Source organism: Methylobacterium sp. GXS13 (assembly GCF_001455965.1).
Lineage (GTDB): Bacteria > Pseudomonadota > Alphaproteobacteria > Rhizobiales > Beijerinckiaceae > Methylobacterium.
Window position 1 is genome coordinate 1 of the sequence record NZ_LKKO01000039.1, and the last position, 55,650, is coordinate 55,650.

General features: G+C 68.9%; 54 protein-coding genes and 1 tRNA gene (1 of these 55 only partly in view). 28 read left to right on the forward strand and 27 right to left on the reverse strand.

Annotation, left to right across the window (positions count from 1 at the left end; translation table 11 throughout):
* On the reverse strand, positions 1-1,750 hold a 1,750-nt coding region (locus AO398_RS14845), incomplete at its 3' end, for an AAA family ATPase (protein WP_244498782.1).
* Positions 1,751-1,760: 10 nt separating this feature from the next.
* Positions 1,761-2,999: a DNA repair exonuclease gene (locus tag AO398_RS14850; RefSeq protein WP_058192901.1), complete on the reverse strand. Its 1,239-nt coding sequence runs from the start codon at positions 2,997-2,999 to the stop codon at positions 1,761-1,763.
* A 164-nt stretch (positions 3,000-3,163) separates the two neighbouring features.
* Here AO398_RS14850 and AO398_RS14855 point away from each other — a divergent pair, with 164 nt between their 5' ends.
* A complete protein-coding gene (locus tag AO398_RS14855) occupies positions 3,164-3,943 on the forward strand; it encodes an endonuclease/exonuclease/phosphatase family protein (protein ID WP_201025771.1) in 780 nt (259 codons plus the stop codon).
* Here the strand turns inward: AO398_RS14855 and AO398_RS14860 are convergent.
* The 4 genes from AO398_RS14860 to AO398_RS14875 form a co-directional block, all read right to left on the reverse strand.
* Positions 3,861-5,297: a phospholipase D-like domain-containing protein gene (locus AO398_RS14860; RefSeq protein WP_058192902.1), complete on the reverse strand. Its 1,437-nt coding sequence runs from the start codon at positions 5,295-5,297 to the stop codon at positions 3,861-3,863. The genes AO398_RS14855 and AO398_RS14860 overlap by 83 nt on opposite strands.
* 66 nt (positions 5,298-5,363) lie before the next feature.
* A complete protein-coding gene (locus AO398_RS14865; RefSeq protein ID WP_058192903.1) occupies positions 5,364-5,678 on the reverse strand; it encodes a hypothetical protein in 315 nt (104 codons plus the stop codon).
* A gap of 120 nt (positions 5,679-5,798) precedes the next feature.
* Positions 5,799-6,605, reverse strand: coding sequence for an enoyl-CoA hydratase (locus AO398_RS14870; protein ID WP_058192904.1), 807 nt, complete (start codon positions 6,603-6,605; stop codon positions 5,799-5,801).
* Positions 6,606-6,698: 93 nt separating this feature from the next.
* A complete protein-coding gene (locus AO398_RS14875) occupies positions 6,699-7,160 on the reverse strand; it encodes an AMP-binding protein (protein WP_058192905.1) in 462 nt (153 codons plus the stop codon).
* 274 nt (positions 7,161-7,434) lie between these two features.
* Here AO398_RS14875 and AO398_RS14880 point away from each other — a divergent pair, with 274 nt between their 5' ends.
* Entirely contained in the window at positions 7,435-7,857 is a 423-nt protein-coding gene (locus AO398_RS14880) for a hypothetical protein (protein WP_058192906.1), read from the forward strand.
* Positions 7,858-7,861: 4 nt separating this feature from the next.
* Here the strand turns inward: AO398_RS14880 and AO398_RS14885 are convergent, their stop codons facing one another.
* Complete coding sequence (locus AO398_RS14885) at positions 7,862-8,551, reverse strand: uracil-DNA glycosylase (protein WP_058192907.1); 690 nt, start codon at positions 8,549-8,551, stop codon at positions 7,862-7,864.
* Positions 8,552-8,796: 245 nt separating this feature from the next.
* On the opposite strand from AO398_RS14885, the gene hemH reads away from it, so the two are divergent.
* Together hemH and AO398_RS29065 are read left to right on the forward strand one after the other, a co-directional pair.
* Complete coding sequence (gene hemH / locus AO398_RS14890) at positions 8,797-9,879, forward strand: ferrochelatase (RefSeq protein ID WP_058192908.1); 1,083 nt, start codon at positions 8,797-8,799, stop codon at positions 9,877-9,879.
* Positions 9,880-9,973: 94 nt separating this feature from the next.
* Positions 9,974-10,132 carry a hypothetical protein gene (locus tag AO398_RS29065; protein ID WP_201025772.1) on the forward strand — a complete coding sequence of 53 codons (159 nt, stop codon included), beginning with the start codon at positions 9,974-9,976 and terminating at the stop codon, positions 10,130-10,132.
* Between the two features lie 223 nt (positions 10,133-10,355).
* Here AO398_RS29065 and AO398_RS14895 read toward each other — a convergent pair whose 3' ends face one another.
* Positions 10,356-11,264 (reverse strand): peptidylprolyl isomerase, encoded by a 909-nt coding sequence (locus tag AO398_RS14895; protein WP_058192909.1) that lies wholly within the window; start codon positions 11,262-11,264, stop codon positions 10,356-10,358.
* Positions 11,265-11,513: 249 nt separating this feature from the next.
* Here AO398_RS14895 and secA point away from each other — a divergent pair, with 249 nt between their 5' ends.
* The 7 genes from secA to AO398_RS14930 all read left to right on the forward strand — a co-directional run bounded on the left by secA (position 11,514) and on the right by AO398_RS14930 (position 24,278).
* Complete coding sequence (gene secA / locus AO398_RS14900) at positions 11,514-14,408, forward strand: preprotein translocase subunit SecA (protein WP_058192910.1); 2,895 nt, start codon at positions 11,514-11,516, stop codon at positions 14,406-14,408.
* A gap of 13 nt (positions 14,409-14,421) precedes the next feature.
* Positions 14,422-15,093 (forward strand): dethiobiotin synthase, encoded by a 672-nt coding sequence (gene bioD, locus AO398_RS14905; RefSeq protein WP_058192911.1) that lies wholly within the window; start codon positions 14,422-14,424, stop codon positions 15,091-15,093.
* A 267-nt stretch (positions 15,094-15,360) separates the two neighbouring features.
* On the forward strand, positions 15,361-17,307 hold the full coding sequence (locus tag AO398_RS14910; RefSeq protein ID WP_058192912.1) for a KUP/HAK/KT family potassium transporter: 1,947 nt from the start codon (positions 15,361-15,363) through the stop codon (positions 17,305-17,307).
* 137 nt (positions 17,308-17,444) lie between these two features.
* Complete coding sequence (ahcY, locus tag AO398_RS14915) at positions 17,445-18,845, forward strand: adenosylhomocysteinase (RefSeq protein ID WP_058192913.1); 1,401 nt, start codon at positions 17,445-17,447, stop codon at positions 18,843-18,845.
* 392 nt (positions 18,846-19,237) lie between these two features.
* Positions 19,238-21,790 (forward strand): PAS domain-containing sensor histidine kinase, encoded by a 2,553-nt coding sequence (locus AO398_RS14920; protein WP_058192914.1) that lies wholly within the window; start codon positions 19,238-19,240, stop codon positions 21,788-21,790.
* A gap of 67 nt (positions 21,791-21,857) precedes the next feature.
* Entirely contained in the window at positions 21,858-23,090 is a 1,233-nt protein-coding gene (locus tag AO398_RS14925) for an MFS transporter (protein WP_058192915.1), read from the forward strand.
* A gap of 129 nt (positions 23,091-23,219) precedes the next feature.
* Positions 23,220-24,278, forward strand: coding sequence for a nucleotidyltransferase domain-containing protein (locus tag AO398_RS14930; RefSeq protein ID WP_058192916.1), 1,059 nt, complete (start codon positions 23,220-23,222; stop codon positions 24,276-24,278).
* Positions 24,279-24,302: 24 nt separating this feature from the next.
* Here the strand turns inward: AO398_RS14930 and tolB are convergent, their stop codons facing one another.
* From tolB to tolQ, 4 genes are all read right to left on the reverse strand, one after another.
* Positions 24,303-25,649, reverse strand: coding sequence for a Tol-Pal system beta propeller repeat protein TolB (gene tolB / locus AO398_RS14935; RefSeq protein ID WP_058192917.1), 1,347 nt, complete (start codon positions 25,647-25,649; stop codon positions 24,303-24,305).
* A 65-nt stretch (positions 25,650-25,714) separates the two neighbouring features.
* Positions 25,715-27,016, reverse strand: a complete 1,302-nt coding sequence (gene tolA, locus AO398_RS14940) for a cell envelope integrity protein TolA (RefSeq protein ID WP_058192918.1) — start codon at positions 27,014-27,016, stop codon at positions 25,715-25,717.
* A gap of 10 nt (positions 27,017-27,026) precedes the next feature.
* Positions 27,027-27,473, reverse strand: coding sequence for a biopolymer transporter ExbD (locus AO398_RS14945; RefSeq protein WP_058192919.1), 447 nt, complete (start codon positions 27,471-27,473; stop codon positions 27,027-27,029).
* Positions 27,474-27,498: 25 nt separating this feature from the next.
* The gene (gene tolQ / locus AO398_RS14950; protein WP_007566854.1) at positions 27,499-28,215 is read right to left on the reverse strand and encodes a protein TolQ; all 717 of its coding nucleotides are present in this window, start codon (positions 28,213-28,215) and stop codon (positions 27,499-27,501) included.
* Between the two features lie 318 nt (positions 28,216-28,533).
* On the opposite strand from tolQ, the gene AO398_RS14955 reads away from it, so the two are divergent.
* Entirely contained in the window at positions 28,534-29,322 is a 789-nt protein-coding gene (locus tag AO398_RS14955; RefSeq protein WP_058192920.1) for an aldolase/citrate lyase family protein, read from the forward strand.
* A gap of 10 nt (positions 29,323-29,332) precedes the next feature.
* Here AO398_RS14955 and ybgC read toward each other — a convergent pair whose 3' ends face one another.
* From ybgC to ruvB, 3 genes are all read right to left on the reverse strand, one after another.
* Positions 29,333-29,785, reverse strand: a complete 453-nt coding sequence (gene ybgC / locus AO398_RS14960) for a tol-pal system-associated acyl-CoA thioesterase (RefSeq protein ID WP_058192921.1) — start codon at positions 29,783-29,785, stop codon at positions 29,333-29,335.
* Positions 29,786-29,925: 140 nt separating this feature from the next.
* Positions 29,926-30,654 (reverse strand): DUF4142 domain-containing protein, encoded by a 729-nt coding sequence (locus AO398_RS14965; protein WP_058192922.1) that lies wholly within the window; start codon positions 30,652-30,654, stop codon positions 29,926-29,928.
* A 367-nt stretch (positions 30,655-31,021) separates the two neighbouring features.
* Positions 31,022-32,071 (reverse strand): Holliday junction branch migration DNA helicase RuvB, encoded by a 1,050-nt coding sequence (gene ruvB, locus AO398_RS14970; protein ID WP_058192923.1) that lies wholly within the window; start codon positions 32,069-32,071, stop codon positions 31,022-31,024.
* A gap of 254 nt (positions 32,072-32,325) precedes the next feature.
* On the opposite strand from ruvB, the gene AO398_RS14975 reads away from it, so the two are divergent.
* Together AO398_RS14975 and AO398_RS14980 are read left to right on the forward strand one after the other, a co-directional pair.
* Complete coding sequence (locus AO398_RS14975) at positions 32,326-32,565, forward strand: hypothetical protein (protein WP_058192924.1); 240 nt, start codon at positions 32,326-32,328, stop codon at positions 32,563-32,565.
* Between the two features lie 124 nt (positions 32,566-32,689).
* Positions 32,690-33,031, forward strand: coding sequence for a hypothetical protein (locus tag AO398_RS14980; protein WP_082643287.1), 342 nt, complete (start codon positions 32,690-32,692; stop codon positions 33,029-33,031).
* Here the strand turns inward: AO398_RS14980 and AO398_RS14985 are convergent.
* The gene (locus AO398_RS14985; RefSeq protein WP_058192926.1) at positions 33,003-33,359 is read right to left on the reverse strand and encodes a hypothetical protein; all 357 of its coding nucleotides are present in this window, start codon (positions 33,357-33,359) and stop codon (positions 33,003-33,005) included. The two genes, AO398_RS14980 and AO398_RS14985, sit on opposite strands and share 29 nt — an antisense overlap.
* A 77-nt stretch (positions 33,360-33,436) precedes the next feature.
* On the opposite strand from AO398_RS14985, the gene AO398_RS14990 reads away from it, so the two are divergent.
* Together AO398_RS14990 and AO398_RS14995 are read left to right on the forward strand one after the other, a co-directional pair.
* Positions 33,437-34,333 (forward strand): diguanylate cyclase, encoded by an 897-nt coding sequence (locus AO398_RS14990; protein WP_058192927.1) that lies wholly within the window; start codon positions 33,437-33,439, stop codon positions 34,331-34,333.
* Between the two features lie 214 nt (positions 34,334-34,547).
* The gene (locus AO398_RS14995) at positions 34,548-35,216 is read left to right on the forward strand and encodes a response regulator transcription factor (RefSeq protein WP_058192928.1); all 669 of its coding nucleotides are present in this window, start codon (positions 34,548-34,550) and stop codon (positions 35,214-35,216) included.
* Between the two features lie 35 nt (positions 35,217-35,251).
* Here the strand turns inward: AO398_RS14995 and AO398_RS15000 are convergent, their stop codons facing one another.
* Positions 35,252-36,490 (reverse strand): DNA topoisomerase IB, encoded by a 1,239-nt coding sequence (locus AO398_RS15000; protein ID WP_058192929.1) that lies wholly within the window; start codon positions 36,488-36,490, stop codon positions 35,252-35,254.
* 134 nt (positions 36,491-36,624) lie between these two features.
* Here AO398_RS15000 and AO398_RS15005 point away from each other — a divergent pair, with 134 nt between their 5' ends.
* The 4 genes from AO398_RS15005 (at position 36,625) to AO398_RS15020 (ending at position 39,998) form a co-directional block, all read left to right on the forward strand.
* Positions 36,625-37,788, forward strand: a complete 1,164-nt coding sequence (locus AO398_RS15005) for a glycosyltransferase family 4 protein (protein ID WP_058192930.1) — start codon at positions 36,625-36,627, stop codon at positions 37,786-37,788.
* Positions 37,789-37,790: 2 nt separating this feature from the next.
* On the forward strand, positions 37,791-38,450 hold the full coding sequence (locus AO398_RS15010; RefSeq protein ID WP_058192931.1) for a 50S ribosomal protein L11 methyltransferase: 660 nt from the start codon (positions 37,791-37,793) through the stop codon (positions 38,448-38,450).
* A 213-nt stretch (positions 38,451-38,663) separates the two neighbouring features.
* Positions 38,664-39,236, forward strand: coding sequence for an NAD(P)H-dependent oxidoreductase (locus tag AO398_RS15015; protein WP_058192932.1), 573 nt, complete (start codon positions 38,664-38,666; stop codon positions 39,234-39,236).
* Positions 39,237-39,383: 147 nt separating this feature from the next.
* Positions 39,384-39,998 carry a cytochrome b gene (locus tag AO398_RS15020; RefSeq protein WP_058192933.1) on the forward strand — a complete coding sequence of 205 codons (615 nt, stop codon included), beginning with the start codon at positions 39,384-39,386 and terminating at the stop codon, positions 39,996-39,998.
* Positions 39,999-40,000: 2 nt separating this feature from the next.
* Here AO398_RS15020 and AO398_RS15025 read toward each other — a convergent pair whose 3' ends face one another.
* Complete coding sequence (locus AO398_RS15025) at positions 40,001-40,900, reverse strand: AprI/Inh family metalloprotease inhibitor (protein WP_058192934.1); 900 nt, start codon at positions 40,898-40,900, stop codon at positions 40,001-40,003.
* Positions 40,897-41,862 carry a 2-hydroxyacid dehydrogenase gene (locus AO398_RS15030; protein WP_058192935.1) on the reverse strand — a complete coding sequence of 322 codons (966 nt, stop codon included), beginning with the start codon at positions 41,860-41,862 and terminating at the stop codon, positions 40,897-40,899. Before AO398_RS15030 ends, AO398_RS15025 begins: the two co-directional genes overlap by 4 nt.
* A gap of 243 nt (positions 41,863-42,105) precedes the next feature.
* On the opposite strand from AO398_RS15030, the gene leuC reads away from it, so the two are divergent.
* The 4 genes from leuC (at position 42,106) to mqo (ending at position 46,698) form a co-directional block, all read left to right on the forward strand.
* Positions 42,106-43,518 (forward strand): 3-isopropylmalate dehydratase large subunit, encoded by a 1,413-nt coding sequence (gene leuC / locus AO398_RS15035; protein WP_058192936.1) that lies wholly within the window; start codon positions 42,106-42,108, stop codon positions 43,516-43,518.
* Positions 43,519-43,601: 83 nt separating this feature from the next.
* Positions 43,602-43,686: transfer RNA gene (locus AO398_RS15040), tRNA-Leu, on the forward strand.
* Positions 43,687-43,957: 271 nt separating this feature from the next.
* Positions 43,958-44,479, forward strand: a complete 522-nt coding sequence (locus tag AO398_RS15045; protein WP_058192937.1) for a lipocalin-like domain-containing protein — start codon at positions 43,958-43,960, stop codon at positions 44,477-44,479.
* A 488-nt stretch (positions 44,480-44,967) separates the two neighbouring features.
* Positions 44,968-46,698: a malate dehydrogenase (quinone) gene (gene mqo, locus AO398_RS15050; RefSeq protein WP_058192938.1), complete on the forward strand. Its 1,731-nt coding sequence runs from the start codon at positions 44,968-44,970 to the stop codon at positions 46,696-46,698.
* Between the two features lie 63 nt (positions 46,699-46,761).
* On the opposite strand, the gene AO398_RS15055 is transcribed toward mqo, so the two are convergent.
* Both AO398_RS15055 and AO398_RS15060 read right to left on the reverse strand, forming a co-directional pair.
* On the reverse strand, positions 46,762-47,031 hold the full coding sequence (locus tag AO398_RS15055; RefSeq protein WP_058192939.1) for a hypothetical protein: 270 nt from the start codon (positions 47,029-47,031) through the stop codon (positions 46,762-46,764).
* Between the two features lie 134 nt (positions 47,032-47,165).
* Positions 47,166-47,378 carry a hypothetical protein gene (locus AO398_RS15060; RefSeq protein WP_058192940.1) on the reverse strand — a complete coding sequence of 71 codons (213 nt, stop codon included), beginning with the start codon at positions 47,376-47,378 and terminating at the stop codon, positions 47,166-47,168.
* A gap of 535 nt (positions 47,379-47,913) precedes the next feature.
* On the opposite strand from AO398_RS15060, the gene AO398_RS15065 reads away from it, so the two are divergent.
* Positions 47,914-48,105: a hypothetical protein gene (locus tag AO398_RS15065; protein ID WP_058192941.1), complete on the forward strand. Its 192-nt coding sequence runs from the start codon at positions 47,914-47,916 to the stop codon at positions 48,103-48,105.
* A gap of 16 nt (positions 48,106-48,121) precedes the next feature.
* Here AO398_RS15065 and AO398_RS15070 read toward each other — a convergent pair whose 3' ends face one another.
* The 3 genes from AO398_RS15070 to murI all read right to left on the reverse strand — a co-directional run bounded on the left by AO398_RS15070 (position 48,122) and on the right by murI (position 50,129).
* A complete protein-coding gene (locus tag AO398_RS15070) occupies positions 48,122-48,343 on the reverse strand; it encodes a hypothetical protein (protein WP_058192942.1) in 222 nt (73 codons plus the stop codon).
* 24 nt (positions 48,344-48,367) lie between these two features.
* Complete coding sequence (locus AO398_RS15075) at positions 48,368-49,048, reverse strand: cache domain-containing protein (protein WP_244498783.1); 681 nt, start codon at positions 49,046-49,048, stop codon at positions 48,368-48,370.
* Positions 49,049-49,253: 205 nt separating this feature from the next.
* Entirely contained in the window at positions 49,254-50,129 is an 876-nt protein-coding gene (gene murI, locus AO398_RS15080) for a glutamate racemase (protein ID WP_058192944.1), read from the reverse strand.
* 261 nt (positions 50,130-50,390) lie between these two features.
* Between murI and egtB the strand changes: the two genes are divergently transcribed.
* Genes egtB through AO398_RS15095 form a run of 3 tightly spaced genes read left to right on the forward strand, consistent with a single transcriptional unit; the run spans position 50,391 to position 53,740 of the window.
* Positions 50,391-51,659 carry an ergothioneine biosynthesis protein EgtB gene (egtB, locus tag AO398_RS15085; protein ID WP_058192945.1) on the forward strand — a complete coding sequence of 423 codons (1,269 nt, stop codon included), beginning with the start codon at positions 50,391-50,393 and terminating at the stop codon, positions 51,657-51,659.
* Positions 51,660-51,677: 18 nt separating this feature from the next.
* On the forward strand, positions 51,678-52,652 hold the full coding sequence (gene egtD, locus AO398_RS15090; protein WP_058192946.1) for an L-histidine N(alpha)-methyltransferase: 975 nt from the start codon (positions 51,678-51,680) through the stop codon (positions 52,650-52,652).
* Between the two features lie 41 nt (positions 52,653-52,693).
* Positions 52,694-53,740 (forward strand): adenylate/guanylate cyclase domain-containing protein, encoded by a 1,047-nt coding sequence (locus AO398_RS15095; protein WP_058192947.1) that lies wholly within the window; start codon positions 52,694-52,696, stop codon positions 53,738-53,740.
* A gap of 21 nt (positions 53,741-53,761) precedes the next feature.
* Here the strand turns inward: AO398_RS15095 and AO398_RS15100 are convergent, their stop codons facing one another.
* The 3 genes from AO398_RS15100 to clpA all read right to left on the reverse strand — a co-directional run.
* On the reverse strand, positions 53,762-55,060 hold the full coding sequence (locus tag AO398_RS15100) for an NAD(P)/FAD-dependent oxidoreductase (RefSeq protein WP_058192948.1): 1,299 nt from the start codon (positions 55,058-55,060) through the stop codon (positions 53,762-53,764).
* A 94-nt stretch (positions 55,061-55,154) separates the two neighbouring features.
* Positions 55,155-55,439 carry a hypothetical protein gene (locus tag AO398_RS15105; RefSeq protein WP_007566909.1) on the reverse strand — a complete coding sequence of 95 codons (285 nt, stop codon included), beginning with the start codon at positions 55,437-55,439 and terminating at the stop codon, positions 55,155-55,157.
* 91 nt (positions 55,440-55,530) lie between these two features.
* On the reverse strand, positions 55,531-55,650 hold the end of the coding sequence (gene clpA / locus AO398_RS15110; RefSeq protein ID WP_058192949.1) for an ATP-dependent Clp protease ATP-binding subunit ClpA. The gene runs 2,373 nt beyond the window's last position; 120 of the gene's 2,493 nt are visible here — the last part of the coding sequence; its start codon lies beyond the right edge, outside the window; it ends in the stop codon at positions 55,531-55,533.

Sequence of the window (55,650 nt, forward strand, 5' to 3'; positions counted from 1 at the left end):
GCCGCGGCGCCGGGGCCTCGTCGGGTTGCGCGCGCTCCGGGGCCGGCTTGAAGGCCAGGGGCTCGGGGGCCGAGCGGGCGTAGCGCTCCGGCTCCTCGGACGGGCCGAGATCGGCCATCCTCACGGTCGAGCGGCCGGCCGGCTGCCCGTCGGTGCGCCGGCTGGCGAGGAGCCTGCGGGCGTCGCTGCCGGCGGCCGGGGCCCGGCCGGCATCTGCGACCCGCACCCGCGCCGCGTCCCGGCGGTCGGCGGCGCGTTCCTGATCGCGCCGCTTGCCATCGAGCAGGCCGCGATAGCGCGCGATGGTGTCGGCGCTGGGCAGGGGCATGCGGGCGAGCGCGGCGGTGTCGGCCACCGGCGGCGACAGACGCGCCGCCTGGTTGCGCAGCAATGCCGTCTCCCGCCGGATCGCGGTGTCCAGCGCCTCGTGGGCGGCAAGGCGCTCGTGCAGCTTGGCGAGCGGCTTCAGGGCCTCGCGCAGCGGCGTCGGATCGTGGGTGGCGCCGGCGGCCTCGACCTGCCGGGCCAGACGGTCGCGCTCGGCCCCGGCCGCGGCAACGTCCCGGGCGAGCTGGTCCTCCGTGGCGGCGAGCGTCCGTCCGTCGCGGATCAGCCGCTCGATTCGGGCGCGGGCGGCGTCGGTGGGCTGGCCAGCCTCCAGGGCAGCCAGGTCCGGGGCGCCGATCCGGGCGCGCAGGCGCTCCAGGTCGAGCCCGACCTTGTGGGCATCGCCCTCGATCCGGGGCAGGTCGGTGCCGCCCTTCTCGAATTCCTTGGTGCCGCTGAACGCCGCCAGGATCTCGTCGGCGCGCAGGATCAACGCCGGCTCCACCGGCACCGATTCGGCTTCGCCGCGCGCCCGGGCGAGGGCAGCGTCGGCGCGGGCCGCCTCGGCCTCGCCCGTGCGGCAGTGGTCGAGGGCGGCGCCCAGGCGCTCGATCCAGGCGGCATCCGCCTCGGCCAGGCCGGCATAGTCGGCGATACGGTGGTCCAGCACGTCGATCTCGGCGACGATCGGCCGGGCGCGCTTCAGGCGTTCCAGCTGGGCGCGCTCGGTCGCCACGCGCTGATTGTCGGCCCGGAGCGCGTCGAGCTGCTCGGAGGCGGCCGCGATCTCGTCGTTCAGCGCCCGCCAGTCGCCCGCGCGCAGGCCCTTCTCGCGGATCGCCTTGCGGGCGGTCTCGTGCCGCTCCAGCGCCTGGTAGAAGGTCCGGTGCTTGGCCTGCCGGGGCGCGAAGATGCCCTCGGCCTCCGCGTCGAGGGCGGCCTGCAACTCGGTGAGGCCGCGCAAGCCCGACCCCGCCGCGAACAAGCTGGCCCCGACCTCGCCCTCGACATCGACCATCTCGCGCCCGCCGGCCCGCAGGCTGCCGGCATCGAGGCCGAAGGCGCGGCAGAACACGGGGCGGGAGATGCCGCCGAGGAACGGCGCCAGGGCGTCGTCGGGGAGCGGCGCCTCGGCGGCGTCGATCAGGGTCCGGGCGTTGCCCTTGCGGCGGCGGAAGGCCAGGCGGCGCCCGTCCGCCGCCTCGACCTCGGCGCCGAGGCGCAGCAGCGGCATGTCGTGCAGGAAGGCGTAGCGGGTGGTCTTCTCGAAACCGAACAGCAGGTCGGTGACCGCCGCGAGCGCCGTGCTCTTGCCGGCCTCGTTGGCGCCCAGCACGACGTGCAAGCGGGCATCGGGCCGGAAGGTCACGGTCCGGTCGGTGAAGGCGCCGTAGCGCTCCAGGGCGAGGCGGATCAGCCGCATATTGCGCGCCTCAGCAGTGCCGGCCGCCGAGGCGGCCCAGGATCAGCGCCTCGGCCTCGGCGCAGAGCGCGTCGAACTCGGCCTCCAGGTCGGCCTCCGCGGCGGCGGATGCCGGCATGCGGGCGCCGATCTCGGCCAGCGCCGCCTTGGCCCGGGTGCGGAAGTCCGGATCGCGGTCGAGATCGGCGAGGAGCGCCGCCGGGTCGATCGCCGCCCCGGAGGCCTCGACGGGGGCGCGGGGCCGGCGGGTCTCGATCTTCAGGCGCTCCAGCCAGATATCCTCGTGCAGCCGATGGGCGGCGGCCTGGATCTCGGCGGTGACGTTGTCTCTGTCGGACGAGAGCGCGTCGTGGGCCGCGGTCGTGCCGGCCAGATGCACCCGCACCAGGACGAGGCGCTGGGCCGCCACTTCCGCCAGGGGCCGCAGGGCGGTCTCTACAGTCTCGAAGGCGGCGCGGGTGTCGGCGGCTTCGCTCAGGTCGACGGTGACCTGCTCGAAGCGGGCCCGGTCGAGGGGGAAGCGGCTGACCCCCGTCACCCGCCCGTCGGCGACCTCCACCAGGACCGCGCCCTTCGCGCCGCATTCGCGCACGCTCCGGCCCTGGATGTTGCCGGGGAACACGATCCAGGGATCCCGGGACAGTTCCGCGTACTCGTGGATGTGGCCCAGTGCCCAGTAATCGTAGCCCCGGGCGGTGAGGTCGGCCACCGAGCAGGGGGCGTAGGTCTCGTGGGCGGCGTGGCCGGTGCAGGAGGTGTGCAGCACGCCGAGGTTGAACCAGCCGGGCAGGGCGGCCGGGTAGGTGAGCGACAGGTTCTCCTCCACGGCCCGGGCCTGGAAGCTGCGGCCGTGCACGGCGACGCGGAGGGATTCCAGGCGCAGCGTCTCGGCCCGGGCCGCCGGGAACACGTGGACCGAGGGCGGCAGGGTGATCGCGCGGGTGATCACGCTCTCGGCGTCGTGGTTGCCGCGCACCAGGATCGTCGGGATGCCGGCCCGGTCGAGGCGGGCGAGGCGGGGGGCGAAGAACAGCCCGATCGTGTTGTCGGCCCAGTCGCCGTCATAGATGTCCCCGGCCACCACCACGAAGGCGACCCGCCGCTCGATCGCCTGGGTGACGAGATCCTCGAAGGCCTGCCGCCCGGCGGTGGCGAGGCGGCGGGCGAGCTCCGCGTCACGCGTCGCGAGGCCCGAGAGCGGGCTGCCGAGATGCAGATCCGCCGCGTGGATGAAGCTGAAGCCCGACATCGGTCTCCGGTGAGCGATCGGTGAGCGGGGGTCTTAGGCCGCCGGGGCGTGCGGCCTCAAGCGCCATGCCCCGATTGCTGCACAGGAGCGAACGTCCCGGGCTCCGACGCGTTGAAGCGCGGCGGTGGCGCCAGAACCACCCGGTGAGGTACGAGCCCGGCCCGATGAACAGCTTCGCCCCTCCGGACCGGTCCGGCCTCGCCTCGGCGCTCCCGATCCGGCCGACAGAGCGCGCGCATGCGCCGTTCAAGATCGTGAGCTGGAACCTGCTGCGGCGCACCGGCGCGGCGGTGGACGACGTGGTCGCCCTGGTCGCGCGGGAGAAGCCCGATCTGCTGCTGATGCAGGAGGCGACCCGGGGGATCGGTTTCCTGCGCGACCGGATCGGCGGCCATTACGCCTGGGCGCCGCTGCCGGGGCGGATCCACGGGCTGGCCATGTGGAGCCCGACTCCGTTCCCGAACGCGCCGCGGGTGATCACGCTTCCCGCCGGCGCCGTGGTGCATCGGGTCTGCCAGGTGCTCGACCTGGGCGAGTTCGGCATCGCCAACGTCCACCTGTCCCATGGGCAGATGCTGAACCGCCGCCAGCTCCGCTGCATCGTCGGCGAATTGCCGCCGCGGGCCGCGGTGCTGGGCGACTACAACATCGTCGGCCCGGCGCTGATCCCGGGGTTTCGCGATGTCGGCCCGCGCCGGCCGACCCACGCCATGGTGGACGTCCTGCCGCTTCGGCTCGACCGCTGCCGCGCCCGCGGGCTGATCTGCCACGAGCACGCCGTGCTGCCGCGCGGGCCCTCCGACCATCGGCCGATCGTGGTCCATCTCGGGCCGGCCCCGGAGTCGCACGCCCCCGCGCGCTTCAAAGGTATGGCAGCAGCAGTCGCACGCCTGCGTCGCGCAGACGGATCGGCAAGGCGCGCGCGGCGAGATCCTCCCGGCTGAGGCGTGCCTCCATCTTGCCCTGCATGAACCGGTCGAGCTGGGCGGCGAGATCCGCGTCGATGATCTCGACGTTCAACTCGAAGTTCAGCCGGAAGCTGCGCATGTCCCAGTTCGCGCTGCCGACGAAACACCAGATGTCGTCTACCACCATCGCCTTGGAATGGTCGAAGGGCGGCTCGTCGAGCCAGACCCGCACGCCGGCTTTCAGCAGCGGGTCGAGATGCGCCCGCGTCGCCCAGTCGATGAACGGATGGTCGCTCACCCGCGGGATGATCACATCCACGGCGATCCCCCGGATCGCGGCCTGGGCCAGGGCGCCGGTCACCAGCTCGTCGGGCAGGAAGTAGGGGGTGACGAACCGGACCGTCCGACGGGCGCAGGCGAGCGCCTGAAGGACCACCTGCTCGATCTTCTCGACATCCGCGTCCGGCCCCGAGGTGACCACCCGGGCGACGCTGTCTCCGACCGGTTCCAGGTTGGCGAGCCACGGCTCCGCATCGAGGATCTCGCCGTCGACGAAGGCCCAGTCGGCTGCAAACGCCACGGCGAGTTGCTCCACCACGGGGCCCCGCAGGCGGAAATGCGTGTCGCGGATCGGATGCTCGGGCTTCAGCGCGACGCGGTTCGGCTGCGAGATGTTGAGGCCGCCCGTGAAGGCGATGCGCCCGTCGATGATCAGCAGCTTCTTGTGCGAGCGCAGGTTCAGGAACGGCATCCGCCAGGGCAGGGCAGAGTGCATGAACAGGGCCGCCGGCACCCCGAGGCTGTTCAGCCGGTGGTAGATCGGCGCGCGAAAATACCCACCGCCGATCCCGTCGATGATGACCCGGACCATGACGCCCCGGGCCTTGGCCTCGGCCAGGGCATCGCAGAACGCGCGGCCGGTGGGATCATCGCGAAAGATGTAGCTCGACAGGCCGATGCTGGCCTTGGCCTCGCGGATCGCCGCCAGCATGACCGGGTAGGCGGCGTCGCCGTTGCGGAACATCTGCACGTCGTTGCCGGCAAACGCCGGCAATCCGGTGATACGCCTTATCGCCCGGTCCAGGGGCCAGAGCGTTTCGGGCACCACGGCATCGTCGGTGTCGGGAAGGTTCGTCGCGTCGGAGGGCTTGGTGCGCAACTTCCGGGCGCGACGCGAGACGCGATTGATGCCGAAGGTCAGATAGAGCGCGGTGCCGAAGATCGGCGAGAGCCAGGCCAGCCCGATCCACCCGACCGCGACGCTGACCCGGCGCTTGCGCAGCAGGGCGTGCAGGGTGACGCCGAGTGCCAGGGTGATGCCGATGAGCGCGGAGACATCCGACCGCAACAGGGCGGTGGATTGCAGCCATCGATACAGCGCGTCTTCCAAGGTCTCGGCATCCGGTTCGCGTCAGACGGCGCCGGATATAGACGAATGAGCGGGCGAGGCGCGGATTTAATACGCCCGCAGGGCCGGCTGCCGGCCAGGCTCCGAGGCGCCGAGGGGCCGCGCGCAGCGATAGGGACCGCTGCCGTCGAGCGCCGCGTACAGGATCCGGCCGCCATCGGCGATGCAGCGCGCCTTGGCCTCGGCATAGGGCCGGTGGAAGCTCCAGATCGTGATCATGGGCCCGACGGTGCCCAGGCAGATCCCGCCGAACAGCAGGGCGGCGGCCCAGGTTGCCCGGTCCGGCCGCGGGCGCGGCGGCCGGGGCGGTGGCATGGCGCCGACGAAGGCAAGGGTCAGTCCGAACAGGTCGATGCTGCTCATCAGCCGTTCCGTGGGGAGGCGCCGAGCCCGGCAGGACAGGACATTCCTCCACCCTAGGGCAGGGCGGCTCCGGAACCTACGCATCCCGGCGCATGGGGCCTGCGTCGTATCGCGCGGGGCTCAGGGCTCCCAGCGCGGGGGGCGCTTGCCGATGAACGCATCGATGCCCTCGTGGGCGTCGGCCATCATCATGTTCCGGGTCATCACCTCGGCGGCGTAGCCGTAGGCCTCCTCCAGGCCCATCTCGATCTGCCGGCCGAAAGCCGCCTTGCCGATCGCGACGACTTGCCGGGCCTTCCCGGCGATCTTCTCAGCCATGGCAGCCACCGCGCCATCCAATTCCGCCGCCGATACCACGCGGTTGACCAGGCCGATCCGCAGCGCCTCCCGAGCGTCGACCGGTTCGCCGACCAGCAGCATCTCCAGGGCGGCCTTGCGCGACATCGCCCGCGACAGCGCGACCATCGGGGTCGAGCAGAACAGGCCGATCTGCACCCCCGGCGTGGCGAACCGGGCGTCCTCGGCGCAGATGGCGAGGTCACAGGTGGCAACGAGCTGGCAGCCGGCCGCCGTGGCGATGCCGTTGACCTGGGCGATCACTGGTTGCGGCAGCCGGGTGATGCTCAGCATCAGGCGGGCGCAGGTACGGAACACCGCTTCGGTCGCCGCCCGGGAGGGGTCGGCCCGCATCTCCTTGAGGTCGTGACCGGCGCAGAAGGCCGGGCCGGCCCCGCGCAGGATGACGACGCGCACCGAAGGATCCTCACGGATCGCGTCGAGCGCATCCTGGAGCGCCTTCATGAGCGCCATCGACAGGGCGTTGCGCGCCTGCGGACGGTTCAGGGTCAGGGTCGCAACGCCGTCGGCATCGTGGCGCAGCAGAACGGAATCATCCGCGATGCTGGAGGCGGCGAGGGCTGCGGACATGGCGGTATCTCCCGGTTCCGGCCCCTTGATCGTGCGGGACCGGCTTATGACCAAGAGGCTACCACGCCGGCGGCGCAGTGCAGAGAGCTGTCCTCAGCCCTGCTCGGCCAGGGCCAGATCCAGGCTCGCGAAATCGGCGCCCGGGCCGTTCCACCACACGCTGGGATAGGAGGCGAGGCGGCCCATGACGCCGGCATAGGCCTCGGCCAGGGTGGTATCGACGATCACCAGCGTCGCGCCGGACAGAGCCAGGCTGTCGGCGAGCGCCTCACCGCGACGGCCGCCGTCGAGCGCAACGACGCGGACCCCGATTCGGGCCAAGCCGAGATGCATCGCCTCCGCCTGGCCGATGTCGCGGACCAGCAGGGCGACGGTCTCGCCGGCACGCAGGCCCTCGCCGAAGGCCCAGTGGGCGACGCGGTTGGGGCAGATCGCCGGAGCCGCGCGCCGGTCGCCGGAGGCGATACCGAGTCCGGCTCGGAAGCGCCGATCGGCATCACGGGGAGCCGGCGCCGGGGCCGGAATGTCTGCGACAGTGGAGTTCACGCCAAACATACGCTGCGAACCGCCTGGATCTGGATAAACGGTGGACCTTGGCGTGACGCGGGCAGGTTAACACTCTCTCTCACGTTCGCAGATCATCGGAACACTGAGCGGTTTTCACGGTCCGACGGGGCCGGGACTGCGCCTATGCCGAATCGGAGGTGAACGCCGAGCGGCAATTTGCAGGCGAATTCGGTCGCATTGGCCCCCAGCCCGGTCCGGCCTATGTCCCGCTCGACGCGGGCGGCCCGGAAGAGGCCGTCCCGGATCGAGGAAACGCCGCCCCATGCGCCAGACCGTCCCCTACGCCGCCGCCATCGCCCTGACGCTCGCGACCGTGCCGGCGCAGGCGCAGATCCGGAACGCCCCGTCGCCCCGCGCCCTGGAATTTGCCGCCTACATCTTCGCGGCCTCCAATGTCTGCGGTTACCGGATCGGCAACGAGGCGTTCGAGGCCTTGCTGGCGAAGCAGAACGTGCGGGCGGAGGACGTCCAGCCGCGGGGGCCGTTCGGCAATCGGGTGCAGACGATGTTCACGCTGATGTCGAACCAGATGGCCCAGAATCGCGACCAGGCCTGCATCGCCGTGGCTGGTGAGTACGGGCCGGAGGGGGCGGTCTCCAAGAACGTCCTGCTTCCGGCCGGACAGATCACCGGCGCGCCGGCCCCTGCTCCTGCTCCTGCTGAACCCGCCAAGCCGGCGCAGTGACCTCTTAACCGAGACGCCAGTCGATCGGCCGAACCCCGCGCTCGGCCAACCAGCCGTTCGCACGGCCGAACGGGTCCGAGCCCGGGAAATCCCGGGCGCGGTTGAGCGGCGAGGGATGCCCGCTCTCGAACACGCCATGGCGGGCGGAATCGATCAGCGCCGTCCGGGCGCGGGCCTGGGCGCCCCAGAGCAGGAAAACCGCCGGCTCCGGCCGCGCCGCCACGGCGGCGACGGCTTCGTCGGTGAGCGCCGACCAGCCGTAGCGCAGATGGGCTCCGGCCTTGCCCGCCTCCACAGTGAGCGCGCTGTTCAAGAGGAGCACGCCCTGCCGGGCCCAGGACGTCAGGTCGCCGCCGGCCGCGCGGTCGGAACCGGCTTCCGCCAGGATCACCCGCAGGGAGGCCGGCAGCCGGCCCGAGCCGACATACGAGAAGGCGAGGCCGTTGGCATCGCCCGGGGTCGGATAGGGATCCTGCCCGAGGATGACCGCGCGGACCGCCGGCAGCGGCGTTTCGGCGAGCGCCCGGAAGATGTCGGCGGGGGCAGGCAGCACCTGCGCGCCTTCGGCGATCCGGGCATCGACCCGGGCCGCGACCGCGTCCGCCGCCTCCCCGGCGAAGTACGGCAGCGCCAGCCAGGGCGATCCGGAAGCGCGGAAGGCGGCCAGGGCGGCAGCCGCGGGAGTATCGGTCATCGGGTCTCGCAAAGGTCGAATGATGCGGTCCGCGGTTGCAGGGCACCGTCGCCGTGATTAGGGAGGATGGGCCAGCCGCGCGCCAGCGCGTCCGGTGCGGCATGTCGCAGCCGGCCTTCGCTGAGCGGGCGGACACCCTACATGGGTGCACGTAAGACCGAAAACGTCCGGCCCAAGCGCGTGCGCCGGCTGCCGGGTATCTGAAGCCAGAAGAAGGACTCGGCGCGCGGCGCCGGAACGCTGCCATGAACGAACGCGTCGAACCCGCCGCGCTGGCGGATGGCCGGCCCCTCGCATCCCTGGTCCCAGCCGCGGGCGGCCTGCCGGCCGATCACCCGAAGGTGGCCTGGGGCCGCGTCGGCGTCCTGCTGATGAACCTCGGTACCCCCGAGGGCACCAGCTACTGGCCGATGCGGCGCTACCTCAAGGAATTCCTGTCGGACCGCCGCGTCATCGAGGTGCCGCGGCTGATCTGGTGGCCGCTGCTGAACCTGATCATCCTGACCAAGCGCCCGGGGCCGAAGGGCCGCGACTACGCCAGTGTCTGGAACAACGCCCGCAACGAGGGCCCGCTCAAGACCACCACCCGCGGCCAGAGCGAGCGCCTTCAGGCCGCGATGGGCGAGTCCGTCGTGGTCGACTGGGCGATGCGCTACGGCAAGCCGGAGGTCGCCGACCGGCTCCAGGCGCTGCTCGACCAGGGCTGCGACCGGATCCTGCTGGTGCCGCTCTATCCGCAATACGCGGCGGCCACCTCGGCCACCGCCTGCGACCAGGCGTTCCGCGCGCTGATGGACATGCGCTGGCAGCCAACGGTTCGGGTGTCGCCGCCCTATCACGACGACCCGGTCTACATCGCAGCCATGGCCGATTCGATCCGGGAGGGCCTGGCCAAGCTCGATTTCGAGCCCGAGGTGATCCTGACCTCGTTCCATGGCGTCCCGCGCAGCTACCTGCTCAAGGGCGATCCCTATCATTGCCAGTGCCACAAGACCGGACGCCTGATCCGGGAGGCTCTGGGGATGTCGCCCGAGCGCATGCGGGTCACCTTCCAGTCGCGCTTCGGCAACGAGGAATGGCTGAAGCCCTACACGGACGAGACCGTGACGGAACTGGCGAAATCCGGCGTCAAGCGCATGGCGATCGTCGCTCCCGGCTTCACGGCGGATTGCCTGGAGACGCTGGAAGAGCTCGACGGCGAGAATCGCCATTATTTCGAGGGCAACGGCGGCGAGCGCTTCGCCTATATCCCATGCCTCAACGATTCCGATCTCGGCATGAAGGTGATCGAGCACGTGGTACGCCGCGAGCTTCAGGGCTGGCTCTGACGCAAAAGCGCCGGGGCGCCGCTTGCGGACGGCCCCGGCCGGCCTATCATCGTCCGAAGCTGGACAATTGTCAGATCCGGCGTCGGAGGATCACATGGCGTTCTTCATCGGGATCGCGTGTCCCTGGCTGCTGATCGCGGTGCTCGACCGGATCGCCGAAGGCCGCCGCACGGCCGAACTCGCCGCGCTCGGCGTCACGACACCGTCGCCGGCCGCGCGTTCGTCGTACCTGCATCCCGACCGGCCGTATTGAGAGGCTGAGAGCGGCCGTGACGCGGGCCGACCCGACGCTCTCGTCGAAAGACGCTGAAATCGGATGCCTTCTCCAACCCAAACGCTCATCCTGAGGTGCTGCGAAGCAGCCTCGAAGGAGGCTTCTAGGAGTCGCCGAGACACCTGAAGGGCTCCTTCGAGGCGTCCGCTACGCGAACGCACCTCGGGATGTGGCCGTGGTTGGGACGTTCGTCCCTATCCGATCACGGCTTCTTCGTCTCAGGCGCCGGCTGAGCCGCAGCAGGCGCAGCGTCGGTGCGGTCGATCTTGGCCTCGGCGCGCAGCTTCAGGATCAGGTCCTGCTGCGCCTTGCGGACGATGTGCTGGTCGATCTGGTCCTTCAGCTCGTCAAAGCTCGGCTGCGGCTTGGTGCGCTTTTCCTCGACCTTGATCACGTGCCAGCCGAACTGGCTCTTGACCGGGTCGGAGACCTGGCCGGGCTTCATCGCGAAAGCGGCATTGGCGAAATCCGGGACCATCCGCTCCTTGGTGAACCAGCCGAGATCGCCGCCCTCGGCCTTCGAGCCGGGATCCTTCGAGGTCTCGGCCGCCACCTTCGCGAAATCCTCGCCGCCCTTGATCCGCGCGGCGATCTTCTTCGCATCGCCCTCGTTGTCCACCAGGATGTGGCGGGCGTGCACCTCCTCCTCGGGCTTCATCAGCTTGACCGTCTGATCGAAGATCGCGTGTTCGGCCTCGGGCGTGACCGCGCGCTTGGCCTCCTGCTCCAGGTAGTCGTCGAGCAGGAGCTTGTCGCGGAAATAGGCGAGCTTGCGCTTGAATTCCGGCGAGTCGCCGATCTTGGCGGCCTCGGCGGCCTGTGCGCCGACCCGCAGGTCGACCATGTAATCCACCAGCAGGCTCTTCTTCTGCGCCTCGTCCACCCCCGGCAGCGATAGGGCCGGGTCATCCGCCGCGATCGCGAGATCACCCTGCGTGATCGGCTTGCCGTTGACGGTGGCCACGACGGTGTCGGGGCTTGGGGCGGGAGTCGCCGTGTTCGCCGCGGGCGTCGATGGGGTCGCCTGAGGCGCCTGGGCCAGCGCAAATCCTGGCATCGCGAGCATCAGGGCGAGCGCGCTCGCGCGCCGGAGAAAGGCGGTATTCGGCATGCTGGCGTAGTCCTCGGCTGACGTCTCGTCGCCGCCCCTGATCACAGTCGGGCGGCCGGCCGCGGACAGGTGGCGCGCGTCGCGCGAGAAGGCAAGCGCTGCCGTTTTCGCCTTCCGGAGCCCGCCGTGTCGGAGGCCACCTCTTTCAGGTGCGTCGGCGGATGTTTACCTCTATAAGCCCGGCCAACTCCGCCAAGGCCGGCCCGCCACGCTCACCCGTCGGCGGGCTCGCGCGTCTGCAGGTCAACGATGCTCGGCTCGATCGCCAAGAAGATTTTCGGCTCCTCCAACGACCGCCGGGTCAAGGGCTACCGCCCGCGGGTGGCGCAGATCAATGCGCTGGAACCGGAGATCCAGGCCCTGTCGGACGAGGCGCTGAAGGCGCGCACCGACATGCTGAAGGCGGAACTCGCCGCCGGCAAGAGCCTCGACGACATCCTGGTCCCGGCCTTCGCGACGGTGCGCGAGGCGGCCAAACGGGTCTTCGGCCAGCGCCATTTCGACGTGCAGTTGATCGGCGGCATGGTCCTCCACGAGGGCGCCATCGCCGAGATGAAGACCGGAGAGGGCAAGACCCTGGTGGCGACGCTGCCGGTCTACCTGAACGCCCTGGAGGGCAAGGGCGTCCACGTCGTCACGGTGAACGACTACCTGGCCTCGCGCGACGCGGAGTGGATGGGCCAGCTCTACCGGTTTCTCGGTCTCACCGTCGGCACCATCGTGCACGGGCTCGACGACGAGCAGCGCAAGGCGGCCTACGCCTGCGACATCACCTACGGCACCAACAACGAGTACGGCTTCGACTACCTGCGCGACAACATGAAGTACGAGCTGTCGCAGCTCGCGCAGCGTGGACACAACTTCGCGATCGTCGACGAGGTCGACTCGATCCTGATCGACGAGGCCCGGACGCCGCTGATCATCTCGGGCCCGGTGGACGACCGGTCCGAGCTCTACGTCTCGGTCGACGCGATCATGCCCCGGCTGGTGCGCGAGCATTACGACCTCGACGAGAAGCAGCGCACGGTCTCCCTGACGGAAGCCGGCAACGAGTTCGTCGAGGTGACGCTGCGCGAGGTCGGCCTGCTCAAGGACGGCGACCTCTACGACGCGCACAACGTCAGCCTGGTCCACCACGTGAACCAGGCCCTGCGCGCCCACACGCTGTTCACCCGGGACAAGGACTACATCGTCAAGAACGACGAGGTGGTGATCATCGACGAGTTCACCGGCCGCATGATGCAGGGCCGGCGCTACTCGGAGGGCCTGCACCAGGCCCTCGAGGCCAAGGAGCGGGTGACGATCCAGCCCGAGAACCAGACGCTGGCCTCGATCACCTTCCAGAATTACTTCCGGCTCTACAACAAGCTCGCCGGCATGACCGGCACGGCCTCGACGGAAGCCGACGAGTTCGCCGAGATCTACAAGCTCGACGTGGTCGACATCCCGACCAACAAGGAGGTCGAGCGCGTCGACGAGGACGACGAGGTCTACCGGACGGTGGCCGAGAAGTACGAGGGCATCATCGCGGAGGTCGACAAGGCGCATAGCCGCCACCAGCCGATCCTGGTCGGCACCGGCTCGATCGAGAAGTCCGAGCACTTGGCCGAGATGCTCAAGAAGGCCGGCTACACCCTGCTCGACTATTCCGATCCGAACGCGCTCACCGACGTCTACAAGGCCGCCCGCGAGGGCCGGGTCACCAAGCGCTTCGCCGTGCTGAACGCCCGCTTCCACGAGCAGGAAGCCTACATCGTGGCCGAGGCCGGCGTGCCGGGCGCGATCACCATCGCCACCAACATGGCCGGCCGCGGCACCGACATCAAACTCGGCGGCAATCTCGAGATGCGTATCGAGAAAGAGCTGGGGCAGCTCCCGGACGGGCCGGAGCGCGACGCCGCCATCGAGGCCATCAAGGCGGAGATCGCCGACAACCGCGCCAAGGTGCTGGCCTCGGGCGAGCCGGCCGATGCCGCCGCCGGCCGCAAGAAGGCCCTGCCGGGCGGCCTCTACATCATCGGCACCGAGCGCCACGAATCCCGGCGCATCGACAACCAGCTTCGCGGCCGCTCCGGCCGCCAGGGCGATCCCGGGCGCTCGAAATTCTACCTGTCCCTTCAGGACGACCTGATGCGGATCTTCGGCTCCGACCGCATGGACGGGATGCTGCAGAAGCTCGGCCTGGAGCAGGGCGAGGCGATCATCCACCCCTGGATCAACAAGGCGATCGAGAAGGCGCAGCAGAAGGTCGAAGCGCGCAACTTCGACATGCGCAAGAACGTGCTGAAGTACGACAACGTCATGAACGACCAGCGCAAGGTCGTGTTCGAGCAGCGCCGGGACTTCATGGCCCAGGAGAGCGTGCGCGAGACCGTGGACGAGATGCGCGAGGGCGTCATCGACGACCTCGTCGCCCGCTACATCCCGCAGAACGCCTATGCCGAGCAGTGGGACGTCGCGGCCTTACGCGAGCAGGTCCGGGATGTGCTCAACCTGGACGAGCCGGTGGAGGATTGGGCCAAGGAGGAGGGCATCGCCGACGAGGAGATGCGCGAGCGCCTGCTCAAGGCCGCCGAGACCGCCTACGCCGCCCGGGCCGAGAAGAACGGCACCGAGATCACCGCCTATATCGAGAAGCAGGTCCTGCTCCAGACTCTGGACCACCTGTGGCGCGAGCACCTCGTGACCCTCGACCATCTGCGGCAGGTCATCGGCTGGCGCGGCTTCGCCCAGCGCGACCCGCTCAACGAGTACAAGTCGGAGGCGTTCGACCTCTTCAACAACCTGGTCACCGCACTGCGCGAGCAGGTGACGGCGCAGCTCTCGCGCGTCGAGATCATGCATCAGCAGCCCGACCAGCAAGCCTTCCCGGGCGGCCCGCCGGAACTGCCGCAGATGTTCGCCCAGCATCTCGACCCGGTCACCGGCGAGAACGAGATGGATTACGAGGGGCGCGGCTCGGGCAGCGATGGCGGCGGCGGGCCGGCCTACGGCTACGCCGCACAGGGTCTGGCGGTCGACGGCGCCGTGCTGGAGCGCGACCCCAACGATTCCGCCACCTGGGGCCGGGTCGGTCGCAACGAGCCATGTCCGTGCGGTTCGGGCAAGAAGTACAAGCACTGCCACGGCACCTTCCAGGCCTGAGGCGGCCCATATCATGGCCGCCCGCACGGTCTTCGTCGCCGGTGCCGGTACCGAGATCGGTAAGACCTACGTCACCGCGGCGCTGACCCGGCGCCTGCGGGGGCAGGGCCGACCGGTGCGGACGCTGAAGCCGCTCGCGAGCGGCGTGCCGCCGCTCAGCGATCCAGCCTTTGCGGAGAGCGACACCGCCCGGCTGCTCGACGCACAGGGGCTCTCCGTCGAGGCCGATGCCGTCGAGGCCTGCTCACCCTGGCGGTTCGCAGCCCCGCTCGCCCCCGATCAGGCTGCGGTCCTGGAGGGCCGGTCCGTAGCGCTGGCCGACCTCGTCGGCTGGTGCCGGGCGCAGGTCGCCTGCAGCGAGGGGACCCTGATCATCGAGGGCGTGGGCGGGCTCATGAGTCCGATCACGGAGGCAGCCACCGGACTCGACTGGCTCAAGGCGCTGGCCGTGCCGACGATCCTCGTCTCCGGCAGCTATCTCGGGGCGATCAGCCACGCGCTCACCGCCCGCGAGACCCTGCGCCTGCACGGCATCACGCTCCGCGCCGTCGTGGTGAGCGAGAGCGCGGGAGCGCCGGCGCCGCTCGCAACCGTGGCGGCGTCGATCGTCCGCCATGCCGGCGTACCGGTCTTCGGCTTGCGGCGCGGGGAAGCCTGTCCGGAGGCTTTGGCCGATCTGGTGTGAGCGGGTCGGGGCTCAACTCAGCGCCAGTCTGATCGATTAACCCAATACCCCACCGTCACGGCGAGCGCAGCGAAGCACCACCCCGTGTGGCGCGCGGTTTTTCTGTGTAGCGGATCCCTGGGTTGCTTCGCTGCGCTCGCAATGACGTGAGGGCCGATGGCAAGCTCTTCGGTCGCAAGCGGATCCGGCCGCATCGGCTTCCACTTCGACGGCGAGCGCTCTACCTGTCCCGGCAGGGAAGAGATTGAATCCCGCGGGAGCCGTGCGTTGAGTCAGTCCCTTGCCCCCGCGGCGGCGCCCGGTTCCAAGGCCGGTGCCAGCGACGACATCGCGTCCCCAAAAGCCAAGCTCAAGCCGGCGCTGGTCTTCGGCGCGCTCGGCGTCGTCTACGGCGACATCGGCACCAGCCCGCTCTACGCCTTCAAGGAGGCCGTGAAGGCCGCCACCGCGGGCGGCGCATCGGTGCCGGAAGCCGCCACCGGCGCGGTGTCGCTGATCCTATGGTCGCTCATCCTGATCGTGTCGCTGAAATACGCGGTTCTGATTCTGCGGGCCGACAACAAGGGCGAGGGCGGCATCGTCGCCATGCTCGCCCTGTTGGGGGCCCGTCAGGCCCGGCACGGGACCTGGAAGGCCGCCCTGCTGGTCGTCGGGCTGATCGGTGCGGCCCTGCTCTACGGCGACGGGGCGATCACGCCGGCGATCTCGGTCCTGTCGGCCATCGAGGGTTTGAAGGTTGACGCCCCGGCCCTCGGGCACTTCGTCGTGCCGATCACCATCGCGATCCTGGTCGGTCTGTTCGCTGTCCAGCACAAGGGCGTGGCCGCGATCGGCCGGGTGTTCGGCCCGGTGATGCTGGTCTGGTTCGTGGTGCTGGCCACGCTCGGGATCCTCGGCATTCTCGACAAGCCGGAGATCCTCACCGCGCTCAATCCGCTGCGCGCCGTCGAGTTCATGCTGCATGCCGGCTGGCACGTGAGCTTCGCCATGCTCGGTGCAGCGTTCCTCGCGGTCACCGGCGGCGAGGCGATGTACGCCGATCTCGGCCATTTCGGCGCGATGCCGATCCGGGCGGCCTGGTTCGTCCTGGTCCTGCCGGCGCTCGTCCTCAATTATTTCGGTCAGGGGGCCCTGCTGCTGGCATCACCGGACGCGATCGAGAACCCGTTCTTTCGCCTGTGCCCGGATTGGGGCCATTACCCGCTGATCGCGCTGGCGACGCTGGCGACGATCATCGCCTCGCAGGCGATCATCTCCGGCGTGTTCTCCCTGACCCAGCAATCGGTGCAGCTCGGCTTCCTGCCGGCCATGCGCATCGTCCAGACGGCAAAGGAGGAGCGCGGGCAGATCTACGTGCCGATGGTGAATTGGCTGCTCGCCGTCGCGACCCTGGTGGCGGTGGTAATGTTCGGCTCCTCGGACGCTCTGGCCGGCGCCTACGGCATCGCGGTGTCGATGCTGATGGCCATCACCACCCTGCTCGCCGCACTCATCGCCCTGCGCTGGGGCTACAACCCGATCCTGGTCTTTGCAGTCAACGGCTTGTTCCTGACCATCGACGCCGTGTTCTTCGCGGCCAACAGCGTGAAGATCCTGGAAGGCGGCTGGTTTCCCCTGGTGCTCGCCGGCCTCGTCGCGCTGATGATGCTCACTTGGAAGAAGGGGAACGAGCTGGTCGAGGAGGCGCGGGTCGCTCTGCGTCTGCCGGAGGACGCCTTCCTGGCCGGGCTCCAGCACCGGGAGCTGCTGCGCCTGCCCGGTACCGCGGCGTTCCTGTCGGCGGCCGTGCACGGAATCCCGCTCCACCTGTCGCGCTTCGTCGAGCGCAACCGCGCGCTGACGGAGCGGATCCTGATCATCACCGCGCTCTACGAAGAGACCCCGACGGTTCCGGCGGAGCAGCGCGCCCACGTGACGATCCTGGCACCGGACTTCTACCGGGTGATCCTGCGCTACGGATTCATGGAGGAGGCCTCGATCCCGGAGGGGCTCGCCTGCGCGGTTGCGGCCCGCCATCTGCCGGCGCACGTGATCGCGGACATGACCGTGTTCGTCGGCCACGAGACCATCATCCCCAAGAACGACAAGCGCGGGATGGCGCCGTGGCGGGAGAACCTCTTCGCCTTCATGCAGCGCAACGCCGAGCGCACCGGCGCTTTCTTCGGCGTGCCGACGCGGCAGGTGGTGGAGGTCGGCACCGAGATCGAGATCTGAGGCCTCGGCGCGCCATGGGTGGCCGGCCCGCAGCTTGGAACGCATAAAGACATGTTTATGTCTTGATTGCTTCGTATCCTGCGAAGTGGTACGGGCTTGCCTCGAACCGCAACGCGAACACACGGAGCCGCCGACTCATGGCCAAGGATTACATCGTCAAGGACATCGGGCTGGCCGATTACGGCCGCAAGGAAATCTCGATCGCCGAGACGGAGATGCCGGGCCTGATGGCGGTCCGCGAGGAATACGGCGCGGCGCAGCCCCTGAAGGGCGCCAAGATCGCCGGCTCGCTGCACATGACGATCCAGACCGCGGTGCTGATCGAGACCCTCAAGGCGCTCGGCGCCGACATCCGCTGGGTCTCCTGCAATATCTACTCGACCCAGGACCACGCCGCCGCCGCCATCGCGGCCGCCGGCATCCCGGTCTTCGCCGTGAAGGGCGAGACCCTGGAGGAGTACTGGGACTACACCTCGCGCCTGTTCGACTGGCATGACGGCGGCATGCCGAACATGATCCTCGACGACGGCGGCGACGCCACCATGTTCGTCCACCTCGGCCTGCGCGCCGAGAACGGCGACACCGCCTTCCTCGACAAGCCCGAGAGCGAGGAGGAGGAGGTGTTCTTCGCGCTTCTGAAGAAGAAGCTCGCCGAGAAGCCGAAGGGCTGGTTCGCCGGCCTCGCCGACAGCATCAAGGGCGTCTCCGAGGAGACCACCACGGGCGTCCACCGCCTGTACGTGCTGGCCAAGGAGGGCAAGCTGCTCTTCCCGGCGATCAACGTGAACGACTCGGTCACCAAGTCGAAGTTCGACAACCTCTACGGCTGCAAGGAGTCGCTGGTCGACGGCATCCGCCGCGGCACCGACGTCATGATGGCCGGCAAGGTCGCCATGGTCGCGGGCTTCGGCGATGTCGGCAAGGGCTCGGCCGCGTCGCTCCGCAACGCCGGCTGCCGCGTGCTCGTGTCGGAGATCGACCCGATCTGCGCGCTCCAGGCCGCCATGGAGGGCTACGAGGTCGTGACGATGGAGGACGCCGCCCCGCGCGCCGACATCTTCGTCACCGCCACGGGCAACAAGGACATCATCACCCTCGACCACATGCGGGCGATGAAGGACCGGGCGATCGTCTGCAACATCGGCCACTTCGACAACGAGATTCAGGTCGCCGGCCTGAAGAACCTGAAATGGTCGAACATCAAGCCGCAGGTGGACGAGATCACCTTCGCGGACGGCCACCGCATCATCCTCCTGTCGGAGGGGCGCCTGGTGAACCTCGGCAACGCGACCGGTCACCCGTCCTTCGTGATGTCGGCCTCGTTCACCAACCAGACCCTGGCGCAGATCGAGCTCTGGACCAACACGACCAAGTACCAGAAGCAGGTCTACACCCTGCCCAAGACCCTCGACGAGAAGGTCGCGGCGCTGCACCTCGAGAAGATCGGCGTGAAGCTCTCCAAGCTGCGCCCCGACCAGGCCGCCTATATCGGCGTGTCCGAGTCCGGCCCGTTCAAGTCCGAGCATTACCGCTACTGAGCCGGCGGCGGTCGGGCAGCGATCCGGTTCGGCGCATGGCCGAACCGGAGGTTGAGGTTCTGACCCCCGACGCGGTCTCCGTACGGATCCGGACGCAGCGACAGACAACCAGAAAAGGGCCCGGCGCGCTGCGTCGGGCCCTTTCGTTTGTCAATCCGTTTCAGGGCAACCGCACTGTGTCTTCTGAGTGTCGTTAACGGATGATTGTGACGGGCGGGCGTATAGCCACGCTTCGTTCCCCTTCCGGGTCGATTCCGCCGCACGGTAAGGTGCGGGCGAATCTTTGATCGGTGGATCCGCGACGGTTCGAGAGAATCATCTGCGGGAACGGTGCGTTCTGCACCGCGCGGTTGCACGCGCATTCGGATCGCCAGGGTGGGGGCAGGGCTATCATGGGTGTCGGTCGTGCCGCGCACGTTCGAATCTGCGTGGGTACGCTCACATTGACTGCGGCGAGCGCAGCGCTCGCCGAACTGCCCGAGACCGCGACTGCGCACGCGCCGCGGGAAATGCATGGGGTTGCGGCCCTGGCGATCTTCGGCGGCCTCGTCGCCTTCGCGGTGATCCTGTCGCTGCTCCACCTTTACGAGCGCGGGCGCTGGACCCGCCGGGAGCGCGAGCTCGCCGCCGCCCTCGACGTGCTGCGCGGTGCCCATGACCGCGCCGAGATGCTGCTCAACGCCGAGCGCCAGATCATCGTCACCTGGGACCGCCGTAGCGAGCCTGTGGTCGAGGGCGACATCAGCCTGGCGATCTACGGCGAGCGGCCGACCTCGGGCTATGCCCGCCGGGTCCTGGCCTTCGGCACCTGGCTGGTCGCCGCCGACGCCGGCCCCGTCGAGGCCGCGGTCGAAACCCTGCGGGCCCGGGGCACGAGCTTTACCCTCAGCCTGCGCACCCAGACCGGGCGCAGCATCGACGCGCACGGGCAGGCCGTGGCCGGCCGGGCACTCCTGCGGCTGCGCGAGACCAGCCAGGAGCGCTGCGAGATTGCCGACCTGCGCGCGACCCTGGACGAGTCCCGCCGCGGCCTGTCGGCCCTCGCAGGACTCCTCGACGCGATCCCCCAGCCGGTCTGGCGGCGCAACCGCGAGGGCGGCCTGAGCTGGGTCAACGCCGCCTACGTGGCGGCCGTCGAGGCCGCGACCCGCGAAGCCGCGCTGGATGGCGGCATCGAATTGTTCGACCGGCCGGCGCGGGAGGCGATCATCCGCGACGAGGCGGCGCGCGCCGCCGGCCTGACCCGGACCGTCCCGCGGCTCTCGGCCGTGGTGGCGGGCAGCCGGCGCATGCTCGACGTGTTCGAGACCACCCTGGACAGCGGCCGTGTCGGGATCGCCATCGACGTGTCCGAGCTGGAGAGCGTCCGCGCCGACCTGCAGCGCCAGATGAATGCCAATGTCCGCACACTCGACCAGCTCCCCACCGCGGTGGCGATGTTCGACGTTTCGCAGCGGCTGATCTTCCACAACGCTGCCTATCGCGAGCTCTGGGACCTCGATCAGGCCTTCCTCGACAGCCGCCCCTCCGACGGCGAGATCCTCGACCATCTCCGGGCCGAGCGGAAGTTGGAGGAGCATGCGGATTTCCGCGGCTGGAAGCAGGGGGTTCTGGCCGCCTACCGGGCCGCCGAGGCGAACCAGAGCTGGTGGTACCTGCCCGACGGCCGGACGCTGCGCGTGGTCGCCGACCCGAACCCGCAGGGCGGCCTGACCTACCTGTTCGACGACGTGTCCGACAGCTTGAACGCCGAGTCGCGCTACAACGCCCTGCGTCGCCTCCAGGCCGAGACCCTCGACACCTTGGCCGAGCCGGTGGCGGTGTTCGGCGCCGACGGGCGCATGACTCTGGCCAACCGGGCGTTCTGCACCGTCTGGCGGCTCGATCCGGCGACCGTTGAGGAGCGCCCTCACGTCGATGCCGTCATCGAGGCCTGCCGGTCCCTGGCGCCCGCCGAGGAGCCCTGGCTCGACATCCGCGACGCGGTGGTCGGCCTCGAATCGCGCACCGCCCGGTCCTGCCGCCTGGAAGTGGTGGACGGCACCGTCCTCGATTGCGCCGCGCAGCCGCTGCCGGAGGGCGCGACCCTGCTCACCCTGATCGACGTCACCGCGAGCGTGAATGTCGAACGGGCGCTGACCGAGAAGAACGACGCCCTGGAGAAGGCCGCGCAGCTGCGCGACACCTTCGTGCACCACGTCTCCTACGAGCTGCGCTCGCCGCTCACCAACATCATCGGCTTCACCCAGCTGCTCGGCGACGAGACGGTCGGGGCGCTCAACGACCGGCAGCGCGAATATTCAGACCACATCATGCGCTCCTCGGCGGCGCTGCTCGTCATCATCAACGACATCCTCGACCTCGCCTCGATCGATGCCGGCTCTCTCGAGCTTCAGCGGGAGGAGGTCGACGTCCAGACCACGATCGAGGCCGCCGTGCGTGGCATCGAGGATCGGCTGGCCGAATCCCACATCACCCTCGCGCTGGACGTGCCGGAGGATATCGGCAGCGTCCACGCGGACGGGAAGCGGGTCCGCCAGATCCTGTTCAACCTGCTTTCCAACGCCGTCGGTTTCTCGGATGCCGGGCAGCGCGTCGAGGTCCGGGCCCGCCGGGAAACGCACGACTTGGTCCTGAGCGTGCGCGACCACGGCCGCGGCATGCCGCCGGAGATTGCCGATTCGGTCTTCAACCGCTTCGAGAGCCACACGCTGGGGACCCGCCACCGCGGGGTCGGGCTCGGCCTGTCGATCGTGCGGTCCTTCGTCGAACTCCATGGCGGGCGGGTCCATCTCGAGACAGCGCCCGGGGCGGGGACCCAGGTGACCTGCACCTTCCCGCTTTTCTCTTCTGAGGGGCCGCATCTCGACCAGCGCGAGGCGAGCCGGCCTTTCATGACCGCGCCCGCAACCGCGACACGGAAGCCGGGTATCGCGCTCCATTAGCAACCCGCGGCCGCATCGGCCGCCCCGCCGGGCTTGATTAATCCCCCGGCCGGGATCAGCAGGAGGCATGTCCGACACAGATCGTTCCGGCTGGGCCGTCTTCGGTATCGGCGACTTCCGCCTGTTCGGCTCGGCCCGCTTCCTGACGGGCCTCGCTTACCAAATGCAGGCGGTGGCGATCGGCTGGTTCGTCTACGACCTGACGCATTCCGCCCTGGCGCTCGGCCTCGTCGGGCTGGCGGGTTTCCTGCCCGCAGTGCTTTGCGCCCTGATCACCGGCCATGTGGCCGATACCTATGATCGGCGTCTGGTCGGGGCCTCGGCCTTCGGGCTCCAGAGTCTGGCGAGCTTCGGCCTGCTCGCCTACGCGCATGCCGGCCTCCAGGCGGTCTGGCCGATCTATGCCCTGGTGATCGTCGTCGGCACCGCCCGGGCCTTCGCCAACCCAGCCCTGCAAGCGCTGCTGCCGACCCTCGTGCCGGGTCCGCAATTCGGTTCCGCCATCGCTTGGAACGCCTCGCTCTGGCAGAGCGCCTCGGTAATGGGTCCGGCGCTCGGCGGCCTGCTCTACGCCCTCGGGCCGTCGGTGGTGTTCGGCGGCGCGGCGGCGAGCTTCGCCCTGGCGAGCGTCCTGACCGGGCTGATCCGCTTCCGCCCGGCGGCGGTGACGGAGCGGCCGCCGATCACCTGGGCGGCGCTCTCGGCCGGCATCGGCTACATCCGCTCGCAGCCGGTGGTGCTGGGCGCCATCAGCCTCGACCTGTTCACGGTCCTGCTCGGCGGCGCCACGGCGCTCTTGCCGATTTATGCTGGCGAGGTGCTGCATGTCGGTCCCCTCGGCCTCGGGGCATTGCGGAGCATGCCGGCCTTTGGGGCAGTCACCATGGCGGTGCTGCTGGCCTATCGCCCGCTCCGGCGCCATGCCGGACTGCGGATGCTCCGGGCGTGCGCGGTGTTCGGCGCGGCCACGGTGGCGTTCGGGCTCTCGACCTCGCTGCCCCTGTCGATGGCTTGCCTGTTCGTCACTGGCGCAGCCGACATGATCTCGGTCTATGTCCGCCAGACCTTTGTGCAGGGCGAGACCCCGGATGCCATGCGCGGGCGGGTCTCGGCGGTGAACACGGTGTTCATCGGTGCCTCGAACGAGCTCGGCGAGTTCGAATCTGGCGTGCTCGCCGCGGCGATCGGGGCGGTCCCGGCGGTGGTGGCGGGCGGTGCCGCGACCATCGCGGTCGCGCTGCTCTGGGGCCGGTTCTTCCCGGCCCTGCGGGCGCGGGACCGGTTGCTGGGGCAGGGGTAGCAGCAGCCATTATCCCTCCGCAGACGATTTCGTCCCCCGAAAGGGATAACCCTTTTACTTCAGCCATTTGCGACAAACGCAGCGCATGCTATCGAGTCGAGTCCCTGATGAGGGGCCTGGAATCGAGCCATGCTGTTCACCGACTTGAATGGCGATCAAGCCCGACAAACGATCGATACCGAGCAGATCTTCGCGGCCTACGCCAAGGCCCGCACAGAACTCGATCACCGCTATGCCGGCTCTATGGCTTGGAAAACGGTGGGCTCGCACACGTACCTGTATCGGAAGCGCCAAGGCGTCTGGAAGTCTCTCGGTGCCCGTTCGTCCGCCACGGAGGAGATCCACAGCGGGTTCCATCAGGGCCGCGAGCGTGTGCAGGACCGGATCACAAACCTTGCCGCTCGGTTGGACGAGATGGCTCCGGTCAACCGAGCGCTCCGCATCGGGAGAATACCCATCATCGCGGCCCGCGTGCTGCGCCGCCTCACCGAGGCGCGCCTGTATGGTCCCGTGGTCGGGGTTGTTGGGACCAATGCCCTGTATGCCTATGAACGGCTCGGGGGCGTTCAGATCGCCGGCCCCCAGCTCGCAACCGGCGACATCGACCTCCTGTATGATGCCCGAAAAAGCTTGCGCCTCGTCGCGCCGGAGGCAGCGGCAGGCGGATTGCTGGCCGAACTGCAGAAAGTCGACCGCTCGTTCACGGCCGTTGGAAATCCCGGCTTCCGCGCCGTCAACCGGGACGGGTATCTGGTCGATCTGATCATGCCGGCCGGGACGGGTCCGATACGGCGGCCGCCCCGCAATCGAATCGGATCGGCCGCGGACGATTTACAGGCGGTCGAGATCGAGGGGCTTGGGTGGTTGGTTAACAGCCCGAAGACTGCCGTCACGGTGATTGATGCCAGGGGCTATCCGGTGCAGATGTGGGTCATCGACCCGCGCGCCTTCGCGCTCCACAAAGCATGGCTTTCAACCAGGGGCGACCGCGATCCTCTGAAACGCTCACGCGATGCTGCACAGGCGGATCTCGTCGCATCGCTCGTATGGACACGACTGCCACGATTGCGGTTCGACGATCCGGCGCTCAATGCCTTGCCGCGCGCCCTGCGCGATCTGGCCGATACGATCGGAAGGCCCCAGGCTTCAGAAACGACGGCCGTGAAACGATCGGAGCCCGACTGGTAGCCGAGCTCCAAAGTCCGAAACAAGTCAGCGTCCCGCCAGCAGCGGCGACCAGGTCGGGTCGGAGGCGTAGGAGGGGGTCGGGATCGACTGCTCCACCTTGCCGGTGATGTCGACCATGAACAGCTTGCCGCCGCCCTGGCCGCCCGGATCGCGGAAGAACAGCACGTACTGGCCGTTCGGCGCGAAGGTCGGCCCCTCGTTGTGGTAGCCCTCGGTGAGGACGCGCTCGCCGGTACCGTCGGGCTTCGACACGCAGATTGCGAAGCCGCCGTTGCGCTGGCGGGTATAGGCGATCAGGTCACCGCGCGGCGACCAAGCCGGCTGCGAGGCCGAGCCGGCCCCGAAGGTGATGCGGTGCGGGTTCGAGCCGTCCGCACCCATGACATAGACCTGCTGCGAGCCGCCCCGGTCCGACTCGAACGCGATCTGCGTGCCGTCCGGCGCATAGGTCGGCGAGGTGTCGATCGCCATGCCGTTGGTGATCGCATGCTGAGCCTTGGAGGCGATGTCCATGGTCACGATGTCGGCGTTGCCGCCCTGCTGCACGCTCATGACGAGCTTGCGCCCGTCCGGCGAGAAGCGCGGGCTCGCGCTCATGGAATCGACGTTGCCGAGCGCCTGGCGCGCGCCGGTCTCGAGGTTGATTACCTGGACCCGGGGCTGGTGCCCGTTGGCCTGGGCCATGAAGGCGATGTCCTGTGTGGCCGGCGAGTAGCGCGGCGCGACGATCGACATCTCGCCGCTGGTGATCGCCCGGACATTGGCCCCGTCCTGATCCATCACCATCAGGCGCTTGCGGCGATTCTCCTTGGGGCCGCTCTCGTCCACGAAGGCGATGCGGCTGTCGAACCAGGGGCCGAGGCCGGTGATCTTGGTATAGACCGCGTCCGAGATCAGGTGGCCGGTGCGCCGGGCGTTGGCGGTGTCGGTGCCGTATTGCTGGCCGGTCATCTGCTGGCCGGAGGTCACGTCCCAGAGCCGGAACTCGACTTTAAGCTTGCCGGAAGCGTCCCTGGAGACGCGGCCCGTGACCAAGCCCTGGATGCCGGTGGCGCGCCACTTCTCGAAGTTCGGCGCCGCATCGAAGTTCGGCTGCTCGGGGAAGCGGGCATGGTCGAGGGGCGTGAAGTACCCTGAGCGGCGCAGGTTGTTGGTCACGACCCCGGAGACGAGTCCGCCGAGGCTCGGGTCGCCGCCGAAATCGGCGATGGCGATCGGCATCGGCTGGAAGTTGCCGCCGCCGATGCGCAGCTGCAGCTGCGCGTGGGCCGGCGCTACGAAGCCGAGGGCGACCGCGAGGAACGCCAGGAATGCGATCAGGCGCGCAGCTGAGGACGCCGGAAGAGGCCCGGCGGAGGGGAGGTTCTGCATGGGTCGGATCCGAAGTGGCGATCAGACGGGGAGGCGGATGAGGGCAGGCGGCGCGGACGGCGACCTCAGGTCGCCGTGAATTCGAACTCCGCGTTGATGGCCTTCCAGTCGTTGTAATACGGCGCGTAGGTGGCCGGAATGTTATACGGCGCGCAGCGGCGCACCGCCCGGAGCGCGGCTTGCGCGATCGACTGGTCCACCGAGCTCGAACCGCCCCGCATGATCCGCGGCTCGGTGCTGAGCGAACCGTTCGGGTTCAGGCGGATGTCGAGCACCGGCAGGATCACGCCCTGGGCGGCACCGGGGGGCGCGGAGTAGCAGCGCTCGATCTGCTGCTGCAGCAGACCGACCAGGGCGTCGCGCAGGGACGGCGACAGGCGCTGCGCCGTGCCGGTCGCGGCACCCAGGGCGGCGACCTTCTGCACCGTATGGCCGGTGGCGCCGGTGGATTGCGACGGCGCCTTCGACGCGAGCATCGAACGGATGTCGCCGGCGTTGAACTTGTCGGCGAGCTCGGCCTGCTTGCGCGCCTTGGCCTCGCCATCGGCCTTGGCCTTGGCGTCCGCCATCGCCTTGGATTTCGCCTTGGCGGCGGCCTCGGCCTTGGCGGCGGCTTCCGCCTTCTCGTGCGCGGCCTTGGCCTCGGCCATTTCCTTCTGACGCTCGGCTTCCGCCTCGGCCTTGGCTTCGGCGGCTTTCCGGGCAGCGTCCCGAGCAGCCTCGGCCTTGGCGGCATCCGCTTTGGCCTTGGCCTCGGCCTTCGCGGCGGCGGCCTTCGCGGCGGCAGCCGCGGCTTCCGCCTCCTGCCGCTCGATCAGCTTGTCGAGCTGCTCGCGCTTCTCGGCTTCGGCCTTCGCGGCCGCCTTCGCCTCGGCCTTAGGCGCCGCAGCCTTCTCGGCGGCGGCAGCCTTGTCGGCCGCGGCTTTCTCGGCGGCCTTTTCCGCGGCCTTGGCGGCAGCCTTCTCGGCCTCGCGCTTCTCCTCGGCGGCCTTGGCGGCTTTCGCGACCTCCTGCGGATCCGGCTCGGCGCGCAGGGGCATCTCCTCCGCGTTGGCAAGCTTCATCTCGGCCGTGCGCTTGGGCGCGGTCGGCGCGTCGGTCTTGGCGTTCTCGGGCTCGCGATCCTCGACCTTCTCGGCCTGGCGGTCGGCGCGCGGCTGGGCGTTGGGCATCGGCTTGTCGGCCTGGCGCTCGCCCTTGGTGATCTCGGAGAACTGGTTCTCGGTGATCACCTCGACGGGCACGCCCTCCTGCGCCTCGGGCAGGGCCGGGGCCGCCACGCTGAACAGCGCGAAGGCCAGCAGCGCCACGTGGGTGCCGGCGGAGATCCAGACACCCGGTTCCTTGCGGTCGAAGTGGAACTCCACGGTCCAGGCCCTACTGATGCTCAGGCTCGGTCACGAGGGCGACCTTCTTGAAGCCGCCGCCGGTCACGATCGCCATCACTTGCGCGACGCGGCCGTAATCGACCCGCTTGTCGCCGCGCACGAACACGCGCTCCTCGGTGCCGGTCTTGGCGGTCTCGAGGAGCTTCGGGATGATCGTCTCGTCGGTCAGCTCGTCCTCGCCGAGGAAGACCTGGCCGGTCTGGCGGATCGAGATCGTCACCGGCTTCACGTCGGAATTGAGCGGCGAGGCCTTGGATTGCGGCAGGTCGAGGGGCACGCCCACCGTCATCATCGGCGCCGCGACCATGAAGATGATCAGCAGCACCAGCACGACGTCGATGAACGGCGTCATGTTGATCTCGTTGATCGGCCCGCCGCGCCGGCCCCTGCGCCGCCGCCGCTTGCCGCCGTGGGATGCCCCCGCCGCCATACTCATGGATGGATCTCCTGGATCGGCGCGGTCAGGCGGCGAGCGAGAGGCGCTCGTCGATCTGGCGGGAGAGGATCGCGGAGAACTCGTCGGCGAAACCCTCCAGCCGCGATTGCGACTTCGAGACCTCGGCCTGGAGCTTGTTGTAGGCCAGCACCGCCGGGATCGCGGCGAACAGGCCGATCGCGGTGGCGAACAGGGCCTCGGCGATGCCGGGTGCCACGACGGCGAGCGAGGTGTTCTTTGAGGCCGCGATCGAGGTGAACGCGGTCATGATGCCCCAAACCGTGCCGAACAGGCCGATATACGGGCCGGCTGAGCCGATCGAGGCCAGGAACAGCAGGCGCGACTCGAGCCGCTCGACCTCGCGCTGAATGGTGACGTCGAGCTGCTTCTCAATGCGCTGGGACAGGGACTGGACTTGACGGCCCGACCCCTCGAACGAGCGCTTCCACTCGCGCATGGCGGCCACGAACACCGCCGCAAGCCCGGTGGCCGGGCGATCGTTGAACGAGCGGAACAGCTCCTCCAGGGAGCGGCCGGACCAGAACGCGTCCTCGAACGCGTCCATCTCGGCCTTGGTGCGCCGGAACAGCAGCGTCTTGTCGACGATGATCGACCAGCACCAGATCGAGGCGCTGAGCAGCCCGATCATCACGATCTTCACGACGAAGTGGGCCTGCAGGAACAGCCCGAGCAGCGTCATGTCGGCGACAGGCGCGGCCTGCATCGCGTCGGCTGGGTTCATCCGTCGAGGTCTCCTGCTCCGGATCGCGATGCGCCGGGCGAGGCCCGCGTCCGCCGGATCCGTGAGCGATATCAATGCTATCGTCCGCGAATCTGTCGAAAGTAAGGGCCGTCTTCGCGCCCGGACCCGGCCGGCTTGCACCGACCTCGTTAAGGGCGCGACAGGGTTAAGGATCGGTTTCGATCCCGGCGATCCAAAGGCATTCCGAAGTCTCGGCCGCACGGTTCTGCCAAGAGGCTGGACCTCGTGAAACCGGCTCCTTTATCCTGATGCGGTCAAAGTACCGCGTGCACCGCGAGTCTCAGTACAGGAAGCGTCATGACCCTGCCCGTCCCGAGCCTCCACGGCCTGCTGCCCGCCGAGCCCGCCCGTTTCCTCGGCTGGTCCTGTATCGGCGACCCGGCCATCGCCGGCGCCCTCGCGCGATCGGGCTTCGACGCCGTGCTCCTCGACCAGCAGCATGGCGCGCATGATTACCATTCGTGCTGCGCGGCGATCACCGAGGTGGCGCTCGCCGGCAAGCCGAGCCTGGTCCGGATCCCGGTGGGCGACTTCGCGATGGCGTCGCGGATGCTGGATGCCGGCGCCGCGGGCATCGTCGCGCCGATGATCAACAGCGTGGCCGACGCGCAGGCGCTGGTGGCCGCCACCAAATACCCGCCGGTCGGCCAGCGGAGCTGGGGACCGGACCGCGCCATGTGGATGTCGGGCCAGAGCGAAGCGTCCGAGTATCTCGCCGGCGCCAATGCCCGGGCCCTGACCATTGCCATGTGCGAGACCGCGGAAGCGATCGACGCTCTGGAGCCGATCCTGGCCCTGCCGGGCATCGACGGCATCCTGGTCGGCCCCGCCGACCTGTCGATCGCGCTCTCCAAGGGTACGGCCATCGACCCGGCCGGCGCAGCGGTCACGGCCGCGCTCGGCGAGATCGTGCGCAAGACGCGGGCGGCGGGCAAGCTGCCCTGTGCCTTCTCGCCGTCCCCGGCACGGGCCCGGGAGATGGTCGCGATGGGCTTCCAGCTGGTCTCGGTCGAGTACGATGCGATGACCATCGTCAACGCCTTCGCCAAGCTGCTGCGCGACACCGACCCGACGCGAGTCGCCTGAAACCCGTGCCTTACTCGGCTCCGGCCGGGGCCAGGAGCCGACGCAGGGCCTCCGGCAGGCGGATGGCACGGCCGTCGCGCACGCAGGCGACCGTGACCTCGGCGGCGACAAGCCGTTCATCGCCCCGGCGCACTTCCTGGGCGAGCTGCATCGAGGCGCCGCGCAGATGCTGCGTGCGGGTCACGATGGTGAGTTGATCGTCCATGTGGGCGGGGCGGATGAAATCCAGCGTCATCCGCCGCACGACGAAGACGAGGCCGCGCGCTTCCCGGTGCAACTCGGACTGATCCCCCGCCAAGCCGCGCAGCAATTCCGTCCGGCCGCGCTCGAGGAAGCGCAGATAGCTCGCGTGATAGACGAAGCCCGAGAAATCGGTGTCCTCGTAGTAGACCCGCACGCCCAAGAGGTGGGGCGCGATGCCGTCGTTCGTCGTAACGAGGTCGGTCGAGTTCGGTCGGCTCATCGGTGTCGTCTACGGCATGGTGCAGAGGCGGGGAAACCCGCCCGCTGAGACCGTCGCGGCAGCGTGCCGCTCGGCAGGCCTCCGACATGACGAGGGCCGCCCTGGGGCGGCCCTCGCGTAGTCAGGTCTGGGCTGACGGATCAGCCGCCGATGCGGGCGGCCAGGCTCGCCGAGTGGGCGTGCTCGTCGGCGATGTAAGGCAGCGCCTCGCTGGCGAAGCGGCGGCCCTGGGCGCTGTCGCCCGACTTGGCGTAGGCGTCGTAGAGGGCCAGGGTCTGCGCGTCGGACCGGGCCTGCTGGTCGATGTAGGTACGGTCGAAGGACCGGCCGTTCGGGGCCGACTTGAGCTGCGACAGGCGGGCCTGACCGCGCTCGCCGAGCGCCACGCGACGGCCCGGCTCGGTCGGGCTGTTGTCGACGATGCCGACCGCGCCGAGCGCGCCACCGACGATGCTGGTGCCGAGATTCGCGGCGATGGTCACAGGCGCCAGCACGAAGCCGACCGGGTTGCTCAGATCGGTCTGGATGCCCTGGTTGTCAGAGACCACCGTGCCGTTACGCGACAGGGAGGTGTTCGCCGGCAGGAGCGCGTCGGTGGTGGCCTTGCGCTCGACCAGAACGCGGTTGGCGTAGTTGCGAACCCGCGGGTTGCGCGAACGCTCCAGGGCGATCCGGCTGGCCTCGATGCTGGTGGCATCCGAACGCAGCGCCTCGGCGCGGAACGCAGGGGTCTCGGTGGCGGCAGCGCCGACGCCCTGCTGCTGGTTGGCGAAGGGCAGGATCCGGATCGGCAGCGCGTCCTGCGCGAAAGCCGGCGTCGTGAGCGCAGCGGCGGAAAGGCCGAGGACGGCGAGGGTGATGTTCTTCATGTCGAAAGATAGTCCCTGGTGTTCTTATTGAGGGCTCAAAGATCTTCCGGGATACCGCGACCGAAGCCACAGTCCCACGATCCTGCCAGCGCCACGCAGACTAGGCGCGGTTGCCACCACAACTGCCGCGTTTTTCCACTGTTCCAATCGACCGATCGCTTTTGCGTGATCGGACCAGGGGGTTCGAGTACGCAAAAGCTTGGCTGTATTGGAAGCGTAGGCGGCACAAAATCAGAGACCGCTCAGACGCTTGCCAATCGTGCGGCGCACCGAAAAGGCGGCACCGCCCCGAAACATAGCAGCGGTCGCCCATGAAGCAGGCGTGAACCAGCCCCGTACCAACCGCATGGAGCCGCTGATCAGTGGCTCAGGCCGCGTCGCCGTCGTCGAACAGCCTGTCCTGCTCGCGCCGCGGCTCGGCAAAGCCCATGTGCCGGAAAGCGTGCTTCGTCAGCACCCGGCCGCGCGGGGTGCGCTGCACGAATCCGCGTTGGATCAGGTAGGGTTCGATGATGTCTTCGATGGCGTCGCGTGGCTCGGACAAAGCCGCCCCGATCGTCTCGATTCCCACCGGACCGCCGCCGAACGAGGTCGCGATCAGCGTCAGGTACTTGCGGTCCATCACGTCGAGGCCGACTGAGTCCACGTCGAGCAGCTTCAGCGCCCGGTCGGCGATGGCGCGCGTCACCGTCTCGGCCTCAGCCACGATGGCGAAGTCGCGGACCCGCCGCAGCAGCCGGCCGGCGATACGCGGCGTGCCCCGGGCCCGCCGGGCAATCTCGTTGGCGCCTTCCGGCGACATGCCGCGCCCGAGCACCCGGGCGCCGCGGGCCACGATCTTCTCGAGCTCGTCGATCTCGTAGAATTCGAGCCGGATCGGGATGCCGAACCGGTCGCGCAGCGGCGTCGTCAGCAGCCCCGCCCGAGTGGTCGCCCCGACAAGGGTGAATTTCGGCAGCTCGATCTTCACCGAGCGGGCCGCCGGACCCTCGCCGATGATCAGGTCGAGCTGATAATCCTCCATCGCCGGATAGAGGATTTCCTCCACGGCCGGGTTGAGGCGGTGGATCTCGTCGATGAAGAGCACGTCACGCTCTTCGAGATTGGTTAGTTGCGCGGCCAGGTCGCCCGCCTTGGCGATGACCGGGCCCGAGGTCGAGCGGAAATTCACCCCGAGCTCGCGTGCCACGATCTGCGCCAGCGTGGTCTTGCCCAGGCCCGGAGGCCCGACGAACAGCACGTGGTCGAGGGCTTGGCCGGTCATCTTGGCCGCCTCGATGAAGATCTGCATGTTGGCGCGCGCCGCCTTCTGCCCGATGAACTCGGCTAGGCTCAGCGGCCGGATCGTCTGGTCCACGTCCTCGGCGCGCTTCTCCGGCGTGAGGAGGACGTTGGTCGGGGGCTTCGGCTTGCTCATCGACCTTCGCTCGTGGACCGGCCCGCCCGGACCGCTGGTTGAGGGTCCACGGAAGACGTCGCGTCCGGGCCGCTTCTCCTAATACGCGTCGCCTGCGAAGTCTAAGCGCGCGGTGCGGCCGGTGCCGTAGCACACCGTCACGCCCGCCGGCTGCGGGGCCGTGCCGATAACGGCCGCAATCGATGAAACCGAATTGCTGCGCCGCGCATTCCACTGGCAACTCCGTAAACTCGGCCGCAGGGCGCTGTTCCACCATGACCATCCGATCGACCGCAGCCGGCGCGGCCAGTGCCCTTCTGCTCCTTGCCGGCTTGGCGAATGCCCAGGCCGCGCCGGCCGGAACCGAGACCAAAGTGGCCGAGGCCGCTCCGTCTCAGGTCCATCCGGTCGCCGCCGTCGAGCGCGACGACGACGCGACCTGCAGCCGGGCACGGCGGCGCCTGTGGATCGAGGGCGAGGGCTGGGTGGTACGCCGGATCACGACCTGCCGCTGACCATGTGGGGGACGGCGCCCATACGCAGTCCCCGCGGCTAGCGACCCGGAACGGCCGGTGATCGGGTCGGTTGCACAGGTTCACGCCTGACGCGTTCCTCCCGCCGAGATTCGGAGCCGGCTGCATGATGTCCCGGACATTGCTTACGCTCTCAGCCGTCCTTCTGGCTGCTCCGGCTGCAGCACAGGGTATTTATCCCTCGGCACCCGTGACGACCGGGGATGCCGATTTCGCCGGCCCCTTCGTACGCGGCACCTATATCGGCGCCCCGCTGACCCGCGTGCCCCGGCCAAGCCAGATCGTGCCGTCGCCCTGGAGCTACGGGACCTACGGGATCCCGACCGTCACCGGCATCGCGGCCGCTCCGGCGCAGCCGCCAACCATCACGGTCATCAACGCGACAAACTCCGGCGCGAGCCGCGCGGCGGGCGCGCGGGTCATTTCGGTCCAGGTTCCCCGCCGTTGAGCGCCGCGAACCAACTGGCATAGGGCGTGTTCCGGACCATGTGACGGTTCAAGTCCGGCGCACCGTCGTCACCCCAGACGGGACCGCGCTCGCCGAGTTCCGTCTTGGCGGCGTCGACCGCGGCCCGGGCGGCCTTCATCACGGCACCCGCTTCCGGCCGCCCCTCATGCTCGGCAGCCTTGGCCGCCTTCACCGCTCGGCGCCCGTCCATCAGCCGGGACACCAGAGATGCGCGGTGCTCCGCCGAGAGGCCGGGATTGGCCCGCCGCCACAATCGGCCACGGACCACGATATAGCGCAAGTCGGGCGTGGAGATGACCTCGCTCATGCTGGAATTCGGCTCCGCTGTTGGGTCGAAGTTAAGTCTTGTTGTGCAGAAACCGGAGATCGAGTCCGGGTCATGCCATGCAGATCGTTATCGTTGATTCGAGCCGCGTCGTGCTGCAGATCATCGCCTCGCTGATCGAACCGCGCGGCCATGATGTGCACGCCTTCACGGATTCCGCCCAGGCCCTGCAATTCCTCGCAGCGACCCCCTCGGTCCGGGTCCTGATCACCAGCGTCGAAGTCCGACCGCTCTGCGGGCTCGAACTCTGCTGGTCCGCGCGCCTCCTCGCCGAGGAACGCCGGCCGCTGCACGTCATCACCATGTCGTCCGCCCGCAACGTCCGGAGCCTCGCCGAGGCCCTCGACAGCGGCGCCGATGACTTCATCGAGAAGCCGCCGAGCGCCGAGGAGCTGAACGCGCGGTTGCGCGCGGCCGAGCGCCTGATCACCATGCAGGAGGAGTTGATCCGGCTGGCCGAAACCGATCCGCTCACCGGTGCCTATAACCGCCGTGCGTTCTTCGACCGGGCGCGCATGGCCGCGGAGCAGGGCGGTCGCCCGGGCCGGATCTCCGCGATCTTGGCGGACATCGACCACTTCAAGCGGATCAATGACGAGCACGGCCACGATGTCGGCGACCTTGCCATCCAGGCCGTGGCCGAACTGATTGCGGGGGACGGCATCGGTGGCCGGCTGGGCGGCGAGGAATTCGGCCTTGTCCTGCCGGGCTGCGGACTCGCGGAAGCAATCGCCCGGGCCGAGTGCCTGCGCGAGAGCGTCCAGGCGCTCTGCATCCGCGGCAGCAAACATGCGATCAGCCTGACCTGCAGCTTCGGCGTCAGCACCTGGATCGAGGCGGATGACGTTCCTGCCCTGATCAAGCGGGCCGATATCGCGCTCTATGCCGCCAAGGGCAGGGGCCGCAACTGCGTCGTGCCGTACCAGAGCGATGCCGGCTTGGCCGTCGCAAGCTGAGACAGCCGCGCCGGCCCAACCTGGCACGACGCGGCACAGTATGGTTACGGGCAGCGACCCATATCGGCACAGGCATTCGCGGCACGATGACAGGAATCGACAGAATCTGCGAAAATAAAGCTTAATATTCGCGCCAAACTCGTGGAATGGATCTTGGAACTACGCATCCGATCCCGGCCCCTTTGTATCGCCGGGAGACGAAAGGTGCGAGGTCATGAGTACGGCCGTAGGCGTCCTGATCCTGGATGAACCGCAGGACCTGAGCGCGACTGTTCGCGCCACTCTGGAGCATATGCCGGAGTTTCACACGATCGGCCTCGAGGACCTGGACCAGGCGAATGCCGGGCCCGCGGTCGCGCTGATCTTCCTCGATGAGATCCGGCTGGCGGATGGGATCGCGCGTCTCGTCGGCCTGAAGGAGCGGCAACCGAACCTGCGGACGCTGGTGGCCTTCGGGGCGCTCACCGCAGACGATCTGCGGGCGTTGCTGGCGGCGGGAGCCGATGCCTTCGTGGCGCGCTCGAAGTCGCCGCGGGAGCTGGGCGCGGCCCTGCTCGCCCTGGCCGAAGGGTCGGACTGCCTCGTGGCGCCGGAACAGCAGGCGGTGATGCCGGCGGACCAAGGCGACAGCCTGGGGCTCACCCCCCGCGAAGCCGAGGTGCTGCGCTTCCTCAGCTCGGGCTTCAGCAACAAGGAGGTGGCCCGCCGCCTGGCGCTCAGCGTCCGGACGGTCGAGACGCACCGGCTCAACCTGCGCCGCAAGACGCAGACCGGGCGGCTGAAGGACCTGGTCTCGCTGGCGCGCCAGCTCGGGCTGGCTCCGGTGGTCGATAGCGACCCGAATCGGCGCGGCGGCGGCTCCGGCAATCAGTCCCGGCACTGACCGGGATACCGGGCAGCCCCGGCGGGGCTGCCCCCCTATGCGGCGCCGACCTGCGCCCGCGGACCACCGGACGACCGCTTGCCCCCCGTCGCGGACTTGGCCGCCGATTTGGCCCGGGACACGACCTGACTGGACTTGCTCCGCTTGCGGGCCTGAGTTGCAGCCGGCTTGACCTTCTTTCCCGCCCGGGCATCGCCCTCCGACGCGGCCAGCCGCGCCTGGAGCAGCCCGAGCACCGCCGCCTCCTCGGAGCGGAGCTTGCCGAGATCCCCGCTCAGCTCGGACTCGACCGCATCCTTCACCTGCAGGAGGAGATCGCCCTCCAGGTAGCAGTCGAGGATCTGGGGGTGGATGTAGCACTTCCGGCAGATGGTCGGCGTGTTGCCCAGCCGGCCGGCCACGCTCTCGATCGCCGTGCGGACGTTGCGCTTGGCGCCCGCCTCGCTGTCGAAGCTCTCGAATTCCCGCAAGGCCAGGGCCGCCAGGACGGTGCCTGCCCAGGTCCGAAAATCCTTGGCGGTGAAGTCCTGGCCGGTGATTTCGCGCAAATACGCGTTCACGTCCGATGAGGTGACGTCGCGCTGGACCCCGTCGCCGTCGATGTACTGGAACAGCTCCTGCCCCGGCAGGTCTTGGCAGGCCTTCACGATCCGGGCGACGCGCCGGTCCTTCAGCGACACATCCCACGTCTTGCCGCTCTTCCCCTTGAACCGGAACGACAGTTCGGCTCCCGCGATCCGGACGTGCGGATCGCGCAACGTCGTGAGGCCGTAGCTCTTGTTGGTGCGGGCATAATCGTCGTTGCCGACCCGGATCAGCGTGGTCTCGAGCAGGTGGACCACGGTGGCCAGCACCTTCTCGCGGCATAGGCCCCGCCGCTTCATATCGGTATCGACTCGCTGGCGGATGCTGGGAAGCGCATCCGCGAAGGCCATGATGCGCGAGAACTTGTTGGCCTCCCGCGCCTGCCGGAATTCGGGGTGATAGCGGTACTGCTTGCGGCCCTTGGCGTCCCGACCGGTGGCCTGGATATGGCCGCTGCTGCGCGCACAGATCCAGACGTCCGTATAGGCTGGCGGGATCGCCAAAGCGCGGATGCGGGCCAGAATCCGCTTGTCGCGCACCGGGGCGCCCTTCGCGTCGAGATAGCGGAAACCGGTACCGCTGCGCTTGCGCGTCAGGCCCGGCCGGCTGTCATCGACGTAGACGAGGCCGGCTTCCTCGGCCGCCGCCCGCAAGCTTCCGCCGTTCTGGTCCGTCTCGACATCCGCCATGGTCGCCCCTCCCGGATACGCCGCCGGGGTACCGCCCGGCGAGAAGGCGCTGATCAACCGGCGTCGCCCGACCGCCGTTCCGAGTCTGCGCATCCGTCGCAGGCCGATCCGCGGTGCCGTGCTAGAGGGACTGGATGGATTCCGAACCCGCCCGCGACACCCGCCCGAACCCGAAGCGAAGCCTTGTCTTCGTCGTCACAGAGGATTGGTTCTTCGCCTCGCACTTCCTGCCCATGGCCCGCGCCGCAATCGGCATGGAGCTCTCGGTGGCTGTCGTCACCCGGGTGCGGGCGCACCGTGCCGTGATCGAGGCGACCGGCGCACGCGTCGTTCCGCTCGAAGCGGACCGGGCGAGCCTGAACCCGATGGCCGCCGGCTACGCAGCCGGACAGCTCGCCGGGATCCTGAAGGCGTTGAACGCCGACATCGTCCACTGTATCGCCCTGCGAAGCATCCTGGTGGGCGGCACCACGGCCGCGATGGCCGGCATCCCGGCACGGGTCTACGCGCTGACGGGCCTCGGCCTCGTCGGCGCCCGCGACGACCGGATCGGGCGCGCGGCTCGGCTCGGCCTGAAGGCGCTGATCCGCGGCCCGCTGGCTTCCGGGCGCACCCGATTCCTGTTCGAGAACCCGGACGACGCCCTGGCGCTGGGCCTCGATCCCTCCGAGCAGGCGGTGACGGTGCTCGGCGGGGCAGGAGTCGATTGCGGCTCCTTCGCGCCACACTCGCTCCCGGCGATGCCACCGCTCAAAGTCGCCGTGGTGGCGCGCATGCTCTGGTCCAAAGGCATCGACGTGGCTGTCGAGGCGACCCGGCTGGCGCGGTCCCGGGGCGCGCCCGTGGAGCTCGCCCTGTTCGGGGCGCCCGACCCGTCCAACCGCCGCTCGATCGACGAGGCCACTTTGCGTGCCTGGAGCCGCGATGGCGTCGCGTGGCATGGCCTGGCCTCCGACGTGTCCGCCGTCTGGGCGCAACACCACGTCGCCTGCCTGCCGTCCCGGGGTGGGGAAGGACTGCCGCGCACCCTGCTCGAAGCCGGGGCCTGCGGCCGGGCGCTGGTGACGACCAATGTCCCGGGCTGCCGCAGCCTCGTGCGGGACGGCATCGAGGGCCTGCTCGTGCCTCCGGGTGACGTCCCGATGCTGGCGGAAGCACTGGTCCGCCTGAGTGGCGATCCCGCCCTGGTGGCGCGCCTCGGCACGGCGGCGCGGGCGCGGATCGAGGCGGGCGGCTTCACCGAGGCCGCGGTCACCGATCGGGTCTGCGCCGTCTGGCGCGACCTGCTGGACGCCTGATCATGCGCCCCCCGGACGATCCGCTCGGTTTCATCGAGGCCCATACCCGGCTGCTGCCGGTTCCCTACGCGCCGGAGATCCAGCTCTACGTCGCCGACGAGGCGACCGAACTTTGGCAGAAGACCGAGGACGAACTGCAAGAGATCGGGCTGCCGCCGCCGTTCTGGGCCTTTGCCTGGGCGGGCGGGCAGGCGCTCGCCCGCTATATTCTCGACCACCCCGACATCGCATATGGACGCCGGGCCGTGGATTTCGCCTCGGGCTCCGGCCTGGTGGCGATCGCCGCAGCCCGCGCCGGCGCCCAGCATGTCCTCGCCAGCGACCTCGACCCGTTCGCCGTGGCGGCGATCGGCATCAACGCCGCGGCCAACGGGGTCGCCGGCCTGATCGAGCCGGTCTCGGCCGATCTCCTCGGCACACGACCCCAGGCCGATCTCGTGCTCGCCGCCGACGTGTTCTACGAGCGCGACCTTGCCAAGGCGGTGACCGACTGGCTCACCGACCTCCAGGCCACCGGAGTCACGGTGCTGATCGGCGATCCGGGACGCACCTACCTGCCGCGCGACCGCCTCGAATGCCTCGCAACCTACGCAGTGCCGGTCTCCCGCGCCCTCGAAGACGCCGAGATCAAGCAGAGTCACGTTTGGCGGTTGCATGGCTGAGACGATGGCCGGCGCGTCGCGCTGTCAATCGCACCCGCCGGAGCATCGAGGCTTCATCCGCGGCCGGAATGCGCTACCTTGCGGTCGGACCACGATCTGCGGGCGCGCCTCCGAAAGAAGCGTCGCCGGACGCTCGGGGGGCTCGAGATTTGCGCGTGTCCCGCCACGGGGCGCACGGCGTCTGAATGAACATGTCCAAGTGAGCGTCGAGTCGTGAGCGTCAAGCCCAGCCTTCCCCGTGTCGTCGCCTTCTCCGGAAGCGCCAAGCGACCCTCGCGGACCCGCGATCTCGTGGAGGCGGTGGGCGCCGAGCTCGGGCGGCTGGGCCGGATCGACCTTGCGGTCTACGATCTGGTCGATGCCGGACCCGGGATCGGTGCCTCACGGCTCGAGGATCTGCCATTGCCGGCGGCGGACCTGATCGCGGCGATCGAGGGGGCGGACGCCCTGATCGTCGGGACGCCGGTCTACCAGGGCGGCTATGCCGGGCTGTTCAAGCACGTGTTCGATTTCGTCGATCCGGCGCGGATGGCGGGCATGCCGGTGGTTCTCACCGCAACGGGTGGCGGCCTGCGCCACGCCCTGGTTGTGGAGCACGGGTTGCGGCCGCTGTTCGGCTTCTTCGCGGCGCATGTGGCGCCGACGTCGGTCTATGCCGGCCCCGACGACATGGCCGACGGCCGGATCACCGACGTGACCGTGGCGGCCCGTCTGGCCACCGCCGCGGTGGAACTGGCCGCGCTGCTCGACGTAGCCCGGGCGATCGACGCGGGGGCGGCCGCCTGACACGGGTGCGCCCGCCGCTAGCAGTAAGTGTGATGTGTCCCGCGACGATAAAGTAGGATTATTCTTAAACTTGATCAAACGTGGCATTGGTCCGGCACCGTCGGTCTGCTTAGATCCACGGTGAACGATGCGCATCCGCGAGGGATCATGGCAGGTTCGACGATCACGGCCGGCAAGAAGGCGGGGACGCCGCTTCCCGCCACCTACGTCACGGCTTCAGGCCTGCCACGCTACCACCCGGTCTCGCAGGCGTTGCACTGGGTGACGGCCGCCCTGGCGCTCGCGGTGCTGCCGCTCGCCTGGGTGGCGGTGAGCCTGCCGCCGGCCCCCGCCAAGGGCAGCCTCTTCGTGCTGCACAAGTCGGTCGGGCTGACGATCCTGGCGATCGTCGTCCTGCGGATCGTGTGGCGGATGATCCGGCCGGCCTCGACCGATCCCCTGGCGCCGCGGCTGCTGACGCTGATCGGCCGCGTCAATCACGGGCTGCTCTATGCGATCTTCCTGATCATGCCGATCAGCGGCTACCTCCTGAGCGCGCTGTCGGGGCGTGACACGCCGTATTTCTGGCTGTTCACCATCCCGGGCCTGACCAAGGACGAGGGCGCGCAGAAGATCGCCGAGTCGATCCATCTCGTCGGGCAATGGTTCGTCTACGCGCTCGTGCTGCTGAACGTCGCCGCGACGATCTGGCACCTCGTGATCCGCCGGGACGGCCTGCTGGAGCGGATGCTGCCGGTCCAGGACGGCCGCGGATCCCGATAGGATCACTCGACCCGGCGCAGCACGAAGGTGGTGCCGACCTCGGGCTCGCGCCGCCACCGCCCATCGTCGGTCGCCACCAGGTCGATGGTGTGGCCGCGCTTGGCGGTGAGGGTCATCCGTCCGTTGGCGTAGCGCCAGCGGACGGGGTCGAACACCTCCAGGCCGCCATCGTGGCAGCCCGGGACGACGTGAACGCCGCCGCCGGCTCCGTCCAGGGTGATCCGGCAGGTGTCGCGTTCCTGGAAGCGGTCGAGGGCGTAAACACCCGGAGCAGGCCCCGGCGCCGCCGTGGCGGTCGCATTCGCACTACGCTGCAATTCAGCGGGCACAGCCGGCGCGGTCTGCAAGGAGGACTGCGCCGGCGCAGCCTCAATTCCGGCGATGTCGGGTGCGGCAGACACGGCCGGACGCATCGCCGCGATGTCGAGGGGGACCAGGCTGTAGGTCTCACCGCCTTCCGTCTTTGCGACCAGGCTACGCTGGTCCGGACGCCGGGCGAATTCGAGGATCGGGCGGACGTTCCGGTCCACCAGGCGCACGCCCCGGTCACTGAACAGCCAGCCGGCGATGCCGCTCACGACCGGCAGGGCGCGCCGGCAACCGGCTGGGAAGCTGATCCGCTGGCCGGCGTCGCCGTTCTCGCTTCGCAGGGTCATGACGCAACGGCGATTGGTGCCGTCGCGCGACAGGTCCCAGGTCCCTGGCACTTCGCTGAGACGCTCGGGCAGGCTCGGCGGGGCAGGGGGAGCCGCTTGTGTTGCGATCGGCGGAGCGGCCAGCGTCCCCGGATCCAGGAGGCTGGGCTCCGGCGCCGTCGGAGGAGCGGCAAAGTCCTGCTGCGCCGCCGCCGGCCACGGGATCAGGGCCAGGGCGGCAAGCAGCGGGGCCAGTGCAGGTCTCACGCGGGCGGGCTCCAGGGTGTCTCGGAAACGGGGGTCAGCGGACCGCGCCCCTCGAACCACGACAGGACGTTGTCGACGACGAGTTGCGCCATCGCCGTGCGGGTATGCTCGGAGGCGGAGCCGACATGCGGCAGCAGCACGGTCTTGTCGAGGGCCGCGAGCTCCGCCGGCACGTGCGGCTCGTTCTCGAACACGTCGAGCCCGGCCCCCAGGATCGTGCCCGCCTGAAGCGCCGCGATCAGCGCGGCCTCGTCGACCAGGCTGCCGCGGGCGACGTTGATCAGGATCCCCTCGGGTCCCAGCGCCTCGAGGATTCCGGCATCCACCAGGCCGCGGGTGTCGTCGCCCCCGGGCGCGACCACGATCAGGATATGGACCGCCCGCGCCATGCCAAGCAGGCTGTCGTGGTAGGTGTAGGATACGTCGTCCTTCCGGCTGCGGCCGTGATAGTCGATCGCGACGCCGAAGCTCTCGAGCCGATGGGCGATCGCCTTCCCGATCCGGCCGAGCCCCAGGATCCCGACCCGCCGCCCGCGCAGCGAAGCGGTCAACGGGAACGGCGCCTTCGGCCAATGACCTTCGCGCAGGTAGCGGTCGGCCTGCGGGAGCCGCCTTACGGTCGCCAGAACCAGGCCGACGGCGAGGTCGGCGACCTCGTCGGTGAGCACGTCCGGGGTGTTGGTGACGACGATCCCGCGCCGCTGCGCCTCGACGGCGTCGACGGCGTCGTAGCCCACGCCGAAATTCGCGATCAGTTCGAGCTTCGGCAGCTTATCCATCAGGGCGGCGTCGACCTGGCCGCCGACGCAGAGCCCCCGGATCCGCGGGCCGATCTCGGCGAGCAGCGCCTCCGGGTCCGCGGCGCCCGCGAGCCGGTGCACCATGAAGCGCCCCTCGAAGGCGGCCTCGACCAGCGGATGCATTTTCTTGAGGAACAGGATCTCGGGCGGCGCTTCGGACATCCCACACTCCCTTGTTTTTGAACGACCGCCGATGCGGCCGGTCATGCTCGCTTCGGCATAGGGCCAGTGGCCGGTGGGGCGCCAGCCACGCTCGGCCTCCGGCCGTGACATCGGGGGCCAAGCGCCGAGCGGCCAATTGACAGGGCGAGGACTTGCCTCTTCCGAAAACCGCGCGCGATGCCTACTAAGGAACCCGCATTATCGCGAGAGCTCTGCACCGATCCCATCCGAAGACGAAAACCGATGACCAGCCCGCGCACCCTCTACGACAAGATTTGGGACGACCACGTCGTCGATGTCCAGCCGGACGGCACCAGCCTCCTCTACATCGATCGGCACCTCGTTCACGAAGTCACGAGCCCGCAGGCGTTCGAGGGTCTACGCGTGGCCGGCCGCAAGGTGCGGCATCCGGAAAAGACGCTGGCGGTGGTGGACCACAACGTCCAGACCTCCGATCGCTCGAAGGGCATCGACGATCCCGAGAGCCGGACCCAGCTCGAGGCCCTGGCCGAGAACGTGCGCGACTTCGGCATCGAGTTCTACGACGCCCTCGACCGGCGCCAGGGCATCGTCCACATTATCGGTCCGGAGCAGGGCTTCACGCTGCCGGGCCAGACGATCGTGTGCGGCGACTCGCATACTTCGACGCACGGCGCGTTCGGGGCGCTGGCCCACGGCATCGGCACCTCGGAGGTCGAGCACGTGCTCGCCACGCAGACGCTGGTGCAGAAGAAGGCCAAGAACATGCGCGTCACGGTGGACGGCGCGCTGCCGGCCGGCGTGGGCGCCAAGGACATCATCCTGGCGATCATCGGCGAGATCGGCACCGCGGGCGGCACCGGCCACGTGATCGAATATGCCGGCGATGCGATCCGCGCCCTCTCGATGGAGGGCCGGATGACGATCTGCAACATGTCGATCGAGGGCGGCGCCCGGGCCGGCCTGGTGGCACCGGATGCCACCACCTACGCCTACGTCAAGGACCGTCCGAAGGCGCCGAAGGGCGCCGCCTTCGACAAGGCGCGCGCCTATTGGGAGAGCCTGCTCACCGACGAGGGCGCGTTCTTCGACCGCGAGGTCCGCCTCGACGCCGCGAGCCTGCCGCCGATCGTCAGCTGGGGCACCAGCCCGGAGGACGTGATCTCGGTGCAGGGACGCGTGCCGGATCCGGCGGCGATCGCTGACGAGAACAAGCGTCAGTCCAAGGAGAAAGCGTTGGCCTATATGGGCCTGACCCCGGGCACGCCGATCACCGACATCACCCTGGACCGGGTGTTCATCGGCTCCTGCACCAACGGCCGGATCGAGGACCTGCGGGTCGTCGCCCAGATGGTCGAGGGCCGTAAGGTGCATGAGAGCGTCTCGGCCATGGTTGTGCCGGGCTCGGGTCTCGTGAAGGCGCAGGCCGAGGCCGAGGGCATCGACCGGGTGCTGAAGGCGGCGGGCTTCGACTGGCGCGAGCCGGGCTGCTCCATGTGCCTCGGGATGAATGCCGACCGGCTCAACCCGCTGGAGCGCTGCGCCTCGACCTCCAACCGGAACTTCGAGGGCCGCCAGGGCCATCGCGGACGCACGCACCTGGTCTCGCCGGCCATGGCGGCGGCGGCGGCCGTGGCCGGCCGGTTCGTCGACATCCGGGAATGGCCGCGCAGCTGAGGCCAGAAAGGCTGAAATCGCGATTGACGGGCCCCGTCCGTCCGAATAAACGAAGCCGTCGCCGACCGCTGGGTCGGCGGCAAGCCCAGGTGGCGGAATTGGTAGACGCGCTGGTTTCAGGTACCAGTCTTGCAAGAGGTGAAGGTTCGAGTCCTTTCCTGGGCACCATCAGCCGCCTAGAGCGCTGATCCGCTTAATACGCTCCCCCGACGTTTACAGAATGACAGGCTCTGGCAGCCAGTCAGTCCTGCCTTCGGATCCGCGTCGATCGAGGGTGCACATCCGCCTCCCATCCCAGCTTCGCGCCACCAAGACCCGTTAGGGGAAGCGCGCCGTCTCCGGGAATGCCCGCATTGCGCCGTTGGCATCACCGCCCCGGCGCACGGCTCTCGATGTCCGGCACGTCGACGTCGGGCTGCGCCGGAAGGAGAATCCCAGGATGACGAAATTCTCCGCCACGCTCGCCGCGGCCCTGCTCATGGCCGCGTCCCCCGGCCATGCCACCGAAGCCCAGACCCCGATTCAGGCGGACGAGGACGACCTGGCCGCGAAAATCGTCGGAACCTGGGAGCTCGTCTCCTATCAGGTCGAGGATAAGGCGACCGGATCGCTCGTCGACGCGATGGGCAGCGCACCGCGGGGCCGGGTGATCTTCACGAAGGACGGTTGGGTCGCGTTCAACTTGGAAGGCACCGACCGGACGCCGGCCGAGACCGATGCCGATCGCGCCGCGCTGATGAAGACGCTGGTGGCCTATATCGGCCGCTATCGGATCGAGGGGGACCAGTGGATCACGCAGGTCCAGACCGCCTGGGCACCGGAATGGGTCAACACCGAGCAGCGGCGGACGATCGCGATTCACGGTGACGCGGCGGACGTGACGACACCGTGGCGAATCATGCCCAACTGGGATGCCGGCCGCCTGTCGCGCAGCATCATTCGCTTCCGCCGCAGCCGATAGGGTCGGACAGACCGAGTGCCACCGCGCCGGGCGCACAGGCGTCGCCTGTTTAGATCGGGTGCAATCCGGGCAATTGTCCAGCACCACAGATTGTTCTTTCAGACCTCATCCCTTAAGACGCGGACGGCAAGCCAGTTGGCCATACCTGTCATCCTCGATTCGCGTCATACGACGGCTGATTTTCGAATCCGGTCATGGCTTTATTCGGCATTGCGCGAACGAACCGGGTTATAGGTTAAGAAAAGTCTTTCCGATCGCGTATCGGGTTTCTCGAAGCTGCTTTTGTCAGCGCTTCGAGGGTGTGTTCGGCCGCTAATTATAAGAACGATCAGATAAGATCGATCGATCACTCTTCGAGTGCCGCACCATCGGCGGGGGAACGTTCTGGAAGGCTGGACGCGCGGGTCTCCCGGTCGTGTCGATCCGACGCCTTCTTGACCGGAGAGTGCGAGCCGCACTGTCCCGGTCCGCAACGATGAGATGTGGCGATGCGTGCCGACGACACCAACAAGCCCCGGTCCGGGCACTCCGCGCAGGAGAGGCTGGCCTTCAGCCGCCGGCAGCTGCTTGGCACCGCCGCCACCGGGCTCGCGGCCGCCTCGCTGCCGAGTTCCCTGGCCTTCGCGGATAGCGCCGACGGCAAGGTCGACGTGCTGCTGATCGGTGGCGGCATCATGAGCGCCACGCTCGGCGTGTGGCTCAACCAGCTGGAGCCGACCTGGTCGATCCAGATGGTCGAGCGCCTGGATCAGGTCGCCCTGGAGAGCTCCAACGGCTGGAACAATGCCGGCACCGGCCACTCGGCGCTGGCCGAGCTGAACTACACCCCCGAGAAGAAGAACGGCCAGGTCGAGATCGCCAAGGCGGTCGAGATCAACGAGGCGTTCCAGGTCACGCGCCAGTTCCTGGCCTCGCTGGTCAAGACCGGGGTCCTCAAGAACCCCCATTCCTTCATCAACTACACCCCGCACATGAGCTTCGTCTGGGGTGACGACAACATCACCTATCTGAAGAAGCGCTTCGAGGCGTTGAAGGCCAGCCCGCTGTTCGCCGGCATGGAGTACTCGACTGATCCGGAGCAGCTCAAGACATGGGTGCCCCTGATGATGGAGGGGCGCGACCCGAAACAGAAGGTCGCCGCCACATGGTCGCCGCTCGGCACCGATGTCGAGTGGGGCGAGGTCACCCGTCAGTACGTGGCCCATCTGCAGGGCCAGCCGAACTTCAAGCTGAACCTTTCGACCGAGGTCGAGGGCATCACCAAGAATGCGGATGGCTCCTGGCGGGTCACCTCCCGCAACACCAAGGACGGGTCGCGGCGCAGCGTCGATGCCAAGTTCGTGTTCATCGGTGCGGGCGGCGGCGCCCTGCACCTGCTGCAGAAATCAGGCATCCCGGAGGGCGCGGATTACGGGGGCTTCCCGGTCGGCGGCTCGTTCCTGATCAATGAGAACCCGGACGTGGCGACGCTGCACCTCGCCAAGGCCTACGGCAAGGCGTCGGTGGGCTCCCCGCCGATGTCGGTGCCGCACCTGGACACCCGTGTGCTCGGCGGCAAGCGCGTGATCCTGTTCGGGCCGTTCGCGACCTTCTCGACCAAGTTCCTCAAGGAGGGTTCGTATCTCGACCTTCTCAGCTCGACCACGACCAGCAACATCTGGCCGATGGTCCGGGTCGGAATCGACGAGTATCCCCTGGTCGAGTACCTGGCCGGCCAGCTCATGCTGTCGGATGACGACCGGATCGCGGCCCTGCGCGAGTACTTCCCGAAGGCCAAGAAGGAGGAGTGGCGCCTCTGGCAGGCCGGCCAGCGCGTGCAGATCATCAAGCGCGACCCGAACAAGGGCGGCGTGCTGAAGCTCGGCACCGAGATCGTGAACGCCAAGGACGGCAGCATCGCCGCCCTGCTCGGGGCCTCCCCGGGCGCCTCGACGGCGGCGCCGATCATGCTGCAGGTCCTGGAGAAGGTGTTCGCCAAGAACGTCGCCACGCCCGAGTGGCAGGCGAAGATCAAGCAGCTCGTCCCGAGCTACGGCCTGAAACTCAACGACGATCCGGATCGAGTCGCCGAGGAATGGGCCTATACCAGCGAACAGCTGCAGCTGCCGGCCCCACCGCAGATCGACAAGGCGGCGCTCAAGGCCGTCCCGACCAGCAGCACCGTGCTCAACAGCAGCAACACCACCGTCCCGGCGCCGGTTCACGACCTGGCCCCCTGAACCGAACGGGTCCCGGGTCTCGCGCACTTGCGCGAGGTCCGGGATCGGCTCCGGTCGCCCCACTCAGGCGGAGCGAACCGGGGCTGCGCGGCTGGCGAGGTGAAGCCAGCCGAAATCCACCGGATAGCCGAGGCCGTGAAGCATCTTGACCCGCTTCCACGAGGCCGAGCGCGCCGAGGTCTCGTCCTGCCCGGCCTCGATCTCAGCGGCTTCCATCTCCTGAAGCTCCCGGGTCAGTTCCTCGCGCAGCCCCGTCGCCTTCATGGCGCCGAGCGCCGCCGTGAACGCCCGTTCGGTGACCCGCACCTGATCGCAAATCTGACGCACGCTCATCAGTCTTGAGCCCTCTCGCGCTACCGCTTGACTGCCGTCCTGCAGTCATCGAACCGTAGCATTTGCGGCGGCGACGGGTGATGTACGTCTTTGGTGCAGACAGGCTTACTATTCGGCGTCGTTCATCGCGCCGTCTACCGCAGCGGGAGTGAGCCGAGCCGCCGCACCACGCGGGATGGGCGACGCCAGGGCCGCTTGCGTCCGAAGGTCCGGCGCGGGTCCAGGATACCCGAAGCGAGGTCATCCTTCTGAATGATCGGCGGCTGCACGGCGGCGCCGATCGCGACCAGCGCGGCGGATCCGACCAGGGCGATAATCGCGGCACCCCAGAAGAGACTCTCGAACATCTGGCCCTTCCGATCACTATGTCCTCATATAGGCATGAAGTCTGATCTAAATTGCGGCAGAACCTGGGCAAGGCCGATTAATTTGCATACTCATCAATATCCATTGTGGAGCTTGAAAAAACACGGCTGCTTCGACGGCGATCATATCAGCTGACGATTGGTCCCGGCACGGTCGCGCGCGCAGCCCTGGCCATGCTGACGGCGAATCGGTGTCGGGGGATGCCGTGGGACATCGCCAAGGCCCGGGGCGAAGCCGGCACACCGTCCGCCTCCAGACAGTCGATCCCGCGCCGGTCGCCAACATCGCCCTGTCGATCCACGGCGCAGACGCCTGTCGCAACCCGCGGGACGGTGCCGACGACACGCTGATCCGTGCATCACGAGCCCCCCAGTAAGGCTCAGCGGGCCGCCGCCGGTTGTACGATTTACGACTCGTTCATCCTCTAGGTGTCCCCTGGTCCAAGCCGGACGCCGATCCAGGCCTCCGGTGGAACAGGACGATCACGCGGGGCGAGGGCCCCATCCGCAGGACAGCATGCAGAACGGGGATACGGAAGCGATGCCGCGCAAGTCCGAGACGACGACCCAGGAACCGATCATGGAGCTTTGGCGGATCCTGGCCCTTGCGCTGATCGTTGCCGCCGGGATGCTGTTCGTTCACCTGGTCGTGCCGGCCGAGGCCGAAGCCTCCGGCGAGCCCACAAGCGCCATGACGACGGTTCGGTAGCCAACTGCCGGGTCTGTCAGAGGAGCCTGGGCCAGAGGTTCGCCGGGTCCAGGGACACGGCATCGCCGGCAAGATCCGCCGGCGTCAGCCCGATCAGCAATGCGACCGCGAGGATCGCAGCGGTCAGGACCAAGACGATGGCGATACGCTCCGGATCGATCCGTGTCGCGTGCAGCACGGCGCACCCGAGCGTGAAGGTCGCGGCCTCCGTCAACGGAAGAAACTGCGCCAGGGCCATGACGGACGGTCCGGACGGCGCGACCTACTCGGCGCCCGCAGGTTTCAGGCCGGCCGAGTCCAGGGCGGCCGTGGCGGCTCGGATGTCCCGCCGGGCCTGCGCGATCGCCGCCGCCTTCGCGTCGCCTTGCGCATTGAGTGCCTCCAGGAATGCGATCCAATCCGCCCGCGCCTGGCTCGGGATTTCCCGATCGAGCTTCTGCCGGAGCTGGGCGATCCGGCCGTCCGGCGTGGCGGCGGTCGGCGCCGCCTGATCGGTGTCGTAGACGCCGACCCCGCACATCTGGTCGCCGGCCTTCGTGTAGTAGGTGGTCTTGGGTTCCTCGATCGTGCTGCCGGGCTTCGGGAACAGGTAGTGGATCACCGCGATCTGCCCGGGCTTGGCCGTATCCAGCATCGTCTGGATGAAGTGGTTGCCGGTCCTGTCGTGCAGGTCGCGAACGTCGTGGCCCTTCAGGATCGGGTTGGGATGGGCACTCATGACGCCGTCCGGACCGACGCAGAACACGTAAGTGTCGGCGGTGCGGAAGCCGTTCGTTCCCGCGGTGAATTCACCGAGCGCCTGGGCCGAGCCGGCGTCGAGAGCCCGGCCGACACGCCCGAGCATCCAGGACGCGAAGCCGTTCGGGCTCGGATCGTCGCAGGATGTCGGCGCTTCGCCATCGCCGCAGGCGAGCGCGGCCGCCGGCGGCTGCACGGCACACATCAGTGTTGCCGCAAGCAGCCCTGCTCGCAAAGCCATGAAAAACCCCCGAAATCAATATAATCGATTCAACACGGGGAATTAAAACTGGATCGACTGATTATGCAAGCGCGCATGATTATCGCCCCGCGCCAAGCGGGCCGTGACACTGGGCAATTCGGGATCGAACGGGGCGTCGAACCTGCGACCGGATCCCGGTCCGGGTCGCCTACTGCATCGGCAGCGGGAGTGCCTCGACGGCGATCTCGCCGATGCCGCGGGCGGCGAGCGAGGCGCGCAGCGGAGCGGTCAGGCAGGTGCCGGCGGTGAAGGCGCCGTGCACGGAGCCGTCATGGTCCGCATTCCGCCGGGCGGGACCGATCAGCTGAATCACGCGTCGGGCGATGGCCGGAGCCGGATCGATCCACGTTACCGGCCAAGGCGCGAGGGCTTCGAGGCGCGGCAGCAGCAGCGGGTAATGGGTGCAGGCGAGGCAGATCACGTCGGTGCGTCGTCCATCCGCATCCGAGATGAAGCAGGGGGCGATCTCGGCGGCAAGAGCCGCGTCGTCGATGGGCGTGCCGGCCAGTTCGGCCTCGGCGAAGCCCGCGAGGTTCGGCGAGCCGACCAACGTCACCGCGCAGGATCCGGCGTAGGTCGCGATCAGGTCGTGCGTGTAGGAGCGCGCCACCGTACCAGGGGTGGCCAGCAGGGAGATCAGGCCCGAGCGCGTCGCCGCAGCGGCCGGCTTGATCGGCGGTACCACGCCGACGAACGGCGTCGCGAAGCGTTGGCGCAAAGCCGGGAGGACCAGGGTCGACGCCGTGTTGCACGCGATGACCACCAGATCGGGCCGGTGCGTCGCGAGGAGTTGCTCCATCACCGCCAGCACCCGGGCGACGAGGGCGGCTTCGCCCAGCCGGCCATACGGGAAGGCGGCATCGTCGCCCGCATAGATGTAGCGCCCATCAGGCCGGGCCCGGCGCACGGCATCGAGGACGGTGAGGCCGCCCAGCCCGGAATCGAACACCAGGATGGTTGGTTCAGGCGACACGCGGAATGCCGCGGCGGACAGGCTGGCCCCGGCCATCAGATCGATCCGCATGGAAATTCTGGACTCCGCACTCAGCGCCTCGAATCTCGATGCCGAGGGTTAAGGCCTCCTCACTGCGGCGCAAAAAAGACCCGCGAATTCCCGTTCTTCTCATTAACCGCGGCGGCGCCACCGGCGAATAAGCGGATCGGACTGAGCGGCGGCAGAATCACTGGCGGAGGTTGTCTGACCACGGCGGGGACATATCTTCTGCGACCAAGCTGGGCGTCGACAAGACGATCCCAGGAGAGATGCGAATAAGGGAAGATCCGCATGGCAGCCACGGCGGCACTCCGCTCCGGCGAGACGCGCGCGCAAACGGCCGCGGCTTTCCCGCCACCGCCCGTGACGGCACGTCCGATCGACCGCGCCGCCTGGATCGCGGCCTTTCGCTTCGTCCGCAGCGAGACCGAGCGTCGGGCCGCGCCACTCTCAGCGGAGGATCAGCAGGTCCAGTCGATGGCCGATGCCAGCCCGACCAAGTGGCACCGCGCGCATGTGACGTGGTTCTTCGAGCAGTTCCTGCTGCGCGAGCACCTGCCCGGCTACGCCATCTACGACGAGCGCCTGCACTACCTGTTCAACTCGTATTACGTGGCGGCCGGCCCGCGGCAGCCGCGCATCCAGCGGGGCATGATCACCCGGCCGACCATGGACGAGGTGACGGCCTACCGGGCGCATATCGACCGGGCGGTGGAGTCGCTGCTCGGTCAGGCCTCGGAGAGTGCCCTGGAGGCCGTGCTGCCGATCCTGGAGATCGGCCTCTACCACGAGCAGCAGCATCAGGAGCTCCTGCTCACCGACATTCTGCACGCCTTCGCGCAGAACCCCCTGGGGCCGGTCTACGACGCCGAATGGCGGTTCCCGGCTGCCTCCGGGCAGACAGGCCAGGCCAAGCTCGCCCAAGGCATCGCCTGGATCGGGCATGAGGGCGACGGCTTCTCGTTCGACAACGAGTCGCCCCGCCACGAGGCGCTGATCCTTCCCGGCCGGATCGACGAGGCGCTGGTCACCAACCGCGAATGGCTCGCCTTCATGGAAGCGGGGGGCTACGCCAAGCCCGAGCTGTGGCTCTCGGACGGCTGGTATGCCGGGCAGGCCGAGGGTTGGGAGGCGCCGGGCTACTGGCGCCGGGACGGCGACGGCTGGGCCACCATGACGCTCGGCGGCGTGCGGCCGGTGGCGCTCGACGCGCCGGTCACCCACATCAGCTACTACGAGGCCGACGCCTATGCCCGCTGGACCGGTCGCAGCCTGCCGACCGAGTTCGAATGGGAGGTCGCGGCCCGCGACGGCGCGCTTCCGGACGCCTTCGGCCTCGTCTGGCAATGGACCCGCAGCGCCTACGCGGCCTATCCGGGCTACCGCCCGTTGCCGGGGGCACTCGGCGAATACAACGGCAAGTTCATGGTCAGTCAGTTCGTGCTGCGCGGCTCATCGGTCGCCACGCCCGAAGGCCATGCAAGGCTGCCGTACCGCAACTTCTTCTATCCGCATCAGCGCTGGCAGTTCACCGGCCTGCGCCTCGCCGACGCCGCCTGACGCGCCCCGGAGCCTCCCTTGACCGTCAAGCCCATCTTTTCCGACGCGACCCCCGTCGCCCTGGACACCCCTGAACTCGCCTTTCTCGCCGACGTGCGGGACGGCCTGTCAAAGACGCAAAAAGCGCTCTCGCCGAAATACTTCTATGATTCCGCCGGCTCTGACCTGTTCGAGGCGATCACGCGGTTGCCGGAATATTACCCGACCCGCACGGAGGTCGGCATCCTCGACCGCAGCGGGCCGGAGATGGCCGCGTTGCTGCCGGCCCGGGCGGCGCTGGTCGAATTCGGCAGCGGCTCGACCATTAAGCTGCGCCGCCTCCTGCGCCACCTCGACAAGCTCGCCGCCTACGTGCCGGTGGACGTGTCGGGCGAATTCCTGAGGTCGCAGGCGGAGGTCCTGAGCGGCGACTTCCCGCATCTGCGGGTTGAGCCCGTGGTCGCGGATTTCACCCGCGATTTCGACCTGCCCGAGAGCCTGCGCGACATGCCCCGGGCCGGTTTCTTCCCGGGCTCGACCATCGGCAATTTCGAGCCGAGCGAGGCCGAGGATCTGCTGCGGCGGTTCGGGCGGATCCTGGGGGAGGGCGCGCACATGATCGTGGGCGTCGACCTCGTGAAGGACGCCGCGATCCTCGAGCGGGCCTATGACGACGCCGCTGGCGTCACCGCAGCGTTCAACCTCAACCTCCTGACCCGGATCAACCGGGAGCTCGCCGGTCGTTTCGACCTCGGCGCCTTCTCCCATCGGGCCGTGTTCAACCCGCAGGCCTCGCGGATCGAGATGCATCTCGTCTCGGCGGGCGCGCAGGACGTCGGCATCGGCTCTGATACGGTCGCTTTCGCGGACGGAGAGACGATCCATACCGAGAGCAGCTACAAGTATACGGTCGAGACCTTCCGGGCCCTTGTGGAAAGGGCCGGCTGGACCTGGATCCAGGTCTGGACCGATCCGGAGGGGCTGTTCTCGGTCCACGCGCTGCGGCAGGACTGAGACCGGCGCCGCGAACCGGCGGGTGGGGTGAGGGCGCCCGGATGCGTTTCGGCCCACGCTGGTTCTATCTCGTGGCCCCGGGGCTCGGTGCCCTGGCCGGCCTCCTCTACGGATCGATCTTCGCGGTCGGTCCGCTGCTCGGCTCGGCGATCCGCGGCGCGATCATCGGCACGCCGATCCTGCTCTACGAGCGCCGGCTGCTATGGCCGCACATGCGCGAGCGGGTGCGGCAGATGGCGACGCCGCTGTTTTTGCTCGCCACGGTGGCGCTCTACATCCTGATGATCGTGGTCGGCAACGCCGCCGCCAGCACGGTGCTGAACCGCCTGTTCCGCTTCATGTACAGCGAACGGAACGCGATGCTGATGTCGCAATCCGGCCTGCTCTACGCCCTCGGCATCTCGGCGCTCACCGTGTTCGTGTTCCGGGTGCGGGACCTGATTGGCCCGGGCGTCTTCGCCAACCTGCTGATCGGCCGCTACCACCGGCCGATCAGCGAGGAACGGATCTTCCTGTTCCTCGACGTCACCGGGTCCACCCGCTTCGCCGACCGACACGGCGACCGTGCGGCCCAGGCCTATCTCGGGCAGGTGTTCAACGCCCTGGCACTGCCGGTCGCGCGCTCGCGGGGCGCGATCGACGATTATATCGGCGACATGGCGCTCGTCACCTGGACGATCGAGCGGGGCACCCGGGACGCCGCCTGCCTGCGCTGCGTCTTCGACTTCGCCGCCCGGCTGACCGAGGAATCCGCGGCCTGGACGCAGCGTTTCGGGCAAGTCCCTCAGTTTCGTGCGGCCCTGCATTGCGGCTCCGTGGTCACGGCCGAAGTCGGGTTGGAGCGCCACAAGATCGCGTATTTCGGCGACGTGGTGAACACGACCGCCCGGCTGGAGAGCCTGTCCAAGAGCCTCGGCGTCCACGTCCTTGTGTCAGCCGACCTGCTGAACCGGATCGGCCCCTTGCCGCACGACTTGGTTGCCGAGGATCTCGGCGCCCATGCCCTGCGGGGCCGGGACGCGCCGCTCGCCGTGGCGGCCATCCGGCAGCGCCATCAGACGCCGCCCGTTCAAAGGGGCGCCCGGTGATCGGGCGTTCATGAGGTGCTGTTAGGCGCCCAACACCTTCAAGACGTCCCGGGCGGCGCGCTCGCCGTCCAGGGTCGCACCGCCCACCGTCATGGCGCCGCCGCCGGCCAACGCTTCCCCGGCGAAGAAGACGCGCCCTCCGACCGGCTCACGCAGGCGATCGCGCGCCTCCGCATGCCCTGGATTGACGATGGAATACGAGCCTTGGGCATACGGGTCGGTCCACCAGCCGGCGAGCCCCCCCGCCTGGACCGCGCCCGGCGCCTTCGAGCCCAGGATCACGCCGAGTCGCTCGGTGGCCAGCGCGACCGCGGCGGGCTCGCCCGCGCGGCACAGGTCCCGGGCAAGGTCACCGCCCAGATTCGCCACCGCGATGGGACGGCCGAACGGGCCCATCTCGAAATAGATCGTCGCCCCCCCGGTGATCACCGACACTGCGTCGCCCAGGTCCGCCGGATCGACCTTGGCCGGGTCGAGGCGCAGGGCAATCTTGGTGTAGGCACCCATGTGAAGCCCACCCAGCGCCGTCTCCACGGGCTCGGGCAGTCGCGGCGTGAACCGGATCGCACCGGATTTCAGCACGCCGATGGGCACCGTGACGATGGCGGCCGCCGCCCCGAGGACGCCAGCACCGGTGTCGATCCGGACGGTCTTCTCGGACCAGTCGATCGCCCGCACCGGACAACCGAGGCGCACCGGCAAATCGGAACCATGCCGCGCCACGAGGGCCCCGTAGCCGTCGACCCAGAGGTCGGTGCCGGACCACAGCCGATCGTAATCGGCCGCTGAGACCCGTTCGGGATCCTCGCCCAGGGAGAGGCGGCTCAATCCGGCCGCCGCCCGTTCGGCATTCGGGCCGCCGGCGCGGGCGGCCTCGGCGAGCGATGGATCGCCCCCCTTCGGCGCCAGCAGCGCATCGAGCCCGGAGAAGCCTGCGCGACGGCTGGCATTCTCGGCCTCGGTCGCCGGACGGCCGTCGATCGTGAGCGTGCGCGCCCAGCTACCGTCCTCGGCGAAGCGCACGCCCGCCCGGCGGGCGATCGGTGCCCAGGGGTTGCGCTCGGCCCAGTGGATGTACTCCGCCCCGGCATCGAACCGGCAATCCGGACCGAGGGCTTGATCGGTGAACGCGCGGCCGCCGATCCGCTCCCGGGCCTCGAGCAGCACGACTTCCTGCCCGGCGGCCCGCAGGACCGACGCCGCCGCCAATCCGGCCGCTCCGGCGCCGATCACGACCACGGTGCCGCCCCGCGCCGCCGCATGCAGGGCGGGGGCCGCCAGGAGGGCGGAAGCCAGGATCGTGCGTCGGGTCGGACTCATGGCGTACCCGCTCGGATCTCTGGTCGACCGGCGCACGTGCCGTAGAGGCCGGATGAAACGCCCGCGGCGATCCGGGATCCGAAAGGCGCGCGTGCTAGCCGCGCGCGCCCTGCGTACCGGAGCGTTTCTCCATCATGGTCTTGACCTGCATCAGCTGGTCCCAGACCTGGCCCGGCGAGGTCCCGAAGAAGTCGAAACCGGCATTCACCCCGAGATAGATTCCCACGCAGATCAAAGGCACCAGCACCCAGGCCAGAACCTCCTCACCGCGCCGACGCCGTTGGCGGCGCCTGCGGCGCTCCTCCCGTCGGGTCAGCTTCTGGGCAGGCGCGGGATGCGTGACGGGGGAGAGCGGCCCCTCGTGCAGATCTTCTGTCATCAGGCGCCTCCTCGCCGCGGCGCGTTCACGTCGCGGCGGTCATAGACCGGCTTGGCTATGTCCGGAAGCCTGCCGACCGGGATGCGCGCCCTTATGCGCGCACCAGTGGCACCTTCGGCACGGTGCGGACACCGCCCGAACCGCCACTGCCCCCGCCACCCTTGTCATCCTTCGGGGTCTTCTTGCGGGTGGCCGCCCGGGGCTTGGCCCG

Excerpts from the sequence above, each read along its gene's own strand:
- AO398_RS15065 (WP_058192941.1), top strand. The coding sequence starts at position 47,914 with ATGCAGAACGGGGATACGGAAGCGATGCCGCGCAAGTCCGAGACGACG.
- tolB (WP_058192917.1), bottom strand. The coding sequence starts at position 25,649 with ATGCAGAACCTCCCCTCCGCCGGGCCTCTTCCGGCGTCCTCAGCTGCG.
- AO398_RS14975 (WP_058192924.1), top strand. The coding sequence starts at position 32,326 with ATGACCATCCGATCGACCGCAGCCGGCGCGGCCAGTGCCCTTCTGCTC.
- AO398_RS14895 (WP_058192909.1), bottom strand. The coding sequence starts at position 11,264 with ATGCCGAATACCGCCTTTCTCCGGCGCGCGAGCGCGCTCGCCCTGATG.
- AO398_RS14880 (WP_058192906.1), top strand. The coding sequence starts at position 7,435 with ATGCGCCAGACCGTCCCCTACGCCGCCGCCATCGCCCTGACGCTCGCG.
- AO398_RS14885 (WP_058192907.1), bottom strand. The coding sequence starts at position 8,551 with ATGACCGATACTCCCGCGGCTGCCGCCCTGGCCGCCTTCCGCGCTTCC.
- secA (WP_058192910.1), top strand. The coding sequence starts at position 11,514 with ATGCTCGGCTCGATCGCCAAGAAGATTTTCGGCTCCTCCAACGACCGC.
- AO398_RS15070 (WP_058192942.1), bottom strand. The coding sequence starts at position 48,343 with ATGGCCCTGGCGCAGTTTCTTCCGTTGACGGAGGCCGCGACCTTCACG.
- AO398_RS15075 (WP_244498783.1), bottom strand. The coding sequence starts at position 49,048 with ATGTGTGCCGTGCAGCCGCCGGCGGCCGCGCTCGCCTGCGGCGATGGC.
- AO398_RS14965 (WP_058192922.1), bottom strand. The coding sequence starts at position 30,654 with ATGAAGAACATCACCCTCGCCGTCCTCGGCCTTTCCGCCGCTGCGCTC.
- leuC (WP_058192936.1), top strand. The coding sequence starts at position 42,106 with ATGACCAGCCCGCGCACCCTCTACGACAAGATTTGGGACGACCACGTC.
- AO398_RS14980 (WP_082643287.1), top strand. The coding sequence starts at position 32,690 with ATGATGTCCCGGACATTGCTTACGCTCTCAGCCGTCCTTCTGGCTGCT.
- AO398_RS14855 (WP_201025771.1), top strand. The coding sequence starts at position 3,164 with ATGAACAGCTTCGCCCCTCCGGACCGGTCCGGCCTCGCCTCGGCGCTC.
- AO398_RS14930 (WP_058192916.1), top strand. The coding sequence starts at position 23,220 with ATGCTGTTCACCGACTTGAATGGCGATCAAGCCCGACAAACGATCGAT.
- AO398_RS15000 (WP_058192929.1), bottom strand. The coding sequence starts at position 36,490 with ATGGCGGATGTCGAGACGGACCAGAACGGCGGAAGCTTGCGGGCGGCG.
- AO398_RS14920 (WP_058192914.1), top strand. The coding sequence starts at position 19,238 with ATGGGTGTCGGTCGTGCCGCGCACGTTCGAATCTGCGTGGGTACGCTC.
- ahcY (WP_058192913.1), top strand. The coding sequence starts at position 17,445 with ATGGCCAAGGATTACATCGTCAAGGACATCGGGCTGGCCGATTACGGC.
- AO398_RS14995 (WP_058192928.1), top strand. The coding sequence starts at position 34,548 with ATGAGTACGGCCGTAGGCGTCCTGATCCTGGATGAACCGCAGGACCTG.
- AO398_RS14925 (WP_058192915.1), top strand. The coding sequence starts at position 21,858 with ATGTCCGACACAGATCGTTCCGGCTGGGCCGTCTTCGGTATCGGCGAC.
- AO398_RS15010 (WP_058192931.1), top strand. The coding sequence starts at position 37,791 with ATGCGCCCCCCGGACGATCCGCTCGGTTTCATCGAGGCCCATACCCGG.
- AO398_RS14955 (WP_058192920.1), top strand. The coding sequence starts at position 28,534 with ATGACCCTGCCCGTCCCGAGCCTCCACGGCCTGCTGCCCGCCGAGCCC.
- AO398_RS15030 (WP_058192935.1), bottom strand. The coding sequence starts at position 41,862 with ATGTCCGAAGCGCCGCCCGAGATCCTGTTCCTCAAGAAAATGCATCCG.
- AO398_RS14990 (WP_058192927.1), top strand. The coding sequence starts at position 33,437 with ATGCAGATCGTTATCGTTGATTCGAGCCGCGTCGTGCTGCAGATCATC.
- AO398_RS14850 (WP_058192901.1), bottom strand. The coding sequence starts at position 2,999 with ATGTCGGGCTTCAGCTTCATCCACGCGGCGGATCTGCATCTCGGCAGC.
- AO398_RS14870 (WP_058192904.1), bottom strand. The coding sequence starts at position 6,605 with ATGTCCGCAGCCCTCGCCGCCTCCAGCATCGCGGATGATTCCGTTCTG.
- AO398_RS14985 (WP_058192926.1), bottom strand. The coding sequence starts at position 33,359 with ATGAGCGAGGTCATCTCCACGCCCGACTTGCGCTATATCGTGGTCCGT.
- murI (WP_058192944.1), bottom strand. The coding sequence starts at position 50,129 with ATGCGGATCGATCTGATGGCCGGGGCCAGCCTGTCCGCCGCGGCATTC.
- egtB (WP_058192945.1), top strand. The coding sequence starts at position 50,391 with ATGGCAGCCACGGCGGCACTCCGCTCCGGCGAGACGCGCGCGCAAACG.
- AO398_RS15020 (WP_058192933.1), top strand. The coding sequence starts at position 39,384 with ATGGCAGGTTCGACGATCACGGCCGGCAAGAAGGCGGGGACGCCGCTT.
- ruvB (WP_058192923.1), bottom strand. The coding sequence starts at position 32,071 with ATGAGCAAGCCGAAGCCCCCGACCAACGTCCTCCTCACGCCGGAGAAG.
- AO398_RS14945 (WP_058192919.1), bottom strand. The coding sequence starts at position 27,473 with ATGAGTATGGCGGCGGGGGCATCCCACGGCGGCAAGCGGCGGCGGCGC.
- AO398_RS15055 (WP_058192939.1), bottom strand. The coding sequence starts at position 47,031 with ATGAGCGTGCGTCAGATTTGCGATCAGGTGCGGGTCACCGAACGGGCG.
- AO398_RS14865 (WP_058192903.1), bottom strand. The coding sequence starts at position 5,678 with ATGAGCAGCATCGACCTGTTCGGACTGACCCTTGCCTTCGTCGGCGCC.
- AO398_RS15005 (WP_058192930.1), top strand. The coding sequence starts at position 36,625 with ATGGATTCCGAACCCGCCCGCGACACCCGCCCGAACCCGAAGCGAAGC.
- ybgC (WP_058192921.1), bottom strand. The coding sequence starts at position 29,785 with ATGAGCCGACCGAACTCGACCGACCTCGTTACGACGAACGACGGCATC.
- AO398_RS15060 (WP_058192940.1), bottom strand. The coding sequence starts at position 47,378 with ATGTTCGAGAGTCTCTTCTGGGGTGCCGCGATTATCGCCCTGGTCGGA.
- AO398_RS15100 (WP_058192948.1), bottom strand. The coding sequence starts at position 55,060 with ATGAGTCCGACCCGACGCACGATCCTGGCTTCCGCCCTCCTGGCGGCC.
- AO398_RS15095 (WP_058192947.1), top strand. The coding sequence starts at position 52,694 with ATGCGTTTCGGCCCACGCTGGTTCTATCTCGTGGCCCCGGGGCTCGGT.
- mqo (WP_058192938.1), top strand. The coding sequence starts at position 44,968 with ATGCGTGCCGACGACACCAACAAGCCCCGGTCCGGGCACTCCGCGCAG.
- hemH (WP_058192908.1), top strand. The coding sequence starts at position 8,797 with ATGAACGAACGCGTCGAACCCGCCGCGCTGGCGGATGGCCGGCCCCTC.
- tolQ (WP_007566854.1), bottom strand. The coding sequence starts at position 28,215 with ATGAACCCAGCCGACGCGATGCAGGCCGCGCCTGTCGCCGACATGACG.
- AO398_RS15045 (WP_058192937.1), top strand. The coding sequence starts at position 43,958 with ATGACGAAATTCTCCGCCACGCTCGCCGCGGCCCTGCTCATGGCCGCG.
- AO398_RS14875 (WP_058192905.1), bottom strand. The coding sequence starts at position 7,160 with ATGTTTGGCGTGAACTCCACTGTCGCAGACATTCCGGCCCCGGCGCCG.
- AO398_RS15105 (WP_007566909.1), bottom strand. The coding sequence starts at position 55,439 with ATGACAGAAGATCTGCACGAGGGGCCGCTCTCCCCCGTCACGCATCCC.
- AO398_RS29065 (WP_201025772.1), top strand. The coding sequence starts at position 9,974 with ATGGCGTTCTTCATCGGGATCGCGTGTCCCTGGCTGCTGATCGCGGTG.
- bioD (WP_058192911.1), top strand. The coding sequence starts at position 14,422 with ATGGCCGCCCGCACGGTCTTCGTCGCCGGTGCCGGTACCGAGATCGGT.